The 55,611-nt window shown below is 71.2% G+C and carries 55 protein-coding genes and 1 tRNA gene (2 of these 56 only partly in view); 19 read left to right on the top strand and 37 right to left on the bottom strand.

Annotated features, from left to right (window positions below; translation table 11 throughout):
• A protein-coding gene (locus J3P44_RS18395) for a Gmad2 immunoglobulin-like domain-containing protein (RefSeq protein WP_255891916.1) crosses the window boundary here: on the top strand, positions 1-889 show its 3' portion. It extends 161 nt beyond the left edge of the window; 889 of the gene's 1,050 nt are visible here — the last part of the coding sequence; the start codon falls outside the window, past its left edge; it ends in the stop codon at positions 887-889.
• A gap of 121 nt (positions 890-1,010) precedes the next feature.
• On the opposite strand, the gene J3P44_RS18390 is transcribed toward J3P44_RS18395, so the two are convergent.
• Genes J3P44_RS18390 through hrcA form a run of 3 tightly spaced genes read right to left on the bottom strand, consistent with a single transcriptional unit; the run spans position 1,011 to position 3,931 of the window.
• Positions 1,011-1,751, bottom strand: coding sequence for a 16S rRNA (uracil(1498)-N(3))-methyltransferase (locus J3P44_RS18390; protein ID WP_255891915.1), 741 nt, complete (start codon positions 1,749-1,751; stop codon positions 1,011-1,013).
• 3 nt (positions 1,752-1,754) lie between these two features.
• Positions 1,755-2,912 carry a molecular chaperone DnaJ gene (dnaJ, locus tag J3P44_RS18385; protein WP_255891914.1) on the bottom strand — a complete coding sequence of 386 codons (1,158 nt, stop codon included), beginning with the start codon at positions 2,910-2,912 and terminating at the stop codon, positions 1,755-1,757.
• Positions 2,909-3,931 (bottom strand): heat-inducible transcriptional repressor HrcA, encoded by a 1,023-nt coding sequence (gene hrcA / locus J3P44_RS18380; protein WP_255891913.1) that lies wholly within the window; start codon positions 3,929-3,931, stop codon positions 2,909-2,911. The genes dnaJ and hrcA overlap by 4 nt, the downstream gene beginning before the upstream one ends.
• Positions 3,932-4,023: 92 nt before the next feature.
• Here hrcA and J3P44_RS18375 point away from each other — a divergent pair, with 92 nt between their 5' ends.
• The 3 genes from J3P44_RS18375 (at position 4,024) to J3P44_RS18365 (ending at position 6,280) form a co-directional block, all read left to right on the top strand.
• Positions 4,024-4,887, top strand: coding sequence for an MBL fold metallo-hydrolase (locus J3P44_RS18375; RefSeq protein ID WP_255891912.1), 864 nt, complete (start codon positions 4,024-4,026; stop codon positions 4,885-4,887).
• A 55-nt stretch (positions 4,888-4,942) separates the two neighbouring features.
• Positions 4,943-5,365 carry a prolipoprotein diacylglyceryl transferase gene (locus J3P44_RS18370; RefSeq protein ID WP_255891911.1) on the top strand — a complete coding sequence of 141 codons (423 nt, stop codon included), beginning with the start codon at positions 4,943-4,945 and terminating at the stop codon, positions 5,363-5,365.
• 69 nt (positions 5,366-5,434) lie between these two features.
• Positions 5,435-6,280, top strand: coding sequence for a DUF3097 domain-containing protein (locus tag J3P44_RS18365; RefSeq protein ID WP_255891910.1), 846 nt, complete (start codon positions 5,435-5,437; stop codon positions 6,278-6,280).
• A 27-nt stretch (positions 6,281-6,307) separates the two neighbouring features.
• On the opposite strand, the gene hemW is transcribed toward J3P44_RS18365, so the two are convergent.
• The 4 genes from hemW to J3P44_RS18345 form a co-directional block, all read right to left on the bottom strand.
• Positions 6,308-7,525 (bottom strand): radical SAM family heme chaperone HemW, encoded by a 1,218-nt coding sequence (hemW, locus tag J3P44_RS18360; protein WP_255891909.1) that lies wholly within the window; start codon positions 7,523-7,525, stop codon positions 6,308-6,310.
• Positions 7,526-7,579: 54 nt separating this feature from the next.
• Positions 7,580-8,371, bottom strand: a complete 792-nt coding sequence (locus tag J3P44_RS18355; protein ID WP_255891908.1) for an intradiol ring-cleavage dioxygenase — start codon at positions 8,369-8,371, stop codon at positions 7,580-7,582.
• A gap of 139 nt (positions 8,372-8,510) precedes the next feature.
• The gene (locus J3P44_RS18350) at positions 8,511-10,331 is read right to left on the bottom strand and encodes an AMP-dependent synthetase/ligase (RefSeq protein WP_255891907.1); all 1,821 of its coding nucleotides are present in this window, start codon (positions 10,329-10,331) and stop codon (positions 8,511-8,513) included.
• 136 nt (positions 10,332-10,467) lie between these two features.
• The gene (locus tag J3P44_RS18345) at positions 10,468-11,403 is read right to left on the bottom strand and encodes an aminoglycoside phosphotransferase family protein (protein ID WP_255891906.1); all 936 of its coding nucleotides are present in this window, start codon (positions 11,401-11,403) and stop codon (positions 10,468-10,470) included.
• Between the two features lie 110 nt (positions 11,404-11,513).
• Here J3P44_RS18345 and J3P44_RS18340 point away from each other — a divergent pair, with 110 nt between their 5' ends.
• Positions 11,514-11,960: an XdhC family protein gene (locus J3P44_RS18340; RefSeq protein ID WP_255891905.1), complete on the top strand. Its 447-nt coding sequence runs from the start codon at positions 11,514-11,516 to the stop codon at positions 11,958-11,960.
• A 1-nt stretch (position 11,961) separates the two neighbouring features.
• Positions 11,962-13,074, top strand: coding sequence for a winged helix DNA-binding domain-containing protein (locus J3P44_RS18335; protein ID WP_255891904.1), 1,113 nt, complete (start codon positions 11,962-11,964; stop codon positions 13,072-13,074).
• Positions 13,075-13,097: 23 nt separating this feature from the next.
• On the opposite strand, the gene J3P44_RS18330 is transcribed toward J3P44_RS18335, so the two are convergent.
• Together J3P44_RS18330 and lepA are read right to left on the bottom strand one after the other, a co-directional pair.
• Positions 13,098-13,595 carry a HutD/Ves family protein gene (locus J3P44_RS18330; protein ID WP_255891903.1) on the bottom strand — a complete coding sequence of 166 codons (498 nt, stop codon included), beginning with the start codon at positions 13,593-13,595 and terminating at the stop codon, positions 13,098-13,100.
• Positions 13,596-13,635: 40 nt separating this feature from the next.
• Positions 13,636-15,510: a translation elongation factor 4 gene (lepA, locus tag J3P44_RS18325; protein WP_255891902.1), complete on the bottom strand. Its 1,875-nt coding sequence runs from the start codon at positions 15,508-15,510 to the stop codon at positions 13,636-13,638.
• A 114-nt stretch (positions 15,511-15,624) separates the two neighbouring features.
• On the opposite strand from lepA, the gene J3P44_RS18320 reads away from it, so the two are divergent.
• A complete protein-coding gene (locus tag J3P44_RS18320; protein ID WP_255891901.1) occupies positions 15,625-16,554 on the top strand; it encodes a DMT family transporter in 930 nt (309 codons plus the stop codon).
• Here the strand turns inward: J3P44_RS18320 and J3P44_RS18315 are convergent.
• Together J3P44_RS18315 and J3P44_RS18310 are read right to left on the bottom strand one after the other, a co-directional pair.
• Positions 16,533-17,060 (bottom strand): GNAT family N-acetyltransferase, encoded by a 528-nt coding sequence (locus J3P44_RS18315; RefSeq protein WP_255891900.1) that lies wholly within the window; start codon positions 17,058-17,060, stop codon positions 16,533-16,535. The genes J3P44_RS18320 and J3P44_RS18315 overlap by 22 nt on opposite strands.
• 53 nt (positions 17,061-17,113) lie before the next feature.
• A complete protein-coding gene (locus J3P44_RS18310) occupies positions 17,114-17,911 on the bottom strand; it encodes a maleylpyruvate isomerase family mycothiol-dependent enzyme (protein ID WP_255891899.1) in 798 nt (265 codons plus the stop codon).
• Positions 17,912-18,008: 97 nt separating this feature from the next.
• Between J3P44_RS18310 and J3P44_RS18305 the strand changes: the two genes are divergently transcribed.
• The 3 genes from J3P44_RS18305 (at position 18,009) to rpsT (ending at position 20,323) form a co-directional block, all read left to right on the top strand.
• The gene (locus J3P44_RS18305; RefSeq protein ID WP_255891898.1) at positions 18,009-18,968 is read left to right on the top strand and encodes a phosphotransferase family protein; all 960 of its coding nucleotides are present in this window, start codon (positions 18,009-18,011) and stop codon (positions 18,966-18,968) included.
• On the top strand, positions 18,965-19,927 hold the full coding sequence (locus J3P44_RS18300) for an aminoglycoside phosphotransferase family protein (protein ID WP_255891897.1): 963 nt from the start codon (positions 18,965-18,967) through the stop codon (positions 19,925-19,927). The genes J3P44_RS18305 and J3P44_RS18300 overlap by 4 nt, the downstream gene beginning before the upstream one ends.
• 135 nt (positions 19,928-20,062) lie before the next feature.
• A complete protein-coding gene (rpsT, locus tag J3P44_RS18295; protein ID WP_255891896.1) occupies positions 20,063-20,323 on the top strand; it encodes a 30S ribosomal protein S20 in 261 nt (86 codons plus the stop codon).
• Between the two features lie 70 nt (positions 20,324-20,393).
• Here rpsT and holA read toward each other — a convergent pair whose 3' ends face one another.
• The 6 genes from holA to J3P44_RS18265 all read right to left on the bottom strand — a co-directional run bounded on the left by holA (position 20,394) and on the right by J3P44_RS18265 (position 28,706).
• The gene (gene holA / locus J3P44_RS18290; protein ID WP_255891895.1) at positions 20,394-21,380 is read right to left on the bottom strand and encodes a DNA polymerase III subunit delta; all 987 of its coding nucleotides are present in this window, start codon (positions 21,378-21,380) and stop codon (positions 20,394-20,396) included.
• 12 nt (positions 21,381-21,392) lie between these two features.
• A complete protein-coding gene (locus J3P44_RS18285) occupies positions 21,393-23,657 on the bottom strand; it encodes a ComEC/Rec2 family competence protein (protein ID WP_255891894.1) in 2,265 nt (754 codons plus the stop codon).
• A 1-nt stretch (position 23,658) separates the two neighbouring features.
• Positions 23,659-24,462: a ComEA family DNA-binding protein gene (locus tag J3P44_RS18280; RefSeq protein WP_255891893.1), complete on the bottom strand. Its 804-nt coding sequence runs from the start codon at positions 24,460-24,462 to the stop codon at positions 23,659-23,661.
• Positions 24,463-24,536: 74 nt separating this feature from the next.
• Entirely contained in the window at positions 24,537-25,400 is an 864-nt protein-coding gene (locus J3P44_RS18275; protein WP_255891892.1) for a DegV family protein, read from the bottom strand.
• Between the two features lie 28 nt (positions 25,401-25,428).
• A complete protein-coding gene (leuS, locus tag J3P44_RS18270) occupies positions 25,429-27,936 on the bottom strand; it encodes a leucine--tRNA ligase (RefSeq protein ID WP_255891891.1) in 2,508 nt (835 codons plus the stop codon).
• A 278-nt stretch (positions 27,937-28,214) separates the two neighbouring features.
• Complete coding sequence (locus J3P44_RS18265) at positions 28,215-28,706, bottom strand: DUF4870 domain-containing protein (RefSeq protein WP_255891890.1); 492 nt, start codon at positions 28,704-28,706, stop codon at positions 28,215-28,217.
• 191 nt (positions 28,707-28,897) lie between these two features.
• Here J3P44_RS18265 and J3P44_RS18260 point away from each other — a divergent pair, with 191 nt between their 5' ends.
• The 4 genes from J3P44_RS18260 (at position 28,898) to J3P44_RS18245 (ending at position 32,922) form a co-directional block, all read left to right on the top strand.
• The gene (locus J3P44_RS18260) at positions 28,898-29,494 is read left to right on the top strand and encodes an ArsR/SmtB family transcription factor (RefSeq protein ID WP_255891889.1); all 597 of its coding nucleotides are present in this window, start codon (positions 28,898-28,900) and stop codon (positions 29,492-29,494) included.
• Positions 29,491-30,732, top strand: coding sequence for an MFS transporter (locus J3P44_RS18255; RefSeq protein ID WP_255891888.1), 1,242 nt, complete (start codon positions 29,491-29,493; stop codon positions 30,730-30,732). The genes J3P44_RS18260 and J3P44_RS18255 overlap by 4 nt, the downstream gene beginning before the upstream one ends.
• Positions 30,733-30,893: 161 nt before the next feature.
• A complete protein-coding gene (locus J3P44_RS18250) occupies positions 30,894-31,655 on the top strand; it encodes an SDR family NAD(P)-dependent oxidoreductase (protein WP_255891887.1) in 762 nt (253 codons plus the stop codon).
• A gap of 37 nt (positions 31,656-31,692) precedes the next feature.
• The gene (locus J3P44_RS18245) at positions 31,693-32,922 is read left to right on the top strand and encodes a low temperature requirement protein A (protein ID WP_255891886.1); all 1,230 of its coding nucleotides are present in this window, start codon (positions 31,693-31,695) and stop codon (positions 32,920-32,922) included.
• Here the strand turns inward: J3P44_RS18245 and J3P44_RS18240 are convergent, their stop codons facing one another.
• The 8 genes from J3P44_RS18240 to J3P44_RS18205 all read right to left on the bottom strand — a co-directional run bounded on the left by J3P44_RS18240 (position 32,923) and on the right by J3P44_RS18205 (position 38,741).
• On the bottom strand, positions 32,923-34,191 hold the full coding sequence (locus J3P44_RS18240; protein WP_255891885.1) for a VOC family protein: 1,269 nt from the start codon (positions 34,189-34,191) through the stop codon (positions 32,923-32,925).
• A gap of 17 nt (positions 34,192-34,208) precedes the next feature.
• The gene (rocD, locus tag J3P44_RS18235; protein ID WP_255891884.1) at positions 34,209-35,438 is read right to left on the bottom strand and encodes an ornithine--oxo-acid transaminase; all 1,230 of its coding nucleotides are present in this window, start codon (positions 35,436-35,438) and stop codon (positions 34,209-34,211) included.
• A gap of 96 nt (positions 35,439-35,534) precedes the next feature.
• Positions 35,535-35,607: transfer RNA gene (locus tag J3P44_RS18230), tRNA-Ala, on the bottom strand.
• 41 nt (positions 35,608-35,648) lie between these two features.
• Positions 35,649-36,308, bottom strand: a complete 660-nt coding sequence (locus J3P44_RS18225; protein ID WP_255891883.1) for a histidine phosphatase family protein — start codon at positions 36,306-36,308, stop codon at positions 35,649-35,651.
• Positions 36,305-36,664: a ribosome silencing factor gene (rsfS, locus tag J3P44_RS18220; protein WP_255891882.1), complete on the bottom strand. Its 360-nt coding sequence runs from the start codon at positions 36,662-36,664 to the stop codon at positions 36,305-36,307. The genes J3P44_RS18225 and rsfS overlap by 4 nt, the downstream gene beginning before the upstream one ends.
• Complete coding sequence (gene nadD / locus J3P44_RS18215; RefSeq protein WP_255891881.1) at positions 36,661-37,290, bottom strand: nicotinate-nucleotide adenylyltransferase; 630 nt, start codon at positions 37,288-37,290, stop codon at positions 36,661-36,663. Before nadD ends, rsfS begins: the two co-directional genes overlap by 4 nt.
• 1 nt (position 37,291) lies before the next feature.
• Positions 37,292-37,456 (bottom strand): hypothetical protein, encoded by a 165-nt coding sequence (locus tag J3P44_RS18210; RefSeq protein WP_255891880.1) that lies wholly within the window; start codon positions 37,454-37,456, stop codon positions 37,292-37,294.
• Positions 37,457-37,490: 34 nt separating this feature from the next.
• A complete protein-coding gene (locus J3P44_RS18205; RefSeq protein ID WP_255891879.1) occupies positions 37,491-38,741 on the bottom strand; it encodes a glutamate-5-semialdehyde dehydrogenase in 1,251 nt (416 codons plus the stop codon).
• Positions 38,742-38,779: 38 nt separating this feature from the next.
• Here J3P44_RS18205 and J3P44_RS18200 point away from each other — a divergent pair, with 38 nt between their 5' ends.
• Positions 38,780-40,315, top strand: a complete 1,536-nt coding sequence (locus J3P44_RS18200; RefSeq protein ID WP_255891878.1) for a hypothetical protein — start codon at positions 38,780-38,782, stop codon at positions 40,313-40,315.
• A gap of 60 nt (positions 40,316-40,375) precedes the next feature.
• On the opposite strand, the gene J3P44_RS18195 is transcribed toward J3P44_RS18200, so the two are convergent.
• The 6 genes from J3P44_RS18195 to J3P44_RS18170 all read right to left on the bottom strand — a co-directional run bounded on the left by J3P44_RS18195 (position 40,376) and on the right by J3P44_RS18170 (position 45,380).
• Positions 40,376-41,338, bottom strand: a complete 963-nt coding sequence (locus J3P44_RS18195) for an electron transfer flavoprotein subunit alpha/FixB family protein (RefSeq protein ID WP_255891877.1) — start codon at positions 41,336-41,338, stop codon at positions 40,376-40,378.
• Between the two features lie 14 nt (positions 41,339-41,352).
• Positions 41,353-42,156 (bottom strand): electron transfer flavoprotein subunit beta/FixA family protein, encoded by an 804-nt coding sequence (locus tag J3P44_RS18190; RefSeq protein WP_255891876.1) that lies wholly within the window; start codon positions 42,154-42,156, stop codon positions 41,353-41,355.
• A 142-nt stretch (positions 42,157-42,298) separates the two neighbouring features.
• The gene (locus J3P44_RS18185; protein WP_255891875.1) at positions 42,299-42,967 is read right to left on the bottom strand and encodes an Ig-like domain-containing protein; all 669 of its coding nucleotides are present in this window, start codon (positions 42,965-42,967) and stop codon (positions 42,299-42,301) included.
• 22 nt (positions 42,968-42,989) lie between these two features.
• A complete protein-coding gene (locus J3P44_RS18180) occupies positions 42,990-44,177 on the bottom strand; it encodes an Ig-like domain-containing protein (RefSeq protein WP_255891874.1) in 1,188 nt (395 codons plus the stop codon).
• Between the two features lie 16 nt (positions 44,178-44,193).
• On the bottom strand, positions 44,194-44,496 hold the full coding sequence (locus tag J3P44_RS18175) for a hypothetical protein (protein ID WP_255891873.1): 303 nt from the start codon (positions 44,494-44,496) through the stop codon (positions 44,194-44,196).
• A 107-nt stretch (positions 44,497-44,603) separates the two neighbouring features.
• On the bottom strand, positions 44,604-45,380 hold the full coding sequence (locus tag J3P44_RS18170) for an enoyl-CoA hydratase/isomerase family protein (RefSeq protein WP_255891872.1): 777 nt from the start codon (positions 45,378-45,380) through the stop codon (positions 44,604-44,606).
• Between the two features lie 78 nt (positions 45,381-45,458).
• Here J3P44_RS18170 and glgX point away from each other — a divergent pair, with 78 nt between their 5' ends.
• Together glgX and J3P44_RS18160 are read left to right on the top strand one after the other, a co-directional pair.
• Entirely contained in the window at positions 45,459-47,621 is a 2,163-nt protein-coding gene (gene glgX, locus J3P44_RS18165) for a glycogen debranching protein GlgX (protein ID WP_255891871.1), read from the top strand.
• A 45-nt stretch (positions 47,622-47,666) separates the two neighbouring features.
• Positions 47,667-48,035: a hypothetical protein gene (locus J3P44_RS18160; protein WP_255891870.1), complete on the top strand. Its 369-nt coding sequence runs from the start codon at positions 47,667-47,669 to the stop codon at positions 48,033-48,035.
• Positions 48,036-48,041: 6 nt separating this feature from the next.
• Here J3P44_RS18160 and J3P44_RS18155 read toward each other — a convergent pair whose 3' ends face one another.
• Both J3P44_RS18155 and J3P44_RS18150 read right to left on the bottom strand, forming a co-directional pair.
• Positions 48,042-48,953: a helix-turn-helix transcriptional regulator gene (locus J3P44_RS18155; RefSeq protein WP_255891869.1), complete on the bottom strand. Its 912-nt coding sequence runs from the start codon at positions 48,951-48,953 to the stop codon at positions 48,042-48,044.
• Positions 48,954-49,169: 216 nt separating this feature from the next.
• A complete protein-coding gene (locus tag J3P44_RS18150) occupies positions 49,170-49,523 on the bottom strand; it encodes a hypothetical protein (RefSeq protein ID WP_255891868.1) in 354 nt (117 codons plus the stop codon).
• Between the two features lie 157 nt (positions 49,524-49,680).
• On the opposite strand from J3P44_RS18150, the gene J3P44_RS18145 reads away from it, so the two are divergent.
• Complete coding sequence (locus tag J3P44_RS18145; RefSeq protein ID WP_255891867.1) at positions 49,681-50,175, top strand: carboxypeptidase-like regulatory domain-containing protein; 495 nt, start codon at positions 49,681-49,683, stop codon at positions 50,173-50,175.
• A 39-nt stretch (positions 50,176-50,214) separates the two neighbouring features.
• Here the strand turns inward: J3P44_RS18145 and J3P44_RS18140 are convergent, their stop codons facing one another.
• Complete coding sequence (locus J3P44_RS18140; protein ID WP_255891866.1) at positions 50,215-50,547, bottom strand: hypothetical protein; 333 nt, start codon at positions 50,545-50,547, stop codon at positions 50,215-50,217.
• 38 nt (positions 50,548-50,585) lie between these two features.
• Entirely contained in the window at positions 50,586-50,963 is a 378-nt protein-coding gene (locus tag J3P44_RS18135) for a VOC family protein (RefSeq protein WP_255891865.1), read from the bottom strand.
• A 676-nt stretch (positions 50,964-51,639) separates the two neighbouring features.
• Here J3P44_RS18135 and J3P44_RS18130 point away from each other — a divergent pair.
• Positions 51,640-52,875: an MFS transporter gene (locus J3P44_RS18130; protein ID WP_255891864.1), complete on the top strand. Its 1,236-nt coding sequence runs from the start codon at positions 51,640-51,642 to the stop codon at positions 52,873-52,875.
• 21 nt (positions 52,876-52,896) lie between these two features.
• Here J3P44_RS18130 and J3P44_RS18125 read toward each other — a convergent pair whose 3' ends face one another.
• Both J3P44_RS18125 and glgP read right to left on the bottom strand, forming a co-directional pair.
• Complete coding sequence (locus tag J3P44_RS18125) at positions 52,897-53,517, bottom strand: maltokinase N-terminal cap-like domain-containing protein (protein WP_255891863.1); 621 nt, start codon at positions 53,515-53,517, stop codon at positions 52,897-52,899.
• A 42-nt stretch (positions 53,518-53,559) separates the two neighbouring features.
• Positions 53,560-55,611, bottom strand: partial view of an alpha-glucan family phosphorylase gene (gene glgP, locus J3P44_RS18120; protein WP_255891862.1) — the 3' portion only. 531 nt of this gene lie beyond the right edge of the window; only the last 2,052 of its 2,583 coding nucleotides appear in the window; the start codon falls outside the window, past its right edge; its stop codon occupies positions 53,560-53,562.

Below are 55,611 nucleotides of genomic sequence, written 5' to 3'. Positions count from 1 at the left end.
GACCGCGCTGGCGCTGACCACGGGCGGTACGCCGCGGAGCGAGGATCCCGACCCGGCTGAGCCGACGCCCACGCGAACGACCGCGACCAATGGCCCGCGGCCCGAGCAGGAGCCACGAGCAAGGCCCGTCTACTACCTGGGTGACACGCCGGACGGACCACGGCTCTACCGCGAGTTCCGCCCCTTGGCCGGTGACCCACTGCAAGTCGCGGTCGACGCGGCGATCGGCCGGGGACAGGACGATCGTTCGCTGGCTCCGCTCGACCCGGACTATTGGGTGCCGTGGCCGGAGACGACCTGGGCGGGCGCCATCGTCGACTACGACGAAGGGGTCATCGAGATCTCGCTCGCCGCCAGTCCGTTCGCGGGGGATCCCGAGACCGATCTTCGCAGCCGCGGCACGTTGTCGCAGGCCGAGGCCGAGCTCGCTGTCGAGCAGGTCATCCGGACCGCGCAGGCTGCGGTCCAGGAGCGGCTTCCTGTCCGCTTCCTGCTCTACAACGAGATCACCGACCAGGTTCTCGGCGTCCCGACCTCGGAGCCGTTGGCGGAGGGCTCCGACCTGGAGGTGCTCGCTCACGTGTCCCTCTCCGACCCGTCCGACGGAGCGACCGTCGACAACGACGACCCCTTCACCGTGAAGGGACTCGGCAACTCCTACGAGGGCAACATCGTCACGGAGATCCAGCGCCACGAGGGAGTCGTGGAGATCGTCCAGATGGAGCCGGCTATCGCGGGCACCTACGAGGACAAGCTGTTCCCGTTCGAGGTGACCTTCGACCTCACCGATGTTCCGCCGGGCGACTACCTGGTGACCTCCCGCACCGACGACCCGTCAGGCGAGGCCCGCTTCCACACCGACTCCCGCCGGATCACCATCGTCGACTGAGTCGCGTGCTTGGTCCTGAGCACCAGCTTCCTGCGTTCGGTGCGCGTCCATCGCAGGAAGCTGGTGCTGTGGACCGAGTACCGCACGACAGCGGGCCAATGGCCCTCGACGAGGTCGGCGCTCACGCCCAGCGACCGGTGCGCGACAGCAGCGCGCCGACCGCGACGACGCCCGCCGTGGAGGTCCGCAGCACCTCGGCGCCGAGCCGTACGCTCCGCGCCCCCGCGTCAGCGAGCGAGGCGAGCTCCTCGGGTGCGATCCCGCCCTCCGGGCCGACCACGACGACGATGCGGCCGGACGCGGGTACGTCGACGGCGCTGAGCGCAGCGGTTGCGTCCTCGTGCAGCACCACGGCGAGGTCGGCCTCGGCGACCAGCGCCGCGAGGTCCGCAGTCGAGGCGAGCGGCGAGACGGTCGGCAGCCACGAGCGGCGAGACTGCTTGGCGGCCTCCCGGGCGGTGGCCTGCCACTTGGCGTGGGACTTGACGGCCCGCTCGCCCTTCCAGACCGCGACCGAGCGGGACGCCGCCCACGGCACGATCCGGTCGACGCCGACCTCGGTGAGCACCTCGACGGCGAGCTCGCCGCGCTCGCCCTTGGGCAGGGCCTGCACGACCGTGATCGCGGGGTCCGGCCGAGGATCCTGGTCGACCGTCCCGACGCGGACCGAGAAGACCCGCTTGCCGGTGGCCGCCACCTCGCCGGTGGCCGAGGTCCCGAGGCCGTCGGTCAGCACGACCGGCTCACCCTCGCGGAGTCGTCGTACGGCGACGGCGTGGTGGGCCTCGTCGCCGGTCACCTCGACGAGGGAGCCGGGGACGGCGCCCGCCAGCGAGTCGACGAGGTGGACCGGCAGCGACACCGCTCAGCCCTGGAAGGCGTCGCGCAGCCGGCCGAACATCGACTTGTGCGGGGCCTCGACCTGACCGTCCGGAGTCTCCTCGCCGCGGATCGCCGCCAGCTCGCGCAGCAGCTCCTCCTGGCGCGCGTCGAGACGGGTCGGGGTGTCGACCGAGATGCTCACGATCAGGTCGCCGCGACCACCGCGCAGGCTCGGCACACCGAAGCCCCGGATGACCTGCTCGGTGCCGGACTGGGTGCCGGGCCGGACCTCGAGCTCGAACGTCGCCGTCTCGGAGTCGCTGGAGGCCACGTCGGCCTCGAGCAGCGGCAACGTCAGCTGGGTGCCGAGCGCGGCAGCGGTCATCGGCAGGGAGATGGTCGTGTGCAGGTCGTTGCCGTGGCGGGTGAAGGTCTTGTGGGGCTCGACGTGGATCTCGACGTAGAGGTCTCCCGCCGGACCGCCGCCGGGGCCGACCTCGCCCTGGCCGGTGAGCTGGACCCGGGTGCCGTGGTCGACTCCCGCCGGGATCTTCACCGTGAGCGTGCGGCGCGAGCGCACCCGCCCGTCGCCGGAGCACTCCCGGCACGGGTCGGGGATGATCGAGCCGTAGCCGCGGCACGCCGCACAGGGACGCAGGGTGCGGATCTCACCGAGGAACGACCGCTGCACGACAGCGACCTCGCCCTGGCCGTGGCAGGTCTCGCAGGTGATCGGCGAGGTCCCGGGCGCGGTGCCCTTGCCCTCACAGGCTCCGCAGGTCAACGCCGTGTCGACCTTGATCTCGCGGGTCACCCCGAAGGCCGCCTCCGCCAGGGTGACGTCGAGCCGGATCAGGGCGTCCTGGCCGCGCCGCGCCCGCGATCGCGGGCCACGCGTCCCGGCACCGCCGGCCGCACCGCCGCCGAAGAAGGCGTCCATGATGTCGGTGAAGGAGAACCCCTGGCCGGCACCGCCGAAGCCCTGGCTGAACGCGTCGCCGCCACGGTCGTACGCCGCCCGCTTGCCGGGGTCGCTCAGCACCTCGTAGGCGCGCGAGACGTCCTTGAACCGCTCCTGCGTCGCCTCGTCCGGGTTGACGTCGGGGTGGAGCTGACGGGCGAGCTTGCGGTAGGCCTTCTTGATCTCGTCGGCGCTCGCGTCACGGGAGACGCCGAGGATCTCGTAGGGGTCCTGAGTCACTGGTTTCCTTCATCGAGGATCCGGGAGACGTAGCGCGCGACGGCGCGCACGGCTGCCATGGATCCGGGGTAGTCCATGCGGGTCGGTCCGACCACGCCCAGGGAGCCGAGGTGGAACTGCTGCGGGCCGTAGCCGGTGGTCACCACGCTGGTCGCGGCGAGCTCGGAGTAGGGGCCTTCGTGGCCGATGCGGACAGTCACAGCGTCACTGCCCGACTCCCCCAGCAGCTTGAGCAGCACCACGTGCTCCTCCAGTGCCTCCAGGAGAGGGCGTACGGCTGTGTCGAAGTCGCCGTAGCGGGCCAGGTTGGCGGTGCCGCTCACCGCGACGCGCTCGTCGCTGCGGTGGTCGGACATGGCCTCCGTGAGCACGCTGGCCACGGCGCGGGCGGGCGCCGCCTGCTCGGGACGTACGGCGTCGGGCAGGTCGACCAGCCCGGCCGCGGCCGCCGCGATCTGCACGCCGGCGCTCGCCTGGTTGACCGCGGCCCGGATCTCGGCGAGGTCGGTGTCGGTGATCGGCTCGTCCAGCTCGACGAGGCGCTGCTCGACCCGGCCGCTGCTGAGGATCAGGATCACCATCACGCGGGTCGGTGTCAGCGCGACGAGCTCGACGTGGCGCACGGTCGAGTGGGAGAGCGTGGGGTATTGCACGATCGCGACCTGGTGGGTCAGCTGGCTGAGCAGCCGCACCGACTTCTGCACCACGTCGTCCACGTCGACGGCACCGTCGAGAAGGGTCGCGATCGCCCGGCGCTCGGCCGCGCTCATCGGCTTGAGCGTGGCGAGCTTGTCGACGAAGAGGCGGTAGCCCTTGTCGGTCGGGATCCGGCCGGCGCTGGTGTGGGGCTGGTGGATGTAGCCCTCCTCCTCCAGCACCGCCATGTCGTTGCGGACGGTCGCCGGCGACACGCCGAGACCGTGCCTCTCGACCAGCGCCTTGGAGCCCACGGGCTCCTCGGTGGCGACGTAGTCCTCGACGATCGCGCGCAGCACGTCGAGCTTGCGGTCGTCGACCACGGCGGCCCTCCTCGCTGGACTCGATCTGGCTTGGGATTGGCACTCGTTCACACTGAGTGCCAAGACTACTAGGAGTCCGTAGGCTCGCGGACATGCCCGACCTCACCCCACGCTTCCAGGAGGTGGCGCCGCGGGTCTGGGTGGCCCACTACGACTGGATGCACGTCAACATCACCCTCATCGGCGGCTCCGACGGCCTGCTCATGGTCGACACCCACGGGTCGGCCGCGCAGGCGCGCGTCGTCGCCGACGACGTACGACGACTCGGTGCGGGACCGCTGACGGGCCTGGTCAACACCCACGAGCACTGGGACCACCACTTCGGCAACGCCACGATGGTGGAGCAGTTCGGCGACGTGCCGATCCACGCGACCGAGTGGGCGCGCGACCACATCGAGGAGTCGGCCGGCCGCACCTTCGAGAGCTACGGCCAGCAGCCCGACCACCCGCGGCGCGAGGAGATCCTCGCCACGACGCTCCATCTGCCCACCCACACCTTCTCCTCCGCGGTGCAGCTCGACCTGGGCGACCGGGCCGTCGAGCTCATCCACCCGGGACGTGGGCACACCGCCGGCGACCTCGTCGTCCGCATCCCCGACGCCGACGTGGTCCTGGGCGGTGACCTGGTCGAGGAGTCCGACCCGCCCTTCATCGGCGACGACTCCTGGCCCCTGGAGTGGCCCACCACCCTCGACCTCGTGATCGGGCTGATGACCGACGCCACCGTCGTGGTGCCGGGGCACGGGCAGGTGGTCGACAAGGACTTCGTCCAGGACCAGCGCATCGAGCTCGGGGTGATCGCCGAGACCATCCGCGACCTCGCCTCGCGCGGCGTGCCCCAGTCGCAGGCCCTGGCCCAGGGCGAGTGGCCGTGGGACCCCGAGCGCCTCGAGAGCGCCGTACGGCTGGGCTACGAGCACCTCCCGCGCAGCCAGAAGCGCCTGCCGCTCATCTGACCCCACACCCCGAGGGGGCTGGACGGGCATCGCCGAGCCTCGGTAGGACTGGAGGATGAGCGAGAACAGCGAGCCCCAGACCGATCCCGCCTCCTCCACCGAGACCCCGCAAGCCTCCAGCGGAACGAGCCCGGCCGACTCCGACCACTCCGGCGACACCACCTCGCCGGACTCCGAGCGGATCGGCGGCATCTCCGACGACCAGCTGCCCGAGGACCTCCAGCCCAGCGAGGACAACCCGCTCGCCCAGCCCCTCGACCCGGACGACGAGTCCACCAAGGACCGGGACGAGCTCGAGATGGACGCCACCCAGGAGGGCCTGGGCAACGACGACGGCGCGAGCCAGGCTCCTGACCAGGAGGGCGACGCCGCGACCGGTGGCGGCGCGGGCCAGGCCACCAAGGAGCCCGACGCCGGCACCGAGGACACCTCGGCCGCCGGGAGCCCCGCCGACAGCCCCACCGAGGCGCCGGACTGATCCGTCACGATCGGGTCGCGACCGGCGTGCCACCCGGGCTTGCCGACCGCGGCGACCTACGGTGAGTCGGTGCCTCTCGATCGCTACGGAACCGACGTCCTCTCCACCGACTGGCGCAAGCCGGCCAACGGCCGCGCCGTCGAGGTCCCCACCGAGCTCGGCATGGTCGTCGAGGAGGTCACCGCCGACTGGGTCGGCGAGGTGGTGGCGGTCGACCGCGACATCGACACGCTGACCCTGGAGGACCGGCGTGGCAAGCGGCGTACGTTCCCGCTCGGCCCGGGCTTCCTGCTCGAGGGCAAGCCGGTGATCCTCACCCGCCCGGTGCGCGGCGGCGCCCCGGCGGCCCCCGCGCGTACGGCGTCGGGATCGGTGGCGGTCAAGGGCGCGCGTGCGCGCGTGGCCCGGGCGAGCCGGATCTTCGTCGAGGGGCGCCACGACGCCGAGCTGGTCGAGAAGGTCTGGGGCGACGACCTGCGCATCGAGGGTGTGGTTGTGGAGTTCCTCGGCGGAGTCGACGACCTCGCCGACCACCTCCGCGACTTCAAGCCCGGCCCGCAGCGCCGCGTCGGAGTCCTGGTCGACCACCTGGTGCCGGGGTCCAAGGAGGCGCGCATCGCCCAGGGCATCGCCCGCTCCCCCATAGGCAAGCACGTCCTCGTCGTCGGCCACCCCTTCATCGACATCTGGCAGGCCGTGAAGCCCGACCGCCTCGGCATCCCCCGGTGGCCCCACGTCCCCAAGGGCATCGACTGGAAGACCGGCACCTGCCAGCAGCTCGGCTGGCCGCACCGCGACCAGGCCGACATCGCCCGCGCCTGGAAGCACGTCCTCGGCCGGGTGACGTCGTACGCCGACCTCGAGCCCGCCCTGCTGGGCCGGGTCGAGGAGCTGATCGACTTCACCACGGGCTGACATCTGCGCCGAAGCGAAGCGGAGGCGCTAGTCAGTGAGGTCGCGGACCACGGCGTCGGCGAGGAGGCGGCCGCGCAGGGTGAGGACGAGTCGCTCGGCCGCCAGCTCGACCAGGCCGTCGGCGACGAGCCGGGCGACCTGGGAGCGCCCCGCGGCGTCGAGCGCCGTCACCGGCAGGCCCTCCACCAGGCGGATCTCGAGCAGGATCCGCTCGATCCTCTGGTCACGGAACCCCAGCACCTCGCGGGCCAGGGCCGGTGACACGCCACGGCCCAGCCGTTCGGCGTACGCAGCGGGGTGCTTGACGTTCCACCAGCGCACGCCACCGACGTGGGAGTGCGCGCCGGGGCCCACGCCCCACCAGTGGCCGCCGGTCCAGTAGAGCAGGTTGTGCCGGCACCAGTGATCGGGCGAGGTGGCCCAGTTGGACACCTCGTACCACTGCATCCCCGCGGCGGCGAAGCGTTCGTCGGCGAGGTGGTACTTGTCGGCGAGGTCGTCCTCGTCGGGCATCGGCAGCTCTCCGCGGGCCACCTGCCTGCCCATCGCGGTGCCGTCCTCGACGATGAGCGAGTAGGCGGAGATGTGGTCGGGCTCGCAGGCGAGGGCGGTCTCGACGGAGGTCTCCCAGTCCGCGATCGACTCCCCCGGCGTGCCGTAGATCAGGTCGAGGCTGACGTCGTCGAAGCCGGCCGAGCGCGCCCAGTCGACGGCAGCGGGGACACGCATGGGGTCGTGGGTGCGGTCCAGCGTGCGCAGGACGTGGTCGACCGCCGACTGCATCCCGAAGCTGATCCGGTTGAAGCCGGCAGTGCGCAGCTCCTCCAGGTCCCAGGCCGCGACGCTGTCGGGATTGGCCTCGGTCGTGATCTCGACACCGTCGGCCAGGCCGAACTCAGCGGCCGCGCTGGCCACGACGGCTCCCAGGTCGGCGGGCTTCAGCAACGTCGGCGTACCTCCGCCGAAGAAGATCGTCTCGATCTGCACGTCGCGGTGGCCGAGCACCTGACGCGCGAAGCGGATCTCGCGGATCGCCGCCTCGGCGTACGACGACCGGCTGGCGCCGACCTCGTCGCCGAGCTCGTGGGCGGTGTAGGTGTTGAAGTCGCAGTAGCCGCAGCGCACGCTGCAGAAGGGCACGTGGACATAGAGGCCGAAGGGCTTGCTACCGAACTCGGCCCACGCCTCGTCGGGCAGCAGGCCGTCCTCGGGAGCGACGTCTCCGTCGGGTTGCGCGGGGGGCACGCGGGTATCCAACCACGCGCGCCCGCCGGCGCCGCGCACCCACTGACCGGCCGGTCAGATGGGCACGTTGAGCGTGGCGGTGTAGCCGTCGGTGACCGAGCCCTTCGTCGTCGCCATCTGGAGGGAGTAGCCGTCGCTGAAGATGCCGTCGGAGTCCAGGCTGACCTGCGCGAGGTTGGAGAGCGACGACTCGTAGCCCGACGTGGCGTAGACCGTCTCGCAGACGTCCTGGTCGAAGGCCAGCTGGGAGGTGCGGAGCTTGTTGGAGGCGCTGGTCGCCGTGTCGAGGGACTCGTAGACCTCGAAGTGCACGTGCGGCCAGCGACCGGCGTAGCAGCCCGGGAAGATCGTGGTGAACTCCACCCAGCCGTCGGCGTCGGCCTCCTGCACGCCGCGCAAGTAGTTCTCGTCGGCCGCGGCGCCGTCGTACATCGAGTAGGCGCCGTCGCGGTCGCAGTGCCAGGCATAGATCGCCGCGCCGGCCATCACCTCGACCTCGTCGCCGGTGAGGTCGTAGACCTTGAAGCGCAGGGCGAGGGGTACGCCGTCGGCGACGCCGGAGGCCGAGCCGAAGCTGGTCGTGATGTCGCTGCGGACGACGCCGCTCTCGGTGAGCAGGTTGGGTCCGTTGGACCCGTCGCCGGGAAAGGGACCTGCCGTCTCCTCGGGGATCTCGCGCCCGGAGTCGTCGGCGCACCCCGCGACGGCGACGACGGACAGGCCGCCGAGCACGCCGAGAACGCCACGCCGGCCCATGCGGCGTGAGAGGCCACGCCGCTCCAGGGTCCCGAGGTCGTGCTGGAGGCCCAGGTCGTGCTCGTGCTCGGGGTCGTGGTGTGCGGTCATGTGTGTGCTCCTGGAGGCTGCGAAGCGGCTGCCGAACGGCTCGACAACGGCGAATGGGTGCCAGTGGTCTCCCACTGACACCCATTCGACCGTGTCTGGCTGTGCGCCTCCTGTGAGGAGGCTGGCGCCCGGACCTGGACTAGGCGTACATCTCGTCGATCACGGCCCGGTGGTTGTCCTGGACGACGTTGCGCTTGACCTTCATCGAGGGGGTGAGCTCGCCCGACTCGACCGTGAGGTCGTGGTCGAGGAGCTTCCACTTCTTGATGGTCTCCCAGCGGTTGAGGTGGCTGTTGAGCTCCTCGACGTAGTCGCCGACCATCTTCTGCGCCTGCTCGGACTGCACGATCTCGGTGTAGGACGCGCCGCCCATGCCGTTCGCCTCGGCCCAGCCCGCCATCGCATCCGGGTCGAGCGTGACGAGTGCGACGCAGTAGTTGCGCTCCTCGCCGAAGACCATGAACTGGCTGGCGTAGGGGCAGACAGCCTTGAACTTCGACTCGATCGCCGGCGGGGCGATGTACTTGCCGCCGGAGGTCTTGAAGAGCTCCTTGATGCGGCCCGTGATGACCAGGTGGCCGTCCTCGTCGAGGGCGCCCTTGTCACCGGTGTGCAGCCAGCCGTCCTGGGTCAGCGTCTTGGCGGTCTCCTCGGGGAGGTTGTGGTAGCCGTCCATCACGCCGGGACCCTTGATCATGATCTCGTCGTTGTCCCCGAGCTTGACCTCGCTGCCCGGGAAGACCGGACCCACCGTGCCGAACTTGTTCTGGTCGGGGTGGTTGACGAAGGAGCCCGCCGAGGTCTCGGTCAGGCCGTAGCCCTCGAGGATCGTGATGCCGGCCGCGCCGAACCACTCGGCGATGTCGCGGTTGAGCGCCGCGGCACCGGAGATGAAGAAGCGGACGTTTCCACCGAAGCGGTCGCGGATCTTGGTGAAGACCAGCTTGTCGAACAGGCCGTGCTGGACCTTGAGTCCCAGCGGGACCGACTTGCCCTCGCGCTTGAGCCGCTCGACCTGGAGGCCGACCTCGAACGCCTTCTTGAAGAGCTTCTCCTTGGCACCGCCCTCGGCGGCCTGCATGGTGACGATGCGGCCGTGAGCCTTCTCGAAGATGCGCGGCGCGGCACCCATGAAGGTCGGCTTGACGACCCCCAGGTTGTCGACGATCTTCTCCACCCGGCCGTCGATGGCGGCGGCGAACCCGCACGCCATCTGGGTCGACATCAGCACCTTGCCGAACGAGTGCGCCATCGGCAGCCAGCGGAACTCCAGGTCGTCGGGACCGAGGATGCCCTGCGCGCGGATCGCCTCGCCCTCGTAGACCCACGAGGAGTGACGCAGCCGCACGCCCTTGGGCCGGCCGGTGGTGCCGGACGTGTAGATCAGCGTGGCGAGCTGGTCGGGCTTGATCGTCTCCGACGTGGTGCGCACGATGTCGGGCTGCTCGGCGAGCTTCTCGGCACCCAGTGCGGCCAGGTCGTCGAGGGTGATGACCCAGTCGCCGTCGGCCTTGCCGTCGAACGTCACGACCTTGCTGACATGGGGCAGCTCGGCACGGTGCGCGGTGAGCTTGGCGAGCTGCACGTCGTCCTCGGCGAAGACCACGCGGCTCTCGGAGTCACCGAGGATGTACGTCGTGTCCTCGGCGTTGGTGCTCGGGTAGACCGTCGTCGTCGCACCCGCCGCGCACATGATGGCCAGGTCGGCCAGGATCCACTCGTAGCGCGTGCCCGAGGCGATGCCGACGCGCTGCTCGGGCTGGATGCCCAGCGCGATCAGGCCCGCGGCGAGCGCCTCGACCCTGTCCCCCGCCTGCTTCCACGTGACCGACTCCCACGCCTCCCCGCGCGGGAAGCGGAAGGCCTCGGCGTCGGGGGTCGCGGTGACGCGGTCGAAGAACTGGACGGCCACGTTGGCGGGCATCGTGTCGATGAAGGACGTGTCGATAGTGATCGCCATCTGTTACCTACTCATTCGTCGGAGCGTGACGCCGTGCGTCACACAGCGGGGCGTGCTGCTGACTGGGTTGTAACCTAGATCACTGGGTTTACCGAGCGGTAGCAAAAGCGGCATTTGTCTCGCCCGAGTCCGCAAACTAGTCCTGCACGGCCTTCGTGATCGCGATGCACCGGGTGACCCAGTCCTGCTCGTCTCCCGACAGCTTGCGACCGGCCCGCCGGGCGTCCTGCACCGTCCAGCCGGCGTTGATGACCATCCGCACGACCATCCAGTCGCGGGCTCGCTCCTCGTCGAACCCCGCCGTGTCGACGAGGGCGTGGAAGCGCCGGCGCAGGCCGTCGCGCACCGACCCGACCGCACCCGGTGCGCTGAGCTCGTCCATCCGGTTCCACAGCATCGGCGCGAGCTCGTAGTGGGGGTCGCCGCTCATCGGCTTGGGGTCGATGGCCAGCCACTCACCGGACGGGTCGGCCATCACGTTGAAGTAGTGGAGGTCACCGTGCACCACCACCTGTCCCCCGCCTCCGTCCGCGAGCAGGTCGCGTCCGGTCGCCAGCGCCTGCTCGACGTAGCGCCGAGGGATCGGGAGGTCGCGGCCCAGGTCGGCCAGCTCGCCCAGCCAGCGCTCGACGTACGAGGACACGGTGGCCAGCTGCGGCAGGGCAGGGACGTGGAGCCTGCGGTAGAGGCCGGCGACCACCTCGCAGGCCTCGACGTCCCAGGCGTCGCCCAGGTCGGGGCCGGGCAGCCAGGCCAGCAGCAGCGCCCGCCGGTGCGGGTCCGCCCGCTGGAGGCGTACGGCGCCTCGCCCACCCCAGTGCTGCAGGACCAGTCCCTCGTGCAGCGACTCCTCGTCGCCGTCGAAGCTCACCTTGAGCGCACCCGGAGACCCGTCGGCGTCCACGACCGGCACCACCAGCGAGCAGAAGCCGTGGAGCGCGACGGCGACGGGCACCAGGCGCCACTCGGCGAGCAGTTCCTCGGTGAGGCGGGGCAGCCGGTCCAGCCAGAGCGCCCAGTCCTCGCCCAGCTCCCGCTGGGACAGCAGTGCCGGCGGGATGGTGACGGGCATGCGGCGAGCCTAGGGTGGCCGGCATGAGCGAGCGTCAGCGAGCTCATCGACAAGAACAGCGCGACATGTGCCTCATGCGCGCACGGAGCGAAGCGAGTACGCGTATGAGCATGCGTCAGCAGCCGTGGTCGGACGCCCAGGCGGAGCACGGACGGATCCTGGTCCTCAGCGACAACCCGATCTCCCAGGCCATCGCCTCGATCGCGACCGCTGCCGGCCGCGACGTGCTCGTCGAGGCGGTCGACGACGGCGGCGAAGGACTCGAGCCACGGGCCGGGGACGCCGTGGTCCTCTGCGACCACGACGCCCCGGACGCGCCGCGCGTGCTCCGCGCCGCGTTGGCCTCGGAGGCCGCCTACGTCGCGATGATGGCCAGTCGGCGCCGTGCCGCGGGACTCCTTGACGAGCTCGTCGCCGAGGGCGTCGACGTGACCCGGCTGCACGTGCCGGCGGGACACGACCTGGGAGGCAAGGGGCCGGGCGAGATCGCCCTCTCCGTGGTCGCCGAGATCGTCGCCGAGTCCTACGGCCGCCCCGGCGGCCCCATGCGGGGCTGACATGGCCTGTTCCTGGGAGGACCTGGCCGGCGCCGCCCTGGCCCGCCAGTTCCCCGACGACACGGGTGCACCGGATGGCGCCGTGGACGCCGCCGCGGCCGTGCACGCCATCGGCGACATGCAGACCCAGACGGCTCGCTCGGCGTTCATCGGCCTCGGCGCCCGCTTTCCCGGCATCACCCACGAGGCCGTCAGCGCGGCGTACGCCGCCGGGACCGTCGTGCGGGGCAGCACCATCCGCGGCACCGTCCACACGGCGAGCCCGGCGAACTACACCGTGCTCGCCGAGGCCACGCGAGTCGGCCAGCACCCCCGCTGGGCGCGGATGATGGCGATCACCGACGACCAGATCGCCGACCTCTGGGTCTCCATCGAGGAGTTCGCCCGGGAGTGGCGGACCCCGGACGAGCTGCGCGAGCACCTTTCGGAGTGGCTGGAGAAGAACGGCTCGTCGCAGGCGCAGGCAGCGGCCCGGACCGGCCCGGGGCGCTACTTCGCGTTCGCACACGGCGCCCTGGTGCGGCGTCCCGCGTCCGGCGACCGCTGGGAGGGGCAGGGCAAGCCCGTCTACGGCACGTTCGACCGGACCGGTCCGGCCTCGCTCACGGACGTCGTGCGGCTCCACCTCGCCGCGCACGGCCCCTCGTCGCGCCAGGACATCGCCTGGTGGGCCGGGCTCTCTCTCGGTTCGGTGGACGAGGGACTGGCCGGTCTCGACGTGCGCGAGGACGAGGGCCCCGACGGGCGTACGTACCTCGACCTGCCGTCGGCACCGGCGCCGCGAGACCTGCCGGGAGTCCGGCTGCTCCCGGAGTTCGACGCTCTCCTGTGCGGCTACGACCCCAAGGCGCGCGAGCGCTTCGTGACACCCGAGCACCACCGGCGGCTCTGGAACGACTCCAACGGCATGCTGCTGCCGCCGCTGCTCGTGGACGGCAGGATCAGCGGCTTCTGGCGTGCCACGGGCACCGCTCGGCGCAGGCCGCTCGAGGTGGTCTGGTTCGCCCGTACGCGTCGCCCCCGCAAGGCCGAGCTCGACGAGCCGGTCGCCGCGCTGGAGGCGGCTCTGGGCATCGACGTCACCGAGGTCACCTTCACGAGGGAGCAGGTGTAGCGCGCGCTCTCCTCCGGGGGAGGTCAGTGGCGTTGCAGCGTGATCACAGCGACGGTGCAGCGTCCGGACAGCGCGCCGCGGCCGGTGACGAGGCAGCCGGAGTCGCTGCCCTGCATGACGTACGCCGCCTGGTCCTCGGCCAGCGGCACGGCCGAGGACCTGCCCAGCTCTAGCACGGTCACGAACGGCGACACGACCTGCGGGTCGACGACCACGTTGAGGACGCGTACGGCGCCCTCGGGGACCGACGCCACGACCACGGCGTCGCCGGAGAAGGCGAAGGGACGGTGCGGCTCCACCACGTGGGCCTCGCCGTCGACCTCCAGGTCGAGCACGGGGCCCTCGACCAGGGTCAGGAGCCGGTGCCGACCGGGGAACGCGGAGAAGGGTCCGTCGGCGCCTATGTCGGCCAGGCTGATCCGCCACGCCCCGTCGTCGTCGCGCAACAGCTCACGCGTGGTGCCACCGCCGTTGGCCCACGGCTGCGGCACGACCTCGTCGCTGCGGACGATCGGAGCCATCGATCTCCTGGCCTACTTCCTCTGGCCTACTTCCTCGGGCCTACTTCTTGCCGGCCTTCTCGGTCGGCTGGGTGGTGGACAGAGCGGCGATGAAGGCCTCGGGCGGGACCTCCACGGTGCCGATGTTCTTCATCCGCTTCTTGCCGGCCTTCTGCTTCTCGAGGAGCTTGCGCTTGCGGGAGATGTCACCGCCGTAGCACTTGGCGAGCACGTCCTTGCGGATGGCGCGGATGTTCTCGCGGGCGATGACCCGGGCGCCGATGGCGGCCTGGATCGGCACCTCGAACTGCTGGCGCGGGATGAGGTCCTTGAGCTTGCCGGCCATCATCACGCCGTAGCCGTAGGCCGCGTCCTTGTGCACGATCGCCGAGAACGCGTCCACCGGCTCGCCCTGCAGCAGGATGTCGACCTTGACCAGGTCGGCGGCCTGCTCGCCGGAGCGCTCGTAGTCGAGCGAGGCGTAGCCCTTGGTGCGCGACTTGAGCTGGTCGAAGAAGTCGAAGACGATCTCGCCCATCGGCAGCGTGTAGCGCATCTCGACGCGATCCTCGGAGAGGTAGTCCATCCCCTGCAGGTTGCCGCGCTTGGTCTGGCAGAGCTCCATGATCGTGCCGATGTAGTCGCTGGGGCTGAGGATCGTGGCCTTGACGACCGGCTCGTGGACCTCGGCGATCTTTCCCTCGGGGTACTCGCTGGGGTTGGTCACCACCTGCTTGGAGCCGTCCTCCATCACCACCTCGTAGACCACGTTGGGCGCGGTGGAGATGAGGTCGAGGTCGAACTCGCGCTCGAGCCGGTCACGGGTGATCTCCATGTGGAGCAGGCCGAGGAAGCCGATCCGGAAGCCGAAACCGAGGGCGCCGGAGGTCTCCGGCTCGAAGGTGAGGGCGGCGTCGTTGAGCTGCAGCCGCTCGAGGGCGTCGCGCAGGGTCGGATAGTCGTCGCCGTCGATCGGGTAGAGGCCTGAGTAGACCATCGGGTTGGGGTGCTTGTAGCCGCCGAGAGCCTTCGTCGCACCGTGGTGCTGGCTCGTGACGGTGTCACCCACCCGGGACTGGCGGACGTCCTTCACCCCGGTGATGAGGTAGCCGACCTCGCCGACGCCCAGGTCGGCCGCCTTGACGGGCTCCGGGCTGATCACGCCGACCTCGAGCATCTCGTGGACCGCGCCGGTCGACATCATCTTGATCCGGTCGCGGTGGGTGAGCTTGCCGTCGATGACGCGGACGTAGGTGACGACTCCGCGGTAGGTGTCGTAGACGGAGTCGAAGATCAGGGCGCGCGGGGGTGCGTCGGCGTCGCCGACAGGCGGTGGGGTCTGCAGCACGATCTCGTTGAGGAGGCCGGCCACGCCGACCCCCGTCTTGGCGCTCACCCGCAGCACGTCCTCCGGCTCGCAGCCGACCAGGCCCGCCAGCTCCGCGGCGTACTTGTCGACCATCGCGCCCGGCAGGTCGATCTTGTTGAGCACCGGGATGATGTGGAGGTCGGCGCCCATCGCGAGGTAGAGGTTGGCCAGCGTCTGCGCCTCGATGCCCTGAGCGGCGTCGACCAGCAGGACCGCGGCCTCGCACGCCTCGAGCGAGCGGGACACCTCGTAGGTGAAGTCGACGTGGCCGGGGGTGTCGATCATGTTGAGGACGTACGTCCCGGGCTCGGCACCCTCGTCGTTGTCGGCCGGCACCGTCCACGGCATCCGGACCGCCTGCGACTTGATCGTGATCCCGCGCTCGCGCTCGATGTCCATCCGGTCGAGGTACTGCGCACGCGCCGCACGCTCGTCGACCACCCCGGTCAGCTGGAGCATCCGGTCGGCCAGCGTCGACTTGCCGTGGTCGATGTGCGCGATGATGCAGAAGTTGCGGATGATCGACGGGTCGGTCGAGCCAGGCTTGGGCGCGTTCTTGAGGCTCACGGACTGCTTTCGGGAGTACGACGACGGGGTCGGGTCATTCTTCCACGCGGGCGATGGCGGGCCGAACCGGCGACGGCGGGGCAGTCAGACATCCGCGGACGCTAGCGTGCCGGGGTGACGTCCCAGCTCGGATCTGCGAGACATCTCCCGCTGGTGCCGGCGGCCGCCTTCGTGCTGGTGTGGTCGTCGGGCTACATCTCGGGACCGGCCGCGGTCCATGCCGCCGCGCCGTTCTCGGTGCTGGCGTGGCGGTTCGTCATCGCCGCCCTCCTCGCCGCCGGCCTGGCGCTGGCGCTGCGCCGCCCGACGCGGATGGACCGCACCACCCTGCGTCGGGTGGCGGCGGTCGGCCTGGTGATGAACGCCGTGCAGTTCGGCCTGATGTACGTCGCCTTCGACCTCGGGCTCGGCGCGACCCTGGCGTCGCTGTTCCACGCCCTCAGCCCGGTGCTGACCGCCCTGCTCGCGGCCGCTCTCCTCGGCGAGCGGGTCTCGCCGGTCCAGGTGGTCGGCTTCGTCGTCGGCGTCGTGGGCGTGCTCCTCGTGCTGGGCGCGGACCTCGGCCACGCCGGCGGCCCAGTCGCGGTGCTGGTCGGAGGCCTCAGCATGCTCACCCTCAGCCTCGGCACCCTGGGCCAGCGGTGGATCGGGGCACGTCCCGACCTCCTCTGGTCGGCAGCGGTCCAGTTCGCGGTGTCGGCGCCTCCGCTGCTGGTGCTCGGGTGGCTGAGCGAGGGCACGTGGCCGGTCACTGACGCTCGGCAGGCCCTCGTCGCCGTCCTGTTCCTCGCGGTCGTGAACTCGATCGTCGGTCTCATGCTGCTGGCGCTGCTCGTGCTGCGTGGCGGCTCCGGAGCCGCGGCCAGCCTGTTCTTCCTCAGCCCTCCGGTCACGGCCGTGCTCGCGTGGGTGGTCCTCGACGAGACGTTGTCGGTCACCCAGCTCGTCGGACTGGTCGTCGCGGTGGTCGGCGTCGGTGCGGCCACCCGCACCCGCGCTGCTCCCGTCGCGGAACCTCGCGCTCAGGAGGTCGGGACCCAGTAGCGGCGCTTGATCCCGCGTACGTCCTCCAGCACGCCGCCGGCGGCCTCGATCACGCGCACGGAGCCGAGGTTGTCCTCGTCGCAGGTGACCAGGGCCGGGTCGATCCCGAGGTCTCGCGCCCACGGCAGCGCCTGTTGCAGCATGGCCGTGGCGTGGCCCTCGCGGCGGCGCGTGGGGCGTACGTCGTAGCCGATGTGGCCACCGACGTCGAGGAGGAAGTCGGTGAGGCGGTGCCGGATGGCGATCCGGCCGAGGTAGTCCTCGCCGTCGACCCACCACAGCGTCGTGCAGGGGACGTGCCACTCGGGGCGGGGGCTGTCCTCCTCCGCGTCCGCCCTGACCGCCTCGACGAACGCCGCGAAGGCCGTCGGGTCGTGCCAGCCGGGAGCGTGCGCGTCGATCCAGGCCGCGGTCTGGGAGAACTCGGCGCCCTCGGCGACGAACTCGTCCATCGCCTCCAGGAACGAGTGACGGACACGTGTCGTGGGGAGGACGAGCTCAGGCACGCGCCCATCCTGCCGCCCCCGGGGCGCGGCGCGCAGCCGGGTTTCGCCTCGTCTCAGAACACCACGCGTGCCGCGCGCAGCCGGTCAGCGAGGGCAGCGTCCCCGTCGGTCACCAGGACGCACTCGTCGCTGCGCCCGGACAGGAGCCGCATCAGGGCCACGGCGTCCTCGACGACGACTGCGACGGGCTCGCCCGCCCCCACCACCCAGCGGCCCGGAGCCCGACCGGTGAGCTCGAGCGTGAACGCCGGCCCGGTCCACTCCAGGTCGAGGTCGCGGACCACCTGCGCCACCACCTCGCCCTCGGCCCGCGAGCTCGGCATCTCCACCACCGTCGCGCGCTGCAGGTCGACCCGGTGGAGCCAGACGTCACGCAGGTAGATCACGTCGAGCACGTAGGCGAGCGTGCTCCCGGGCCGCAGGCCGGCGAAGGGAGGCATCGGGAGCCGGCGCAGGAGCGCCGGCTGGCGGCGCCGGCCGTCCGGTGCCCCCGCGGCCCACCGACGCAGGTCAGCAGCCAGCTCCGCGTCGGAGAGGCCGGCGCGGTCGGCGATCTGGACCGCGCACAGCGCGTCTGCCATCGCCTCGCGACGTCGTACGCCGTTGAGCGCGGCGGCCTGGTGCCGCAGCAGGACTCGGAGGCGGCAGGCCTCTTCGGCGGCGCCGGCGAGGTGGGCCACCATCTCGCGCACCCGCCACTCGGTGCAGTCGGTGGGCAGGTCCCAGTGCGGAGCCTCGAACGCGTCGACCATGGCGAGCAGGGCGTCGTACTCGGCGACGGCCAGGTCACGCGCCGTGTCGGGGTCCGTCTGCGGCAGCTGTGCGGCGCGAGGGATGGACGCAGTGCTCATGGCGCAGACGATCCACCGTGCCGGGGAAGCGGTCAATGCCCGTCGACCCTCCGATATCGGGTCGTGGCGGACGCGCGACGTGGGGAAGGATGCCGCCATGTCCCGCCCGCGCGTCGCGCCCTACCCCGTCCCGCACGACCGGACCGCCCGCCGGCTGGAGTGGGCGTTCCTCCCGCCGCACCTGCGGGCCTACATCGAGCGCCGGTGCGGCTCCCCCGTCCGCTCGGCCATCTCGCAGACGAGCGGCTTCACACCCGGGTTCGCCTCCGTGCTGGTGTGCGAGGACGGCTCGCGCCACTTCGTGAAGGCGGCCTCGGTCAAGGCGCAGCGGATGTTCGCCGAGTCCTACCGCGAGGAGGCCCGCAAGCTCGCGGCGCTGCCCGCGTCCGTCCCGGCACCCCGGCTGCTGTGGCACCTCGACGACGACTGGGTGGTCCTCGGCATCGAGTACGTCGCCGCCCGCACGCCCCGACGCCCCTGGCAGCAGGACGACCTCGACGCGCTGCTGGACTCGCTGGAGGTCGCCGCCGACGCGCTGACCCCGCCCCCGCCCGGGCTCGACCTCGACACCGCCGAGGCCGACTTCGCACCCCTCCTGGAGGGCTGGCCGACGATCCACGCGACGCGCACCGACCTCGATCCGGGCCATCTCGCGGAGGCGGAGGCGCTGGCCCGCCGCTTCAGCGAGGTGGTCGGAGGCGAGACGCTGACGCACACCGACATCCGGTCCGACAACGTGCTGATCGACCCCGACGGCCGCGCCCTGGTCTGCGACTGGAACTGGCCGGTGCGTGCCGCCGCGTGGTTCGACTCCTTCGCCGCCCTGATCGGGCCACGGGGCGAGGGGATCGACGTGGACCGCGTCATCGCCGAGCGCCGCCTGCTGTGCGACGTCGACGCGGAGGCCTTCGACATCAACCTCGCGCTCTACGTCGGCTACTTCTTCTCCCAGGCCGAGCAGCCGGTGCCGCCGACGTCCCCCCACCTGCGCGACCACCAGCGCTGGCAGGGCGACGTCTGCTGGGACTGGCTCGCCGAGCGCCGGGGATGGGCGTGACCGCTCCGCGCGCGGTCGGCGTCCGCCTGCCGTACGACGGCGTGCCGCCGCCGGTGCGCGCGTGGGTGGAGCGCACGCTCGGCTCGCCGGTCGTCGACGTCGCCGAGCAGGTCGGCGGCATGTCGCCGGGCTGTGCCACGAGGCTGACGTGCGCCGACGGGACGAAGGCGTTCGTCAAGGCGGTCGGCGCCGCGCTCAACCCCGACACCCCCGCCCTGTTCCGCCGCGAGATCGGCGTGCTCGAGCACCTCGGCGAGCACGAACTGTGGGCACGGCTGCTGGCGTCGTACGACGACGGCGACTGGGTGGCCCTCCTGATCGAGGACGTCGAGGAGCGCCACCCCGACTTCACGGACGACGCCGAGCTCGGGGCCGTCCTCGAGGGGACCGACCGGCTCTCCGAGGTCCTGCAGCAGCGTGACGTGCCCGCGGACGTGCCGCTGGTCGACCTGCGGTCCGTCTTCCGGACGTGGGCGGACTCCCTCAGCACCCTCGCCGACGCGCCCGCCGAGGCTCCTGTGCCCGAGTGGCTACGGGACGACCCCCACGGCTGGGCCGAGACGCTGCGCGAGCACGCCGGTCGACCGATGTGCCACGTCGCCCACTGGGACATCCGGGTCGACAACCTGCTGCGTCGCCCGGGCGGCCAGATCGTGTTCGTCGACTGGGGAGCCGCGGCCCGCGGCCCCGCGTGGGCGGACCCCCTCCTGGCGCGGCTGGAGCGCATGGACGAGCCCTGGTTCGACGAGTCGATCGCGTCCTCCCCCGCGCTCACCGCAGCGGGGGACGACGTCGTGACGGCGTTCCTCGCCGGCATCGGTGCCCACCTGGCCGTACGCTCGGTGACGGCCGTGGACGTCAACCTCCCGACGCTCAACGATTTCCGGATCCGCCAGTCGCGGCGCATGCTGGACGCGGTCTCACGGCGCACGGGTCGGCCACCCACAGCGGGAGCATGACGGATTTGGGCGCGAGCGACGCCTGCCGGTAGTGTTTCTCCCTGCATGTCCGGCGCCTCGCCCTCACCAGGGTTGCCAGGCAGCCGACAGCACCAGACTTCTCATCCGTCCAGCTCCAGCATCGAGGATTCACACGTGGCGAACATCAAGTCCCAGATCAAGCGCAACAAGCAGAACGAGGTGCGCCGTCAGCGCAACCAGGCCGTCAAGTCGCGCCTGAAGACCGCCGTTCGCAAGTTCCGCGAGCTGGCCGACGCCGGCGACAAGGACGCCGCCGTAGCCGCCGGTCGCGACGCCATGAAGGCGCTCGACAAGGCCGCCTCGAAGGGTGTCATCCACGGCAACCAGGCCGCCAACCGCAAGTCGTCGATCGCCAAGAAGGCCGCCTCGCTCTGACGCGTCCCTTCCAGCAAGCACCCGCCCTCGTGGCGGGTGTTTCGCATTTCCCACCCGAGTCGGAGTCGGGTCAGCGGGAGTCGCGCAGCCCGGCGACCGTGAGCACCAGCCGCTCCAGGGTGTAGGACGCGTCGTGGGCCTGGCCCTTGATGTCGGCGTCAGCCACCGCGACCGCGCGGACCGCGGCGGCGATGCCCTCGGGGCTCCATGACCTGGACTGGTCGCGGACGGTCCGAACCTTCCACGGCGGGACGCCCAGATCGCGGGCCAGGTCGGCGTCGCGGGCGCCCCGCGGAGCACCGAGGTAGCGCGCGAGGCTCCGCGCGGAGGCCGCCATCGCCGAGGTCACCAGCACGGCGGCCGTGCCTGAGTCGAGCGCCCAGCGCAGCTCCTCCAGCGCCACCGCCCGCTTGCCCGCGAACGCGGCGTCGGCGACGGTGAACGACTTGGCTTCGGCGCGTCCGCCGAAGTAGCGCTGGACCTTCTCCACGGTGAGCTGCTCGCCGTGGAAGTCGTTGGTGAGCTGCTCGGCCGCGGCCGCAAGGGAGCGGAGATCGGTGCCCACGGCCTGCACGAGGAAGGTCGCGGCCTCGGGGTCGATCTTCGCGCCGTGGGAGGCGACCTCGGAGGTCACGAAGCCCGGCATGTCGCCGGCCCTGATCTCCTCCGACTTCACCTCGGTGACTGCCGCGAGCTTGCGCAGCTTGGTGAGCACTCCGCTGCCCTTGGGGCCACCGGAGTGGACCAGCACCAGCGCGACGTCCTCGGCAGGGGCCCCGCAGTAGTCGAGCAGCCCGTCCACGGACTCGTCGGGCAGGTCCTCCAGGCCACGGACGACCACGCAGCGGATCGAGGAGAACAGCGACGGGGCGGCCATCTCGCCGAGCGACGCGAGCGTGAGCTCGGAGGCGGCCGACTCGGCGAACTCGGAGTCCGGGTCGTGCGTGCGGACGGCGTCACGGACCGAGGCGACGGTCCGGGCGGAGAGGTATTCCTCCTTGCCCGTCACGAGGACGACGTGGCCGAGGACCTGTGCGGCTGAGGGGGTGCGTGCCATGGTGCGCCCAGCCTAGTCGCGGGTGACGACACCGACCTCGCCGTCGCGCACCACCACGACGACGTCGCCGGACACGTCCGTGCGCGACACCTGCGTGCCCGCCGCGGTCAGCGCCGCCACGATCTCGGGCGCCGGGTGGCCGTAGTCGTTCGCCTCCCCCACCGACACCACCGCCAGCCGGGCACCGAGCGAGGTCAGCCAGTCGAGGTCCTGGCGCCGGCTCCCGTGGTGGGGGACCTTCAGCACGTCGACCCGCAACCCGGCCAGGTCACGCGCCAGCGCCGCCTGGGCAGACGGCTCCACGTCGCCGGTCAGCAGGATCCGCACGCCCGCCACCTCCGCGACCAGAACCACGCTGGCGTTGTTGGGCGCACTCTCGCCGGCGTCGCCCGCGGTGTCCCCGGGACGCGGCCACACGGTCTGCAGGGTCACCTCGCCCACCGTCCGCGTCATGCCGTACGCCGCCAGGCCGGGCTCGCGCCCCAACGAGGTCACCGCTCGCACGCCCGTCGCGGGCTCGAGCAGCGACGTGCCCTCGATCTCCCCGACCTCGCGCCCCTCCAACACGCCGTCGACCCCGCCGACGTGGTCGGCGTGGAAGTGCGTGAGCACCAGCAGCGGCACAGAGCGGACCTCCAGCCGGTCGAGGCAGGCGTCCATCGCGGTCGGCTCGGGACCGGCGTCCACCACCACCGCCGCGTGCTCCCCTGCCCGGATGACGAGCCCGTCACCCTGGCCCACGTCGCAGGCGGCCAGCACCCAGCCGTCGGGCGGCCATCCCGGGGTCGGCGGACGTACGAGCATCACCACGGCGAGGAGCCCGGTGCAGGCGAGCGCCGAGCCGGGCCGGCGGAGCAGCCGTGGCGCGAGCGGCACGGCGGCCAGGCACGCCAGCGTGAGCGCGAGGAGCGGGACCGGGCCGGTCCCCCAGTCCACGGCTGCGGTCGGGACGTCGGCTCCCGACCGGGCCACGGCGATGATCCACCCCGCCGACCAGGCCGCCGGTGCCGCGACCACCGTCCCGAGCGGTGCCCACACCAGTCCGAGGAGGCCACCGGCCAGGCCCAGCACCGTGGCCGGCGCGACCGCTGGGGCGGCCAGCAGGTTGGCACCGACCGCCACCAGGCTCACCTGTCCCGAGAGCGCCGCGACCACCGGCGTACAGGCGACCTGGGCCGCCAGTGGCACCGAGACCGCCTCGGCCACCCACCGGGGAGCCCAGCGCATCAGTGCGTCACGCCAGACGGGCGCCAGCAGCAGGATCCCGGCGGTCGCCAGCACCGACAGGGCGAACCCGGCCGTCACCGCGAGCCGGGGCCAGACCAGCAGCAGACCGAGGACCGCCACCCCGAGCCCGCGAGTGCCTCGCGAGCGGCCGTTGCGACCCATCCCGACGAGCGCGACCGTGCCCATCGCGGCCGCCCGTACGACGCTGGGCTCGGCCCGGGCGGTGATGACGAAGCCGACGATCCCGACCGCGGCGAGCGCGTGCAGCCACCGTCCGCGGACCCCGAGCCAGCGGCCCAGGATCAGCAGGAACCCCACCACGAGGGTCAGGTTGGTGCCGCTGACGGCGAGCAGGTGGGTGAGTCCAGTGGTGCGGAAGTCGTCGGCGAGCTCGGGATCGAGGCCACCGTCGTCGCCCACCACCAGCGCCGGGACGAGCTCGCGGGCGTCGGCATCCCGGCCGGCGACCGCGGCGCGCACCGACCGGCGTACGGCCGCGGCCGCGTCCCACCACACGTCCGGTTCGCCGAGCACCCGCGGGTCACCGGTGGGGCGGACCAGTGCCGCCACGTCGTCGTCACCAGGAACCAGGCGGGCGGTGGTCTCGATCGCGGTGCCCAGCGGCAGACGCGGCCAGTCCGCGTCCGCCATCACCACGACGGGCGCGTCCAGCGACCAGGCACGGCCGCGCCCCTCGACCCGAGATGCCCGGGCCCGCACGACCTGCAGGTCGCCGTACTGCCCGGTGACGGTGCGTACGTCGGACGTGAGCTCGAGGCGCAGGGTCACCACGGCGCCCTCGTCGGCCAGGCCCGACAGCGGCGAGGAGGCGACGAGGGTCTGCTGGAGGGCCGCGACACCCGCGACGGCGGCGAGCGCGGCCACAGGGCCGAGCCAGCCGGCGGCCAAGCGGCGGCGCAGCACGCCGGCGCCGACGAGCACCGTGACCACGCACGTCGAGCCCAACGCCACGCGGCCGGGGAGCACCAGCACGATGAGGGCCCCCACCCACGCACCCGCGCCGAGGGCGAGCGCGCGCAGGTCGGGCACGTCAGAGCGTCACGAGCGGAGCGAGGTCGGCGAGGGTGGCCTCACCGATGCCGTCGACCTCCAGGAGCTCGTCGACGGCGGTGAACCCGCCGTTGTCGGTGCGCCACGCCAGGATCGACTCCGCCGTCACGGGTCCCACCCCCGGCAGCGTCTCCAGCGTGGCCTGGTCGGCAGTGTTGAGGTTGACCAGCGACTCACCGGCGGACGGGGCGCCGAGGCTGCCGGCCACGCCCGCGACCGGCTCGACGCCGACGAGGATCTGCTCCCCGTCCAGGACCGGCCGGGCGAGGTTCAGCGAGGTCAGGTCGACGCCGCGGCGCGCTCCCCCGGCCGCCTTCAGGGCGTCGATGACCCGCGAGCCGGCAGGCAGCACGGCGATGCCGGGTCGGCGCACCTTGCCGGCGACGTCGACGACCAGGTCGGCCGTGGGGTCGTCCGACGTCTCGGTCGTGGGACTGACCGGGACCAGGGGCGAGGTCGCCGGGCTCAGCGGCGTCGCCGGGAGCGCCTCGGCCTGGTCGCGCACCGCCCACCACGCAGCCAACCCCACCGCCGCCGCGGCCACGACCGCGACGACGGCCAGGTGGATCGGGCCGAGCTGGAGGCCACCGATCCGCAGCCGTCGCGACGCGTGCCTCCCGGGCACCGGCAGCACGACCGGCGGCGGAGCATCCCCACGATCGCGCACCCGGGTGTGGGTGGACGTGTCCGGCTCTCCGCGGACCGCGGCCAGCTCGGCGCTCAGGCTCGCCAGCCGCCGCGACACCGCCTCGGCGTGCTCGGAGGACGACTGGGATCGGCGCATGCCTCCACGCTAGGAACCGCGCAGACCCGCCGGTAGCCACCTCGGGCGATCTGTGGAGAGAGGTCAGCCGGGACTCATGAGGTGGGTCGCGGCGCCACGCACACCGCCACCATCCCGGGCCCGACGTGGGCACCGAGGACCGCTCCGAGCTCGCCGCACATGACCTCGCGGCCCTCCAGTCCGTCGGCCAGCCGCTCGGTGAGGGTCGCCGCCAGCTCGTCGGCCCGGTCGGCGTTGGCGAGGTGCGAGACGCAGACGTCGACGGGGCTCTCCCCCGCCGCCTCGACCGCCAGGTCGGCCAGCCGGGCGAGGGCACGCGACGCCGTACGGACCCGCTCCCGCGGCGCCACCTTGCCGTCCTTGATCTCCAGCAGCGGCTTCACCGAGAGGGCGCTGCCGAAGATCGCGGCGGCCGCACCGATCCGCCCGCCACGGCGGAGGTGCTCGAGGGTGTCGACGTAGAACAGCGACGTGGCCGCCTCCCCCCGCGCCAGCGCAGCCTTGGCAGCCTCCTCGCCGGTCCCTCCGGCGTCGAGCACGTCGGCCGCCGTCAGCGCGGCGTAGCCGGTCGCGATGCCGACCTGGCCGGAGTCGACCACGTGCACCGGCAGGTCGACCTCGAGCGCCGCCAGCTGGGCGGACTCGAAGGTGCCGCTCATCTCGCCGGAGAGGTGGATCGACACGATCTCCTCGACCCCCTCGGCCTCGAGTCCGCGATAGAGGTCGGCGAACAGCACCGGCGCCGGGCGCGAGGTGCTGACCGGCACGAAGTCGCGCAGCGCCTGGGCGACCACCTCGGGCGTGGCACCCTCGGGGCCTTCGTCGAGCACCTTGGCGCCGATGACGACCTGCAGCGGCACGACCCGGATCCCGCGTGCCTGCGTGATCTCAACGGGCAGGCTCGCGGTCGAGTCGGTGACCACCACGACGCGAGACATGCCGAGACCCTAGCGGCCCGCGGAAGCCTCAGACGACGATGTTCACCAGCTTGGGCGCGCGCACGATGACCTTGCGGACCGCCGCACCGTCGATGGCGCGCTGGACGCCCTCGTCGGCCATGGCCGCGGCCTCCAGGTCGGCCTCGGAGATGTCCGGGGCGACCTCCAGCCGCGCCCGCACCTTGCCCTTGACCTGCACGACCGCGGTGACGGTGTCCTCGACCAGCAGCGCCTCGTCGACGGCCGGCCAGCCGGCGCGGACGACGGTGGGCTGGTGGCCCAGCCGCTCCCACATCTCCTCGGCCGTGTAGGGCGCGACCAGCGACAGCAGGATCGCGACGGCCTCGGTAGCCTCCCGGACGGCGGGGTCGGCCGGGCCGCACCCCCCCTTCTCAGGAGGATTGTCGATGGCCTTGCGGGTCGCGTTGACCAGCTCCATCACCCGGGCGACCATCACGTTGAAGCGGTAGGCCTCGACCAGCCCGGCCGCGTCGTGGACCGTCCGCGCCGTCGTACGCCGCAGCGCCAGGTCACCGCCGGAGACATCGGCCCCGGGCGACGACGTGACGTCGCCCGACAGCCGCCAGGCTCGCTGCAGGAAGCGCAGTGACCCGTCCGGCGACATGTTGGCCCAGTCGATGTCGTCCTCCGGCGGACCGGCGAAGACCAGGGTCAGGCGCACCGCGTCCACACCGAAGGCACCAAGTTGGTCCCCCAGGTCGACGCCGTTGCCCAGGGACTTGCTCATCTTCTTGCCCTGGTTGATCACGAAGCCCTGGTTCAGCTGGGCGGACCACGGCTCGCGGAAGTCCACCAGGCCCATGTCGTTCAGGACCTTGGTGAAGAACCGGCCGTACAGCAGGTGCAGCACGGCGTGCTCGACGCCTCCGACGTACAGGTTGCTCGGCATCCAGGCGTTGACCTTGGCGCTGTCGAAGGCCTGGGTGTGGTCGTGGGGCGAGCAGTAGCGGAACATGTACCAGGACGAGTCGACGAAGGTGTCCATCGTGTCGGTGTCGCGGGTCGCCGGGCCCCCGCACGTCGGGCAGGACACGTTGACCCAGTCGGTCGCCGCGCCCAGCGGCGAGGTGCCCTTGGGCTTCAGATCGGCGCCGCGCAGGTCGGGCAGGGTGACCGGCAGCTGGTCGTCAGGGACCGGGACCTCGCCGTCGACCGGGCAGTGGATGATCGGGATCGGGGCGCCCCAGTAGCGCTGGCGGCTCAGCAGCCAGTCGCGCAGGCGGAAGTTGACCGTGCCGCGACCCAGCCCCTTGCGCTCCAGGTAGGCGATCGTCGTGGACTTGGCCTCGGCGACGCCCAGCCCGGACAGGTCGATCTCGTCGTTGGCGGAGTTGATCGCCGGACCGTCGCCGGTGAAGGCCTCGCCCTCCCAGTCCGACGGCGGCTGGACGGTGCGGACCACCGGCAGGTCGAACGCCTCGGCGAACTCCCAGTCACGCTGGTCCTGCCCAGGCACGGCCATGATGGCGCCGGTGCCGTAGTCGGCCAGCACGTAGTCGGCGGCGTAGACCGGGATCTGGTTGCCGGTCAGCGGGTTGGTCGCGTGCACGCCCAGGAAGACGCCGGTCTTGGGCCGGTCGGTGGACAGCCGGTTGATCTCGGTCTCCTTGCGGACCTCGACCAGGTAGTCCTCCAGCGCGGGCCGCTGCTCGTCGGTGACCAGCTCACCGGCCAGGGCAGCGTCGGCCGCGACCACCATGAACGTCGCACCGAACAGCGTGTCGGGCCGCGTCGTGTAGACGGTGACCGGCTCGTCCCGGCCCTCGACGGCGAAGTCGACGTGCGCGCCCTCGGACCGCCCGATCCAGTTGCGCTGTGCGGTGACCACGCGGTCCGGCCAGGTCTTCTCCAGCTCGTCCAGCCCGTCCAGCAGCTCCTGGGCGTAGTCGGTGATCTTGAAGTACCACTGGGTCAGCTCCTTCTTGGTCACCTCCGCCCCGCACCGGTCGCAGATCCCGCCGACGACCTGCTCGTTGGCCAGCACCGTCTGGTCCTGCGGGCACCAGTTGACCGCGGAGTTCTTCCGGTAGGCCAGGCCGCGCTCGTGGAACTTCAGGAACAGCCACTGGGTCCACCGGTAGTACTCCGGGTCGGAGGTGTTGAAGGTGCGCGACCAGTCGAACGACGCGGCGTACTTCTTGCACGACTCGATCGACTTGGCGATGTTGGCCCGCGTGTAGGTGTCGGGGTGCTCGTCGTTGCGGATCGCGGCGTTCTCCGCCGGCAGGCCGAAGGAGTCGAAGCCCATCGGGTTCAGCACCTCGTAGCCGCGCTGCCACCAGTAGCGCGCCACCACGTCGTGCAGCGCGAACACCTCAGCGTGACCCATGTGCAGGTCACCGCTGGGGTAGGGGAACATCGTCAGGGCGTAGCGCTTCTCGCGCGGGCTGTCGTCGTCGGCCCGGAAGGGCTGCAGGTCCTCCCACACGCCCTGCCACTTCGTCTCGGTGGCCGCGATGTCGTACGTCGCGCGCTCGCCGGCAGTCTCGTGCGCGGCTCCGGTGTCCTGGCTCATGGCGTGTCCTCTTGGTGCTGGGTGCAGGTCTGGCTGGGGTGGGGCTGGGTGCTGGCATGAAAAAACCCCTCACATGGAGGGGTAGCCGCGTGTCGGTCCTGGTCGATCGAGCCAGGAGGATCAGCGCGGCTGCGGAAGAAGGAGGAACTGGTGCACGCCTCCATCCTAGCCTGTCCCGCGCTTGGGCGCCGAAGGGATCCGGCCGGACGACGGAGCGGGTGGACGCACTGCTGCCCGGGCCCGACCTGGCGGTCCGGACCCGGGCAGCCCGGCTCAGCTCACTTCACGAAACGCGGCGTCAGCGGCGGGTTCCACCACTCGCCGTTGTAGGCCTTGATCGCCCCGACGACGTGCAGGATGCCGGCGACGACGAACGCGGCGGCCAGCGCCGGGAGCATCACGACCAGGCCCAGCCCCAGGGTGAACAAGGCGACGGGGATGGTGAGGATGCCGAGCACCACCAGCCAGATGAACATGGTGATCTGGATGTTGAGCGAGTTGGCGGCGTGCGCGCGGACGAACGGCCCGCGGTCCTTGTGGATGACGTAGACCGCGACGGAGGCCAGGAAGCCCAGGAATCCGGCCGAGCAGATCATCGCGACGACCGCGCCGCCGTGGCTGATCGCGCCCCAGGTGCGCTCGTCCTCGGGCGACATCGTCGACGGCTGGGACTGGAACACGGGCCGCGGCTGCTGGCCGTACGCGCCCTGCTGGCCCGGGTACGTCGGGTCCTGTGCGCTCTGCGGGTCCTGCGGGTACTGGTCGGACATCTCACTCACTCCTTGGGGCCGGGTGCCCTCTGCTGACACCTACTCAAGCACGCCGTAGGCACCGGATCATCCCGTTCCGGGGTCAACTCAGGGTCAGGTCAGGGAAGGACCCGGGACGACTCCCCAAGAAGTGTTTGACAGTCGTGCACGCGCCGGGCACACTCACTCCCCAAGAACTCTTGGAGGGTGAGATGGACACCGAGACCGACCCGCGGGCGGTGGCCCGGCTGCGTGCGACCGCGCACCCGCTGCGGCTGCGCATCCTGTCGATGCTGACCGCCGAGGCCATGAGCGCCGCCGAGGTCGCTCGGGCGCTCGAGATCACGCACGCCAACGCCTCCTACCACCTGCGCGTCCTCCACGACATCGGCGAGCTCGTCGTCGAGAGCGAGGAGAAGGTTCGCGGCGGCATGGCCAAGCGCTATCGCTACGACGCCACGCTCGACGTGTCCCCCCAGCGAGCGGGCGTGGACGAGCGGATCGCCTACGTCCGCGCCAACGCCGTCGAGATCGAGCGACGGATGAGGGACGCGGCCCCCGGGTCGTCGTCGTCGAGCGACCTCGAGGCGTGGGTGCCGGTCGAGGCCTGGCACCGCGCCCTCGACCTGCTCCTCGAGGCGTCCCACCTCCTGCACGCCGCGGCGCGCCCCGCCGGCACTCCCGACACGGTGCACATCAGCGCCACCTCCCACGCCTTCGCGATGAACGGCGGCCTGACCGGGCCGGACGCGAGATGGGTCCCGAGCGACACCACGACCGACCCCACGATCCCCGAGGACGCCCGATGACCTGGTCGGCCGCGCTCGCACCACTGCGCAACCGCAACTTCGCCTGGTACTTCGCCTCGCGCCTCGTCAACACGTTCGGCAACATGATGGCGACCGTCGCGCTGGCGTTCGCCGTCCTCGACATCACCGACTCTCCCAGCGCGCTCGGCCAGGTGCTGGCCGCGCACACGATCCCGATGATCGCGCTGCTGCTCTACGGTGGTGTCATCGCCGACCGGTTCCCGCGCACCCTGGTGCTGCAGGCCTCCAACATGGCGTCCGCCCTCAGTCAGGGTGCGATCGCGCTGCTCGTGCTGTCAGGTCACGCTGAGATCTGGATGCTCGTCGTGCTGTCCGTCGTGCACGGCGCCGTCTCCGGCATCTCGTTCCCGGCAATGGCGAGCGTGCTCCCCCAGCTCGTGGAGCGCTCGGAGCTGCAGCCGGCCAACGCGCTCGTGTCCCTCACCCGCAACGGGACGATGGTCGTCGGCCCGACGATCGGCGCCCTGCTCGTGGTCACGGCCGGATCGGGATGGGCACTGGCCGTGGATGCTGCGACCTGGTTGCTCGCAGCCCTGCTCCTGCTCCCGGTGGCGATGCCTCCCAAGGAGCCAGGCGGTGCCGCCCCTGACACGATCGGGGAGCTCCGCGAAGGATGGAGCTTCTTCTGGGCCACACCGTGGCTCTGGATCGTGGTCGTGGGCTTCGGCGTCCTCAACGCGATCCACATGGGAGCGTGGTACACCCTCGGCCCGGCGATCGCCGACGACACCATCGGCCGGCAGGGATGGGGCTTCGTCCTCTCCGCCGAGGCGGTGGGGCTGCTGCTCACGACTGTCGTCCTGCTCCGCGTACGCCTGGAGCGGCCACTCCTGCTCGGGATGCTGGGCATGGCGATGATCGCGCCACCCATCCTGCTGCTCGGCGTCTCTCCCCACCTCGTCGGACTCGTCGCCGTTGCCTTCCTCGCGGGTGCCGGCACTGAGATCTTCGGGATGGGCTGGAACCTCGCGATGCAGGAGAACATCGACGACCGCATGCTCTCGCGCGCCTACTCGTACGACATGCTCGGCTCGTTCGTCGCGATGCCGATCGGCCAGCTCGCCTACGGGCCTCTGGCAGAAGCCTTCGGATTCCGGCCGGTCCTCATCGCCTCGGCCGTGGCGTACGTCGCCGTGGTCGGACTCGTGCTCTGCTCGCGGTCGGTGCGCAACCTGAAGCGCGCTCCGGTCGAGCCCTTGGAGCCTGCCGCCCGGTGATGCGTGCTGCCCGCCCGTTCACCACCCGACTGTTCATCATGGGATGTCGACGAATACGCACTCCCCTCGGTCAATTCACCTGGGGAAGTGCCTGTTCACCGACATCCCATGGTGAACAGGCAGTGGGTCCCGGGGTCAGCCACGGCGGCTATGGTCTCGCCATGACCCTCCTGGACCTCTTTCGTCTCGACGACAAGGTCGTCATCGTCACCGGCGCCTCCAGCGGGCTGGGCGTGGCGTTCGCCCACTGCTTCGCCGAGGCCGGTGCCGACGTGGTGCTCGGCGCGCGTCGGGTGGAGAAGCTCGAGCAGGTCGCCGAGTCCGTACGATCCATCGGCCGTCGGGTGCACACGGTGGCCACCGATGTCGCGGACCCCGCGCAGTGCCAGCGGCTGGTCGACGAGGCCGTGGCGACGTTCGGCCGCGTCGACGTGCTCGTCAACAACGCCGGCGTCGGCACCGCGATCCCCGCCACGCGGGAGACCCCGGAGCAGTTCCGGTCGGTCATCGACGTCAACCTCAACGGCTGCTACTGGATGGCGCAGGCCTGCGGCCGGGTGATGGAGCCCGGGTCGAGCATCATCAACATCTCCTCGATCCTCGGCATCACCACCGGCGGCCTGCCCCAGGCGGCGTACTCCGCCTCCAAGGCGGGCCTCGGCGGCCTGACGCGTGACCTCGCCCAGCAGTGGACGGGCCGCAAGGGCATCCGCGTCAACGCCCTCGCACCCGGCTTCTTCGCCTCGGAGATGACCGACACCTATCCCGAGGGCTACCTCGACCTGGCCATGCAGCGCGTGCCGACCGGGCGCACGGGCGACCCGCGTGAGCTCGCGGCGACGGCCGTGTGGTTGGCCTCGGACGCCGCCGGCTACGTCACCGGGCAGATGATCCCGGTCGACGGCGGACTGACCATCGCCTGAGGCGGGCAACGCCCGAGGTCTGCGAGGATCCGGAGGCATGAGCGAGGCTCACCTGACCCACCGCCTACGGCGCATGACCGGCCGCGACCCCCACGAGACCCACCGCACGGCCACTCCCCTCGAGCTGCTCTACGACCTCACGCTGGTCGTGGCGTTCAGCCTCGCCGGGTCGCAGTTCGCCCACGCACTCGTCGAGGACCACGTCGTCGAGGGCCTGCTCGGCTTCGCGGTGGCGATGTTCGCGATCACGCTGGCCTGGATCAACTTCTCGTGGTTCGCGTCGGCCTACGACACTGACGACGCGTTCATGCGCCTGGCCACGCTGCTGCAGATGGTCGGCGTCCTCGTCCTGGCCCTGGGACTGCACGACGTCTTCGAAGGGTTCAACCACGGCGAGTTCGACAACTCCGTGGTGGTGGCGGGCTACGTCACCATGCGGGTATCCCTGATCCTGCTGTGGGCCCGCGCGGCGACCCACGACTCGCTGCGGCGCCGTACGTGCTTGGCCTACGTCCGCCTGCTCACCGTCGCCCAGGTCGGCTGGGTGGTCACCGCGTTCGACCTCCTCCCCCTGGTCGTCCAGGTCGCGCTCACCCTCGCGCTGTTCGCCCTGGAGGTGGGCGGCTTGGTGTGGATCGAGACGCACCTCCCGTCGACCCCCTGGCATCCCCACCACATCGCCGAGCGCTACGGCCTGCTCGCCATCATCACCTTCGGCGAGGTCGTGCTCGGGACGACGACCGCGATCGAGGCGGTGGTGGAGAAGCAGGGCTGGAGCCTCGAGGCCGCCGTGATCGCACTGGCCGGCGTCTCCCTCGCCGTGGGCCTGTGGTGGGTCTACTTCACCATCCCGTTCGGAGCCGCCCTCAGTGCGAGCAACGCCCGCAGCATGGTCTTCGGCTTCGGTCACCTGGCCCTCTACGCGTCGATCGCCGGGACCGGCGCGGGACTGCATGCCGCCGCCTACTACGTCGAGCACCACAGCAAGCTGGACGCCGGGCAGACGGTGCTGACCATGGCGATCCCGGTCGCCGTGTTCGTGCTGGCCCTCTTCACGATCTTCCACGTGCTCTTCCCCGGGCGAGACCCTCTGCACGCCTGGCTGCTGGTCGGCACACTGGTGGTCCTCGTGGCGGCCTGGCTGCTCGCCGCCTCCGGGGCCCCGCTGTCGACCGCCCTGGTGGTGCTGATGCTGGCGCCGTGGGTGACCGTGCTGGGCTACGAGCTGCGCGGCTACCGGCACATCGCCGAGGTCGCCGAGCGCTGATCAGAGCCAGGGAGCTCCGGCGAGGACCCCGTCCGTACGACGTCCGGCGGCCGCCTGGGCCAACCACTGCTCGGGCTCTCCTTTCGCGAACCGGCCCGAGGCACCCCACCCGTCGAGCGCACGGACGACGGACCGGCGCCGGCCACGGACGGCGTACACCCCGCCGCTGAGGGCGAGCACGAACGCGTCGTCGATCCGGTCGACCTGCTCGGCGGTCGGAGGGTCGCCGCTCATGGGCTGGCGCTCGAGCACCTCGACCGGCTCGCCGACCCCGATCGCAACGACGCCGTTGCGGTCGAGCGGGTGCAGCCCCCGGACGATGGTGATCGGTTGCGTGCCGGCGGGGCCGTTCAGCCGCGTCACGGCTGTCACCTCGATCGAGATGCCCTCGGCCCACACGACCTCGACCTCCTCGGCGACGGCCAGTCCGGAGGACACCAGCGACTCCACCCACGCCTCGGCCCGCTCGGGTGCGGAACCGCTCCCGCCCGCGGGTTGCAGTGCGGACGCGGCGAGGCGGCGCCGGTCCGGCCAGGCCACGATGCCGACACCATCGAGGGTCAGTTGGGTCAGCTCGCCGGAAGCGGTCCGGAGCGCGAGCGACGCCCGCGGTCCGCGCTCCTCGTCGTCCCAGCTCATCGACCACGAGGCCGACCCGAGATCGACCGGATCGCCGATCGGCTCGAGCCTGATCCCGGCGCCTCCGGCCGCGGGCTCGAACAGCCGACGAGGCCAGGAACGACTCGGCTCGAACCCGAGGGCGACCAGCAGGTCGGCCACCCGGTCGGGATCGGGCGGGGCGAGGCCGATCTGCTCGACGATGGGGCCCTCGGCCGGACCCGGCCCCATCGGCGTCGTCCACTGGATCAGGAACGGCAGGGAGCCGTCGTACGGCCCCTCCCCCACGTCGCACAGCCGCCACTCGACGAGCCCGCCGTCCGGCGTCCGTCGTGACCCACCGACCACCGGCTGGGGGTCGAAGCCCGCGTCGACCAACGCCGTACGTGCCGCCTCGATGTCGTCCACGGCGATCGCCCAGGAGATCGGGCCGCGCGCCGACCGCACGCGATCCAGCCACGGGTTCGACTCGCCGGACCCGGCCGCGATCAGCTCGACGTAGGCCGGCCTCGGACCGCGGACGAGCGCGTTCTCGGTGCCCACCGGGTGGGCTCCCCCACGCACGGCGGACAGGCCCGCGGCGCCCCACCGGGCCGCCGCCTCGTCGAGGTCGTCGACGGCGACGACCAGGTGGTCGAAGCGAGCGCTCACCGGGGCGTGCCAGGCACTCAGCCGGCGGTGAGGATCTCGGTCACCGCGGTGACGAGCAGGGCGATGTCGTCGTCGCTGGCGACCAGCGGGGGTGCGAAGCGGACCGTCGAGCCGTGGGTGTCCTTGGCGAGGATCCCGCGCTCCATCAGCGCCTCCGACATCTGGCGCCCCGTCATCAGGGACGGGTCGATGTCGATGCCGGCCCACGCGCCACGGACGCGTACGCCGACCAGGCCGTTGCCCACGAGCGGGCGGAAGCCGGCCTCGATCTGGTCGCCGATCTCGGCGGCGCGTGCCTGGAAGGTGCCCTCCTCCAGCATCGCCACGACCTCGGTGCCGATCGCGGCGGCGAGCGGGTTGCCGCCGAAGGTCGAGCCGTGCGAGCCCGGCGTGATCACGTCCATCACGTCGCGGTCGGCCGCGATGGCGGAGACGGGGTAGAGCCCACCGCCGAGTGCCTTGCCCAGGACGTAGATGTCGGGGACGACGTCCTCGTGGTCGCACGCGAAGGTCTTGCCCGACCGGGCCAGGCCGGCCTGGATCTCGTCGGCGACCATCAGCACGTTGCGCTCGGTGCAGAGCGCGCGGAGGTCGCGCAGGAAGCCCTCGGGCGGCATCACGACGCCGCCCTCGCCCTGGATCGGCTCGAAGAGCACCGCGACGGTGGTCTCGTCGATGGCCGCGGCCACGGCGTCGATGTCGCCGTAGGCCACGCTCCGGAAGCCGGTGGTGAAAGGCGCGTAGCCGGAGGTCGCCACTTCATCGTCGGAGAAGCTCACGATGGTCGTGGTGCGGCCGTGGAAGTTGCCCTGCATCGTGATGATCGACGCCTGGCCGGCGGGCACGCCCTTGACCTCGTAGCCCCACTTGCGGCTCACCTTGATCGCGGTCTCGACGGCCTCGGCGCCGGAGTTCATCGGCAGGATCATGTCCTTGCCGGTCAGGCGGGCCAGCGCCTCGGCGAAGCCGCTCAGCTTGTCGTTGAAGAAGGCCCGGCTGGTCAGCGTGAGGTGACCGAGCTGCTCGCGCGCGACCGCGACCAGGCGCTCGTTGGAGTGACCGAAGTTGAGCGCGGAGTAGCCCGCCAGGCAGTCGAGGTAGCGGCGACCGTCGACGTCGATGACCCAGGCACCCTCGCCCTCCGCCAGCACCACCGGAAGGGGGTGGTAGTTGTGCGCCGCGTAGCGCTCGGTGAGCTCGATGTGCTGGGCGGTGCTGGTGCTGGTGGAGACGTCGGTCGCGGTCATGAGCACATGGTGCCACCGACCCCTGATTTGGCCGAGTCCGCGGTCGTGGCAGACGCAGAAGGCCCGCAGTCGTGGACTGCGGGCCTTCGATGTCGGTGGAGCTGAGGGGACTCGAACCCCTGACCCTCTGCATGCCATGCAGATGCGCTACCAGCTGCGCCACAGCCCCAACATCGTCTTCCATCGTGCTGGAGGACAACGCGGAGAACATTAGCCGACCGCGGTCGGCGGGGTGAAATCGGGGGTCGGGACGACGCGGTTCCACGCGATCAGGCGCCATTGCTCCATGCCACCGGTCCACGTCGACGCCGAGTGCTCGAGCACGACCCAGCCGCAGTTGGCCAGCACGCCGAAGGACTCGCCCGGATCTGCGCCCCAGCCGAGGAAGGCAGGAACCGCGACGCGCAGGGCGGCTCCGTGGGCGACCACGATCCCGGTCTCGCCCTCCCCCAGCCCGTCGGCGTACGTCGTGAGTGCGGGCAGGAAACGCGCCAGCACGTCGTCCCGGGTCTCGCGTCCGGGGATCGCGTCGATCTCGCCGGCGAGGAGGGCGGCGTGCTCCTCCGGGTGGGCGACGGCGTACTCCTCGGGGGTCAGACCGGTCCGGTTGGGGCCGACGTCGAACTCGCGCAGCCGGGGGTCGAGGACGGGCTCGAGACCGCACTCGGCGGCGACAGCGCCCGCGGTCTGGGCGGCGCGAGCGAGGTCGGACGACCAGATCGCGACCGGGTGCAGGGCGGCGAGGACGGGGGCGACCTCCTTGGCCTGGGCCAGACCGACATCGTCCAGCGGCACGTCGGCATGGCCCTGCGCCCGTCGCGTGTGGTTCCACTCGGTCTGCCCATGTCGCAGCAGGACCAGGCGCCTCACGTCAGGGCGAGGGGGATCACCGGGCAGTCGCTCCACAGGCGCTCGAGGGCGTAGAACATCCGCTCCTCCTCGTGCTGCACGTGCACGACGATCTCGCCGTAGTCCAGCAGCACCCAGCGACCTTCCTTGTGGCCCTCGCGCCGGATCGGCTTGGCGCCGGCCTCGCGGAGCTTGTCCTCGACCTCGTCGACGATGGCCCCCACGGCGCGCTCGTTGTTGGCACTGGCCAGCACGAACGCGTCGGTGATGGCGATCTGCTCGCTGACGTCGAAGGCCAGGACCTGGTCGGCCTTCTTGTCGTGCGCGGCCTGGGCCGCGACGGCGACGAGCTCGAGGGCGTGGTCGGTGGCAGTCATGCAGTGTCCTTGCTGTCGTACGTGCTGGGTGGGGAGGCATAGAGGCCATGCTTGGCGATGTACTGCACGACCCCGTCCGGAACGAGGTACCACACGGGCTCGCCACGGCGCTTGCGCTCGCGGCACTCGGTGGAGGAGATCGCCAGCGCCGGGATCTCGACCATGGTGACCTTGTCAGAGGGGATCTTCGCCAGCGTCTCCGGGTCCATCGTGTAGCCCGGTCGCGTGCAGCCGACGAAGTTGGCGAGTGCGAAGAGCTCGTCGGCGTTGCGCCAGGTGAAGATGTCGGCCAGGGCGTCGGCGCCGGTGATGAAGAACAGCTCCGCGTCGGGCAGCTCGGCCTTCAGGTCGCGGAGGGTGTCGATGGTGTACGTCGGCCCGTCACGGTCGATGTCGACCCGGGAGACGGTGAAGCGTGGATTGGCCGCCGTCGCGACCACCGTCATCAGGTAGCGGTGCTCGGCCTCGGTGACGTCGCGCTCGCTCTTCTGCCACGGGGCACCGGTGGGCACGAAGACGACCTCGTCCAGGTCGAACCACGCCTGCACCTCGGACGCAGCCACGAGGTGGCCGTGGTGGATGGGGTCGAAGGTGCCACCCATGACCCCGACGCGACGTATGGGCACGTCAGCTGTGCTCGCGACCGCCACCGAAGGAGACCACTGCCACCAGCAGCACGACGAGGAGCCCCAGGGCGATGCCGCCCACGGCGTAGGGGTGGACCACGGGCTCGCCGTGCTCGCCCGCGGCGACGGACAGGGCGGCGGCGAGGACAGTCAGGGCGCTCAGCATGGCTGCGATCCTATCGTCTGCGGTGGCGCGGACGTCAGCGCACGTGCCCCTCGCCCACGACGACGTACTTGCTGGACGTCATCTCCGGCAGGCCCATCGGCCCGCGGGCGTGGAGCTTCTGCGTCGAGATGCCGATCTCGGCGCCGAAGCCGAACTCGCCGCCGTCGGTGAAGCGGGTGGAGGCGTTGACGACCACCGCCGCGGAGTCGACGGCTGCCACGAAGCGCCGGATCGTGGCCTGGTCGCGCGCGACGATCGCCTCCGTGTGCCCCGTGGAGAACCGCCGGATGTGGTCGATCGCGCCCTCGACGTCAGGCACGACCGCAGCGGAGATCTCCAGGGCGAGGAACTCGGCCGCGTGGTCCTCGTCGGTCACCGGCACCACGTCGTCGTGCTCGGCGAAGGCCGCGTCACCGTGGATCAGCACCCCCTCATGCTGGAGGGCCGCCACGACGGCGGGCAGGAACGCGTCGGCGACGTCCTGGTGCACCAGCAGCGACTCGGCCGCGTTGCAGACGCTGGTGCGCTGGGTCTTGGCGTTGAGCACGATCGCCAGGGCCTGCTCGAGGTCGGCCGAGGCGTCGACGTAGACGTGGCAGTTGCCGACCCCGGTCTCGATGACGGGCACGGTCGACTCCTCGACGACGCGGCGGATCAGCCCGGCGCCTCCGCGCGGGATGAGCACGTCGACCAGGCCGCGGGCGCGCATCAGCGCCTTGACGCTGTCGTGCGTCTCACCCGGCACCAGCTGTACGACGTCCTCCGGCAGGCCGCTCGCAGCCAGCGCGCCGCGCATCGTCTCGACGATCGCGGCGTTGCTCGACCGGGCGCTGGACGAGCCGCGCAGCAGCACGGCGTTGCCCGCCTTGAGGCAGATCCCGGCGGCGTCAGCGGTCACGTTGGGCCTGGCTTCGTAGATCATGCCGACCACCCCGAAGGGCACGCGGACCTGGCGCAGCTCGAGGCCGTTGGCCAGCGTGCTGCCGCGGAGCACCTCGCCGACCGGGTCCGGCAGGCCGGCCACGTCGCGCAGGCCCTGCGCCATCGCCTCGAGGCGGCCCTCGTCCAGGCGCAGCCGGTCGACGATGTTGGCCGGCGTGCCGCCCGCCTCGGCGCGGGCGACGTCCTCGGCGTTGGCCGACAGGATCCGCTCGCCTGCCTCCTCGAGCGCGTCCGCCATCGCGAGAAGGGCGGCGTCCTTGGTGGCGCGGGTGGCCGTGGCGAGCACGTGGCTCGCGGTGCGGGCCCGGCCTGCCACCTCGCGGACAGCGTCCTCACTGCTCATGCCCGCCAGCCTAGGCCGATCTCACCTACCCTCGATCCATGTCTCGCATCACGGGGGTGATCGTCGCGCTGGCGACGACGACGGCTGTCCTGACCACGTCGAGCCCGGCGTCCACCGCCCGCGGGGCGGCGCCGGGTGCGGCCGAGCTGCCTCGGGAGATCCGGGGCGGGGTCGAGCTCGCGCTCGCCGACGGCGACCGGTTCCGCATTTGGACGAGCGACAACTACCGGACGGTCTGGGGCAAGCGCTACGACGCGGCCACCGCCGGGTGGGGCGCGAGGACGGTCGTGCTCCGCAAGGCGAACCTCTACTGCGGCGACGTGGACGCCCGCACCGCGAGCGGCGCGGTCGCCGTGATCGCCGAGTGCGACGAAGGCAGCTATGCCGAGGACCAGGCGCCGGTCTCCTCCCACGCGATCTGGTCGCCCGACACCGTCACCTGGACGTCGTACGAGCTGGAAGGTGAGGCCTACGACGAGCCCGGCATCTCCCCCGACGGCACCAACGCGGTGTGGCCGGAGCGCGAGGGCTACGTCACCCGCACCGAGGCCGGGTTCGCGCGCCACCGCCTGGACACCGAGGGGATCGAGTACACCAGCACCGCCACCATCACCGACGCCGAGGAGGTGTCCTACCTCTTCGGGGCGCAGCTCGCGCGGCGGTGCGCCATCGTGGTCCTCACCCGCACCGGCGGCGCGGCGCCGACCCGGCAGGAGCTCGCGCTCGCCGAAGGGTGCTCGGACAGCCACTTCGCCAACGTCGACTCCGACACGACCTGGTTCGGCGACCCCTCGAGTCCGGCGTACCGTGCCGTGATCTCGCGGGCCGGCGAAGGGTCGCCCTGGGCAGTGGCGGAGATCGCTCCGGCTTCGGCCCCCGGACTCGAGGAGCCGCAAGGCCTTCTCCACACCAGCTTCTTCACGGCCCCCGGCCTGCCGCTGTACGCGGTCGGGTCACGCGGACGTCGCGTCGTCCGGGCCCAGGTCTACGACCGGTCCACGCAGTCGTGGGGCGCGCCGGTCGTCGTCCACGACGCCGGCGCCGAGCGCTGCAGGTGGGGCGCCAACTGGCCGGCGGAGCCGCTCGCGGTGGTGCTGGTCAACCTGACGTGCGGTGGCCGCGACGTCGTGCTCACCACCGGGGACGGCAGCGCCTGGCAGACCCTCCGCATGGGCAGGCACCCCTACGGCCTCTCCCCCGACGGACGGTACGTCGCCGTGCCGGGACCCAGCCGGACGTACGTCGTCTCCCGCGAGCTGGGTGTCGTGACCCTGCCGGGCGGCGTCACCGGACGCTGCGAGGTGGTCGTTCCCGACGGTCCCGACGCGGCGGTGCTGCTGACGGCTGCCGGTCGCCACCGCGGGTGGCCGACCGTGCTGAAGGCCTCCGCGGCGGACGGGTGGCGGACGCTGTCACGCACCGCGCTGCCGACCTTCGACGAGGCGTGCCAGAAGGCGCGCTCGTCGAACTACGAGCTGCCCTACCGCTTCGACGTCTTCAACAGGAGCAACGGCTACACCGTGCGGGTCGTCGAGCGCGGCGGCGAGTGGACGGTCCGGCGCAGCCCGTACTGATGGACGACGGACGCCCCCGACCGGCGAGGTCGGGGGCGTCCGTCGACGCTGGGGTCAGGGTCAGCCCTTGCGAGCGGTGATCTGCTCGGTGGCGGCGGGCAGCACGGTGTGCAGGTCACCCACGACGCCGAAGTCGACCAGCTCGAAGATCGGGGCCTCGGGGTCCTTGTTGACCGCGACGATGGTCTTGGAGGTCTGCATGCCGGCGCGGTGCTGAATCGCACCGGAGATGCCGTTGGCGACGTAGAGCTGCGGTGAGACCGTCTTGCCGGTCTGGCCGACCTGGAACGCGTGCGGCATCCAGCCGGAGTCGACCGCCGCGCGCGAGGCGCCGACGGCTGCGCCGAGCGAGTCGGCGAAGCCCTCGACCGGCTCGAAGTTGCCGCCGGTGCCACGACCGCCCGAGACCACGATGGCGGCCTCGGTCAGCTCGGGTCGACCGGTGGACTGCCGCGGCTGGGTGGCCACGATCTGCGCGGTCCTGGCGGCGTCGGAGATGGTCGCGTCGAACGTCTCGACCGTGCCGGCACCATCGGCCTCCTCGGGGGCGGCGGAGTTGGGCTTGACCGTGATGATCGGCGTGCCGTGGGTGACCTTGGCCTGGACGGTGAAGTTGCCGGCGAACACGCTCTGCGTCGTCACCGGGCCACTCTCGCCCGCCTGCACGTCGACGGCATCGGTGATCAGGCCCGAGCCCAGCTTGATCGCGAGGCGACCGGCGACCTCCTTGTTCTCGAACGTCGAGGGCAGCAGGATCGCCGCCGGCGAGCTCTTCTCGGCGAGCTGCTGCAGGGCCTCGGCCTTCGGCGCGACGAGGAAGCCCTTGGTCTGGGCGTCGTCGACGACGTAGAGCTTCGCGGCGCCGTACGCCTTGACCTTCTCCGCCACGGCGGCGGCCTGGTCGGGCGAGCCGAAGAACACGGCCGCCGGCTCGCCGAGGCGACGGGCGATGGTGAGCAGCTCGTAGGTGGGCTTCTTGACCTCGCCGGCGACGTGGTCGATCACAACCAGAACTTCAGACATGTCTACGCAGCTCCTCAGATGAACTTCTTGGACGCGAGGAACTCGACCAGCGCGCCAGCGCCCGAGCCGTCCTCGTCGGTGACGATCTCCCCGGCGGTGCGCGGCGGACGCTCGGTGGTGTCCTCCACCTGCGACCAGGCGACCGACAGGCCGACCTCGCCGGCGTCGACGCCCAGGTCGGCCAGCGAGAAGGTCTCCAGCGGCTTCTTCTTCGCCGCCATGATGCCCTTGAACGACGGGTAGCGAGCCTCGCCCGACTGGTCGGTCACCGACAGCACGATGGGCAGGGTCGCACCGATGACCTCGGTGGAGCCCTCGTTGTCACGCTTGATCCGGACCTGGTCGCCCTGCGACTCGATCACGGACGCGAGCGTGACCTGCGGGAGGCCGAGGCGCTCCGCGAGCATCGCCGGGATCACCGATCCGGCCGCGTCCGTGGACGCCATGCCGCAGATCACCAGGTCGGCTCCCCCGGACTCGGCACCGATCTTCTCGATCGCCTTCGCCAGGACCAGGGACGTCGCGACGTAGTCGGAGCCCGCGATGGCGTCGTCGAGGACGTGGACGCCCTTGTCGACACCCATCTGCAGCGACTTGCGCACCGCGTCGACCGCCTTCTCCGGGCCCACGGTCAGCGCGGTGATCTCGATCTCCTCGCCCTCGCGCTTCTCGCGGAACTGCAGGGCCTGCTCGACGGCGTACTCGTCGAGCTCGGACAACAGGCCGTCGACCCCGACTCGGTCGACCGTGAAGTCGTCCTCGAACTTGCGGTCGGCCGTGGCGTCCGGCACGTACTTCACACAGACAACAATGTTCATGGTGGTGTGGCCTCGCGGCCCCTCCTGTGAGCTCGGATGTGCTCGTGAGGTTACAAGTCAGTCACCCCGGCACGGAATGGTGATCCGGGTGGCGTCACTCACAGTGACACTGTCACGGTCGCCTGAGGTGACGCAGGCCTCGTCAGCGACGCCGCACGTAGAACGTCCCCGAGCGCCGCTCGCGCAGGTGCTGGCTGTCGCCGACATACGTCACCCGCAGGCGGTAGTTGCCCTTCCGGAGCCGACCGAGCCCCGTCAGCGCGACCGCCGAGGCATCCAGCTGGGTGACCCTGCGCGTCTCCCCCGTCCCGAGGTGGCGGATCACGACCCTGACGCGACCGGTCGGCCTGGTGCCGAAGTCACCGGCGGCCTTCACCTGGACCGAGGTGGGGATCCGCGCCCCCTTGCCGATGACGCGCACCTGGAGCTGGGTCCGCGCCTGCGACACGACCCAGGTCTGGGCCGGCGACGTGCTGCCCTCCTGCTCGGCGGGGATCTGCGGCACGAAGGTGGCGACGACAGCGTGCTGCCCGACCAGCACGTCGGGGAGGATCACGGTGGCGCTGCCGCCCGCGCCGAGGTTGGCCTTGACGGTGCTCGCGTCGACGGAGAAGACGACGTCGCCCTGCGGAGGTCCGGGCTTGGCGGAGACCGTCGCCGTCGCCGTGACGCTCTGGCCGTACGCCGACGTGGTGGTGCTGAGGACGAGCGTGGTGCTCGTCGGTGGCGCGGTGGCGGACGCCGGCGCGCCGGGCACCGCACCCGCGGCGAGCAGGACGGTCGAGGCTATGGCGACCAGGGATCGGTGCATGGGGTCCTCCGCGTCGGGAAGGTCAGCCCCGCGTGACGCGGAACTGCTTCGTCTTCTTGAGGTAGCGGTGGTTGGCGTCGCCGCGGTAGACCACCACGACCTGGTAGCGGCCCTTCTTCAGCCGGCCGAAGCCCGCTCGCGCGGCACCGTCGTCGAGCGTGCGGACCTTGACCCACTTCCCAGGCTTGCCGATGCGCTTCACCTTGATCCGCACCTTGCCGGTCGGGACGGTGTCGAACACCCCCTTGGCCTTGACGCCGACCCGGGTGGCCACCGTCGTGGTCCGGCCCGTCACCGGGACGCGCATCCGGGTGCGGGCCTTGGCCACGGTCCAGACCTGCGGGGCGGAGGTGCTGCCGTCGTACGTCGTGGCGTCGCGGGGGACGAAGGTCGCGGTCACGCTGTGGGAGCCGGTGGGCGCGTCCGGCAGCACCAGCGTGGCGACCCCGTCCTTGCCGACCTTGGCCTTGGTCGCGAGGCCGTCGACGGAGAAGGCCACGTCGCCGTCCGGCGTGCCCGAGGTGGTCGTCACCTTGGCGGTGGCGGTGACGTCCTGCCCGTACTCGGACGCCGTCCTGTCGAGGGTCAGCGACGTCGTGGACGTCGCGACGACGGCGATCGTGTCGATCACCGGGGCCTTCCCGGGCGGGGCCGTGCAGGTGATGGCCGACGGGCCTCCTGCGGCTGCGTCGCCGTTGTAGAACTGGAGGGTGCCGGGCGAGATGTCGCCAGCGGTGATCTCGACGGGGCCGGGTGTGGCCGGGGCGGTGTACGTGATCGGGGCGGAGCCGGCCGTGAACGGCACCGGCGTCGGGGTGGTCTGGACGCCGAGCGACGTGCGCGCAATGGTCTGTGGGACGGCGGTGACGGACGTGCCGAAGGTGGCGCTCAGCGTCCACGCACCCTCGAAGGCCGTCGCCGGCCGCAACGCTGCTGCCCGGGCCACGGCACCCGGCAGCACCGCGCTCGCGGTCACCGTGACGGGGACCGACTGGCCCACCGCCATCCGGGCCGGGGCGTTGGTGTCGAGCACGACCGGCAGGGTGAAGCTGTCGGGGCCGAGGTCGGGGGCCGTGCAGGTGTAGGAGATCGACGTGCTGGCGGACTCAGCGGCGGGCGCCGTGGCGACCAGCCCCACGGTTGCCAGGGTGGCGGTCAGTCCGGCGGCGGCGCTGCGGCGGACATGGGTGCGTACGCGGGATGGCGACATGCGTCGACAGTAGACCTCAGGGCTTGATGATGCGATCCAGGATGCGTCCCACGACCAGCCAGGCGATCGCACCCAGGCCCCAGTTGAAGAGGGCGTTCTTGACGTCGGCGCCCTCTCCGCGGAACTGCTTGATGCCGCCCTTGCGAGAGAAGACCCCCAGGTCCACGGTGTCCGCGGACTCCATCACGAAGTCGACCAGGTCGTTCTTCTGGTTGGCGTCGAGCGCGACCAGCAACGCCCCGACCGCGAGCAGGAGTGCGCAGAACGCGCACGCCAGCCACAGCAGCTGCGCCACCTTCGTCCGGACCTTTGCTGCCACAGCGCCCACTGAACGTCTCCTGTCCCGGGTGTCCCGGTCCTGCGTTGTCGTGTCTTTCCTGGCCACGCCAGCTCCCTATGTCGTCGTGATCGGCCTGCTCGACCGGGTCAACGTCCCACGAATGTTGCCTTGCCCGGTCCGCTCTCAACGAACGAGGTCATGCCGCGGGTACGGTCCTCCGTCGCGAAGACCGCGGCGAACTGCTGCCGCTCGATCTCCAGCCCGGTGTCGAGGTCGACCTCGCTCCCCCGGTCGATGCACTCCTTGGCCGCCCGGATCGCCAGTGCTGCCGCCCCGCTGAACTGCGAGGCGTAGGCGACGGACTCCTCGAGCACCTTCTCTGGGGGCACGACCCGGTCCACCAGCCCGATCCGCAGCGCCTCGTCGGCCTTGACGAACCGTCCGGTGAAGATGATGTCCTTCGCCTTTGCCGTGCCGACCAGGCGCGTGAGTCGCTGCGTCCCGCCCGCGCCGGGGATGATCCCGAGCAGCACCTCGGGCTGGCCGAAGACCGCGTCCTCGGCGGCGAAGCGCAGGTCAGCGGAGAGCGCGAGCTCGCAGCCGCCGCCCAGGGCGTAGCCGTTCACGGCGGCGATGACCGGCTTGGGGATCCTCGCGAGGGCGGTGGTGGCCGAGCTCACCGACGTGGAGACCCTCACCATGTCGGCGTACGACAGGTCGGCCATCTCCTTCACGTCGTTGCCGGCGGCGAACACGCGCCCGCCGCCCCAGAGCACGACGGCTCGTACGTCGTCGCGCTCGCCGAGCTCCGCGGCCGCCTCGCGCAGGTCTGCCTGCACCTGGACGCTGATCGCGTTCATCTTGGGGCGGTCGAGCCGCAGCACGGCGACCCCGTCGGTGACGTCGATCGAGACGAACTCCATGGTTGCTCCTCCTGGTTGGCGCGGCCGGGTCGTGGGCGCATTGTGCCGTGAGGCCCGGTCTCGCGGACAATGGCCTGCGTGACGACAACCTGGACCCACCACGGCGAGACGATGAACGTCTGGCCGGGTCGCCACTACCCCTTGGGAGCGACGTGGTCCCAGGAGGCGACGAACTTCGCGGTCTACGCCCCCGCCGCCGAGGCCGTGTGGGTGTGCCTGTTCGACGACGACGGCGCCGAGGTGCGGCACCAGCTGACCGAGCACTCGCTGGGCGTGTGGCACGGTGCCCTGCCTGGCGTGCGGCCCGGCACCCTCTACGGCTATCGCGCCCACGGCCCGTGGGATCCGGCCGCGGGGCTGCGCTTCAACGCCGCCAAGCTGCTGCTCGACCCCTACGGGAAGGCCGTGTCCGGCGACCTGGTCGTCGACGACGCGATCTTCGGCTACACCATGGGAGCGCCGGACAAGCTCAGCGACCTCGACTCGGCGCCGTACGTCCCGCGCAGCGTGGTCGTCTACGACGACTTCCAGTGGGGAGCGGACACCTCCCCACGGCGGCGCTGGCGCGACACCGTCATCTACGAGATGCACGTCAAGGGCATGACCCAGCTGCACGACCGGGTGCCTGCCGAGCTCCGGGGCACCTACGCCGGCCTCGCCACGCCTGCGGTCACCGACTACCTGCGCGACCTGGGCGTCACGGCCGTCGAGCTGCTCCCGGTGCACCAGTTCTTCTCCGAGCCGGCGCTCGCGGCGAACGGCCTGGTCAACTACTGGGGCTACAACTCCCTCGGGTTCTTCGCCCCCCACAACGCCTACAGCGCGTCCGGCGACCGCGGTCAGCAGGTCACCGAGTTCAAGCAGATGGTCAAGGCGTTCCACGAGGCCGGCCTCGAGGTCATCCTCGACGTGGTCTACAACCACACCGCCGAGGCCGGTCCGCTCGGCCCGACACTGAGCTTCCGAGGACTGGACGACCTGGGCTACTACCAGCGCGTGGTGCACCCGCCGGCGGGCGGCCACGACGCGAGGCCGATGCAGGACACCTACTGGGACGTGACGGGGTGCGGCAACACCGTCGACGCCACCCACACCCAGAGCCTGCGGATGATCCTCGACTCGCTGCGCTACTGGGTCAACGAGATGCACGTCGACGGCTTCCGCTTCGACCTGATGAGCGCCCTGACCCGCACCAACCAGGTCGTCGACATGGGCAGCCACCTCATCACCGCGATCGGGCAGGACCCGGTGCTGCGGCACATCAAGCTCATCGCCGAGCCGTGGGACGCCTCGATGGACGGCTATCGGGTCGGACAGTTCCCGCCGCCGTGGATCGAGTGGAACGACCAGTTCCGCGACACGGTGCGCGACTTCTGGCGCGGCCAGGCCGCCGGCGTACGGACCGTCGCCACGCGCCTGGCCGGGTCGAGCGACCTCTATGCCGACGACGGCCGCTCCCCCTACGCCTCGGTCAACTTCATCACCGCCCACGACGGCTTCACGCTGCGCGACCTCGTGTCCTACAACCACAAGCACAACGAGGCCAACGGCGAGCACAACCGCGACGGCACCGACAACAACCGCTCCTGGAACTGCGGGGTGGAGGGCGAGACGGACGACGAGGCGATCATCGCCGTACGCCGTCGCCAGGCGGCCAACCTCATGGCGACGCTCTGCTTCTCCAGCGGGGTGCCGATGCTGACGGCCGGTGACGAGCGCGGCCGCACCCAGGGCGGCAACAACAACGCCTACGGCCAGGACAACGAGACCTCGTGGATCGACTGGCAGCCCGACGACGCCTGGCTCGACGTCTACGAGATCACCAAGACCGCGCTGCGCCTGCGCCGCGAGCACCCCGTGCTGCGCCAGCGCCACTGGTTCGTGGGCCGGCCCACCATCAAGGGCGGCATCAAGGACCTGGTGTGGGTGCACCCGAGCGGTCGGGAGATGTCCACCGACGACTGGAACGACGACTCCTGCCGCACGGTCGGGATGTTCCTCAACGGCGCCCCGCTGCGCCACCCCGGGCCGCGAGGCGAGCAGGTGCGCGACAAGTCGTTCATGATCTGGTTCAACGCCAGCAGCGACGACGAGAAGCTGACCCTCCCGGACAACCAGTGGGTGCACCACGGCGAGGTCGTGCTCTCCACCAACGACGCGATCGCCGTCGGCACGCCCGCGGTGGCCGGCAGCACGCTCCTGCTGCAGGCCCACTCGGTCCTGGTGCTGCGGCAGACCTGAGTCCTGCGGCCCCACAGTCGTCACAGCAACGAATTGGAGGAAGACATGCCGAGCAGCGTCCCAGCCAGCCGCCGGGAGAAGGGCCGTCGCCACCTCCTCGACCTCGACGCGCCCCGACACGTCGTCAAGGATCCGGAGCGGGACGCCCGGGACCTGGCCCGGGTGCAGCGATGGGTCATGTCCACCCTGGCCGTGACCACGATCCTGCACCTGGTCGTCGGCCTGGTCTTCGCCGCCGTCCACCTCGACGACGCGCCCGCAAGCTCCCGCGTCGGCCTCAACGTGCTGGCCGGCGTGTTCGGCGCCTTCGCGGTCGCTGCCGCCCTGGGGATCCACGGCAAGCGCGTCCTGTCGCCCTGGTTGCTGACGGGCTTCGTCCCGACCGCCGTCGGCCTCTGGCTGACCCTGCGCTGAGGCAGGTCAGCTCACCGGTCGCGCCACCCACTCCGCCGGGTCGCCGGCGTCGAGGTCGGTGATGCCGAGGTTCTCGTAGGCACCGAGCACGACGAGGCGGCGTACGGCGGCGAAGGTGAGCACGTGCGCGACCATGCCGCCGTAGGAGAAGGCGCGCGGGGGCTCACAGGTGACGTCGAGGAAGGTGTCGTCGAGACGCCCCTCCGCGATCGTCGTCCTGACCTGGGCGAGGAACGCTGGTCCCTCCTCGGCGAGCTCGCGGCGCAGCGTGCTCACGGACTTGCCCCGCTCCTGGCCCCAGTCGTAGCGACGCTGGTCGGCAGCGGCGTTCCACTGGGCGAGCTGGCCCACGATGCGGCCGAGCACGGAGCGAATGGTCATGTCGTCGTCGATCGTGCCGATCGGCAGCTCGATCGCGGCGTCCAGCTCGACGTCGGTGAGCCGCGCGGCACGCTCCAGCATCTCGCCCGTCAGCCACAGGTGGTGCTCGATCATCCGGGTCATCAGGTCCATGGGAGTCACTTTCGTCGTGGTGGGGAGCCGCAGGCTGCCCGGCGGGTGGAAGTGCACCTCGCTCGCAGCCGCGATCTGGGTGCGGGTGGGGTGATGACGCCAGCGGCTGGGCGCTTCGCCGTACGCACGCCTGAAGGCCCGGGTGAACGCCTCGTGCGAGCCGAACCCCGCCTCGACGGCGACGTCCAGCACCTGCCGGTCGCTGGTGGCCAGGACGTACGCCGCCCGCTCGAGCAGCAGCCGCCGGCGCATGCGCTCCGGTGGCTCGCCTCCCGTCGCGGACACGACCCGGTCGAGGTGGTGGCGCGAGAGGTGGAGCCGTCGCGCGCGCTCCTCGCCACCGAGGTCGAGGGTCTCAGCCAGGGTGTCGAGGAAGTCGGCGAAGGTGTCCGACGCTGTCGTCATGCCCTCAGCCTTCCCGTCGCGAGATGCGGGCGCTTGATCGTGCCTGCGCAGTCGATCCTCGACGAGGCGCTCGGCAAGGCCGACGTCACCGTCACCCACACGCTCAGAGACGTGCCTCGTGGGACCAGGGGGAACGTGGCGCACCGGGGCTCCATTTGGGGTCCACGCAGACAACCTGGGCTGGGCCTGGGCTGTCGGACTGGCCCCGACGTTCAGTCAGAGGGCGCTCTCGCCGTCGAGCGCGTAGACGGTCTGCTCGCCGTCGACCATGTCCTCGAAGTTCTGCAGGTGCTCCCGTGCCGCGTCGGCCCCGTACGCCTCAGTGAACAGAGGCTCCAGGCTCCAGTCGTCGAGTGTCGACGGCCCGTGGAAGGTCATGAGCCAGGCGCGCGTGCACCCCTCGGGTGGGTCTGTGGCCGGACGCATGAGATGCCACATGCCGACCTGGTGTGGTCGCGCTCGAACCTCCGCAGGCACGACCACGTCGCGCATGAATCTTTCGAAGTCGTCGTCCCTGCCCGCCTTGACGTAGGTGGCCACCACGTAGCGCGGAGAGTCCGTCGTCGTCATCGCTTCCTCCTTTCCTCCTCCCGCGTCGTCCGGCGACCCGATGGCACCACGTTCCACGCGGGACCGGACCAACGGTTGCGACTCTTACCCAAGTCGAGCGAAGACACCGACCGCCGTCATGTTCGACTCTGGGCGTCTCGTACGAGAGGAGCCCACAATGCTTCGACCGGCTATTTCGGTCTCACTGATAGTGCTGACTGCCGCGCTCCTGTCGCCGGTGCCTGCCGCGACCGGTGAGCCTCCCACCTCCGTCGACCCGACGCCCGAGATCATCGCGGCCGGGGAGGCGTGCTCGTTCGCGATCTCGGTGGTGGCCGCTGGCAAGGAAGGCTTCGTCGCCCTGCCGAACAACCCCCAGTTCTCCGGCATCGCACCCTCCCCGGGGCTGCGAGTCACGGTCACCAATCTCAGCGATCCCGACAACTCGGTCACGGTCAACGCCACGGGGGCTTTCCGCTTCGTCGACCTGCCTGACGGAAGCACCGAGATCCGGGCGAGCGGCCACAACTTCCTCTATGGCGAAGCGGGGATCGGCGCGACGGCCTTGGCCACCACCGGGCCCGTCACTCTCCTGATCTCCGCCGACGGGGACTTCGTCGGGATGGACGTCAGCCAGGCGCGGGTCCGCGACCTCTGTGCTGAACTCGCCTGAGCTCGGGGGAGCCTTCTCCAGCATTCCAGCGCACAGACGTCACAGCTGAAGCACCGATGCCGAGACGAGGTACGCCGCCCGCACCTCCGCCGGGTCGTGCAGGTTCGGGTCGCCCTCGCGCACGGCCGCAGCGCGTGACCGCACAGCGTCACCCGGATCCTCCGACACGAGGGCTGAGGCGAGACCGGCCACCACGACCGCGCGGTCGTGCTCGTCCAGCCCGTCGAGGGCCAGGCCGTTGTGGAGCAGGGTCGCGGCCTCGCCCATGACCTCGCGCGCCGTCTCGGCGTCGACGTCCTCGCGTTCGCGCGCCACCGCATCAGCCGCGGCGAGGAACGGCGCGAGGAGGTGCGCAGGAGGCGTTGCGGACATGTCGCGATCCATCTGGCGATCGTCAGCCGTACAGTCGGTCAGCTCGACGCGGGCTCGAACACCTCGACGAGGTTGCCGGCGGGGTCGGCCACCAGGACCTGGCGTCCGCCGGGCCCCTCGACCACGTCGCTGCGCAGGACGACGCCCGTCGCGCGGAACCGCTCCACCTGCGCGTCGAGGTCGACCACGACCAGCTGGACCCGATTGCGGCCCGGCCCGCTCTCCTCTGCTGGCGTGGCGCGACCACCCGAGCTCGCGGGCCCCGACAACAGGAGCCGCAGCCGGCCTCGTACGACGTCGGCGAAAGGCGGCGCCGGATGGCTCAGCAGCTCGAACCCGAGGTGGTCGACATAGAAGTCGATCGCCGCCTGCACGTCGTCGACGATGTAGCGAACACTGACGTAGTCGTCCTCCATGGCACTCTCCTGCGTCCACCCTCATGTCGGATCGCAGCGCGGTCAAGCGCCGCGAGCGGAGCGCGCCTCGATAACCCGTCCACATTCTCTCCAGACCTTGTGGGTCGAACATGTGTTCGATGGAATCAGGGTGTGTCGTTCGTTCCTTCTCGTCGGTCGGCAGTCGCCCCAGGCTGCGGATGAGGCGAGTGCGGGACAGCTGCTGACCATGGCCACGGACGCACTCCGAGCACGGCGCCTGGCCGAGGTGGCCGAGCTCCGTCTCGCGATCCAGTGGGCAGTCCTGCACGGCCACCCGCGGGACGAGCCCGAGCGGCGTGACCCGATGGTCAATGGGAAATTGGCTCCACCCGGCGGGTTCTCGTACCTCGCATGCAAATCCGCTTCGCCGTGGTTGGACGACCAGGTCGCCACCGGCCCTGTAAGCGACACACCGACCGCGACGAGAGCGTCGTAGCCGCTGGGCGCCTTCAGCGCACCACGGGCTGTTACGCGGGGCGAGCGGCCCGTACTCCTTCGGAACCCTTTCATCGGGGACAGATCGACATTGGAGAGCGCATCCCCTCATCTTGGTCGCCGGCAGCCGCTGGGAACAACCGACTTCGGCATGTGCGGACGTGTCGCGTAGGAGCGCCCGATTCTTGCCCCCGGGCAGCTTTGCCGCTTCACTCTCCCGGTGAGTAGCAGCCGACTGTCGCCGCTGGCAGCGCCGGCCTTCCGCTACTTCTTCATCGGTCAGGTCGTGAACCGGATCGGCTCGTCGATGGCGGGCGTGGCGTTGGCGTTCGCTGTCCTCGACATCGACGACTCGGCATCGGCCCTCGGCTGGGTGCTTGCCGCGTCGAGCATCCCGATGGTCGTGTTCATGATGCTGGGTGGAGCGATCGCCGACCGGCTGCCTCGAACCCTGGTGCTGCGCGGGTGCAACCTCGTCCAAGGCATCGCCCAGGCGCTCACAGCCGGCCTCGTCATCAGTGGGCATGCCGAGATCTGGCACCGCGTCGTCCTGCAGGCTGTCGCCGGGCTCGTCTTCGCCGTCAGCTATCCGGCGTTCCTCGGGATGGTTCCGATCCTGCTGCCGGCCGAGGAGCGCCAGGCCGCGTTCCTGCTCATCGGTCAAGCCACGAGCGCTGTCGGCATCCTCGGCCCAGCAGTCGCGGGCGTGCTGGTGGCGACGGTCGGGCCGGGGCTGGCCCTCGGAGTGGACGCGGCGACCTATCTCGTCGCGGCGGCGCTGCTCCTGCTCGTGCGCCTGCCTGCAGGTGACCGCACCCAAGCGAAGGCGAGCGTCATCGGGGACTTCGTCGCAGGCTGGGCGTACGCGCGCCGGCTGGGCTGGGTCATCCCGGCCTCATGTGCTGCGTTGGTCTTCAACGCGCTGGTCAGCGGCGCGATCAACGTCCTGGGCCCGGTCATCGCCGACGACACCATCGGCAGCGAGGGCTGGGGCTTCGCCAGGTCCGCCCAGGCGGTGGGCGTCTTCGTCGCCGCGTTCTTCCTCGCCAAGGTGACGGTGACGTGGCCGATGAAGACGATCATGATCGCCTTCGTCGTCTGGTGCGTTCCCATGCTCGTGCTCGGCACACACGTGAACGTCTGGATCCTCTCGGCGTCCTTCGTGGTCGCCGGCGCCGCGTTGAGCCTCCTGGACCTCGCCTGGAACCTGTTGGTGCAAGAGAAGGTGCCCGAGGCGATGCTGTCGCGGATCATGGCGATCGACGGATTCTTCTCCTTCGTGGCCACACCGATCGGCCTGCTCGCCGTGGGCCCCCTCGCCGTCGCCTTCGGTGCGGGCCGCGTCCAGCTCGGCTGCTTCGCCCTCGCCGCACTGGTCGGCGCGTTCGCGCTCACCAGGCGCACGATCACTGACGTCAGGCTCACCGGCGCCCCCGCGCCTGAGCTGACGAGCTAGGCAGCGTTCAAGCTGACGTCGTCAGCCGGAGACGATGACCAGGCGGAGATCGGTGCCGCCCTCGAAGCTGCCGGTCAACGCCGGACCGGGAGGACCTTCGCCGAGGCGGCGCATGACGGTGAGGTCGACGTCGGCGGAAGCGATCGTGGTGCGGTCGGACTGGTCCTGTGCGATCACCGGCAGACCGGGATCGTGGCGGGGAACGCTCGGCACGCCCTCCCCCTCGGCGGTCGCGTTGGCCTCGCGGACGACCTCGGTGCCGTCGGCTCGCCGCACCAGCAGGTCAGCGTGCCGGCCACCGGAGCGGATCGTGTCGAGCACCGTGGCGACGAAGACCGGGTCGACGCAGGCGTCGTACACGTAGCGGGTGCCCAGGACCGAGTGCTCCATCGTCCCCACCAGGCCGGTCTCGGCATCAGGCAACGGTGCCCCGCGATAGGTCACCGGCACGAACAAGGTCGAGCCCGATGCGGACCCGAACAGGAAGCACTCCATCCCGACCTCACCGGCCGGATCATCCAGGCGGAAGGAGCCCACCGGCGCGCGCTCGGACTCACCGTCCCACCACGACCTGGTGGCCATCCAGGGACCGATGAGCTCGTCCTTGCGCGGCGACAGCGTCGCCTCGTGAAGCAGAGCCATGGTCGCCACCGTAGCGGCCCGGACGACGCGCCCGAGCGACGCTCAGGCCGGCTGCGCCACCAGTCCCAGCTCGGCCACGGAGGCCAGCGCGTCGTTGCGGGGCACCACCCGCACGGTGTAGCCGAAGGCCCCCGAGTGCTGGAGCGGGACAGTGGCGTCGAAGCGGTGGCGGTTGCCGTCGTAGGACTCCCCCACCGCCATCAGCGAGATCGAGGTGCCGGTCAGCTCGTCGTCCGGGCCGATCCGGCCGTGCACGACCTGCACCGAGACATCGTCGGCGGACAGCGAGCCCAGGGCCACCCAGGCGCGGACTGCCAGCGTCGCGCCGACCTCCGCCTGGTCGCCGACGCCCTCGGAGTCGATGTGCTCGACCCGTACGGCGTGCCACGCCGCACGGACGTTCTGCTTCCACTCGGCGAGCGAGCGCGCACCGGCGAAGTCGGCGTTGAGCGTGCGCGCGGTCTGCGCCGCGGGGGCGTAGAGCTCGCGGACGTAGTCGCGCACCTGGCGGGTGGCCAGCACCTTGGGCCCGAGCGACTTGAGGGTGTGCCGCACCATCTCCAGCCACCGCGGCGGCACGCCCTCGTCGTTGGACTCGTAGAAGCGGGGCGCGACCTCGCTCTCGATCAGGTCGTAGAGCGCGTTGGCCTCGAGGTCGTCGCGGCGGTCGGCGTCGTCGATGCCGTCGGCCGACGGGATCGCCCACCCGTTGTTGCCGTCGTACCACTCGTCCCACCAGCCGTCGAGGATCGAGAGGTTGAGCCCGCCGTTGAGCGCGGCCTTCATGCCCGAGGTGCCGCACGCCTCGTAGGGGCGCAGCGGGTTGTTGAGCCAGACGTCGCAGCCGGGGTAGAGCGGCTGTGCCATGGCGATGTCGTAGTTGGGGAGGAACGCGATCCGGTGGCGGATCTCGGGGTCGTCCGCGAACCGGACCATCTCCTGGATGAGCCGCTTGCCGGTCTCGTCGGCCGGGTGCGCCTTGCCGGCGATGACCAGCTGGATCGGGCGCTCGGGGTCGAGCAGCAGCTTCTTGAGGCGACCCTGGTCGCGCAGCATGAGCGTGAGTCGCTTGTAGGTCGGCACGCGGCGCGCGAACCCGATGGTCAGCACGTCGGGGTCGAGGGCCGTGTCGATCCAGGTCGTCTCGGCGGCAGCGAAGCCGCGCTTGGAGGCGGAGCGCCGCATCCGGTCGCGGGCGTCCTCGATGAAGCGGGTGCGCAGGGTGCGCTTCAGGTCCCAGATCTCGCGATCGCCGATCTGGTCGACCAGCGGCCACAGGGCGTCGGTGTCGTCGCCGTCGATGTCGCCGCCGCGGCTGGCGGCGAGCTCGATGACCTCGCGAGCGATCCAGCTCGGGCCGTGGACGCCGTTGGTGATCGAGGTGATCGGCACCTCGGCCTCGTCGAAGGCCGGCCAGAGTCCGTTGAACATCCCCCGCGACACGTGTCCGTGGAGCTGGGAGACGCCGTTGGCGCGCTGCGCGAGGCGGAAGCCCATGACGGCCATGTTGAAGACACCGGCGTCACCGGACTCGTAGTCCTCCGCGCCGAGCGCGAGCACGCGCTCGACCGGTACGCCCGGGGTGGGCGAGTTGCCGCCGAAGTACTGCGAGACGAGCTCGCGCGGGAACCGGTCGATCCCGGCCGGGACGGGGGTGTGGGTGGTGAAGACCGTGCCCGCGCGCGAGACCTCGAGCGCGGTGTCGAAGTCGAGCTTCGGTCCGTCCTCGGCGACGGTGAGCTCGCGGATCCGCTCGATGCCGAGGAACCCGGCGTGCCCCTCGTTGGTGTGGAACACCTCCGGGGCGGGTGCACCGGTGATGCGCGACCAGACGCGGAGCGCGCGTACGCCGCCCACCCCGAGGAGCAGCTCCTGGCGCAGCCGGTGCTCGGAGTTGCCGCCGTACAGCCTGTCGGTCACGTCGCGGTAGTGGGCGCTGTTCTCCTCGATGTCGGAGTCGAGCAGCAGCAGCGGCACGCGGCCGACCTGCGCCACGAGGATGCGAGCCACCAGGTCGGGGCCGTCGGGCAACGCGATCGAGACCGTGGCGCGGCTGCCGTCGGGCTCGCGGAGCTGGGTCAGCGGGAGCTCGTC

It is taken from the genome of Nocardioides astragali (genome assembly GCF_024436375.1).
Taxonomy (GTDB): Bacteria; Actinomycetota; Actinomycetes; order Propionibacteriales; family Nocardioidaceae; genus Nocardioides; species Nocardioides astragali.
This window is presented reverse-complemented; position numbering and strand designations above follow the sequence as displayed.

Excerpts from the sequence above, each read along its gene's own strand:
- J3P44_RS18375 (WP_255891912.1), top strand. The coding sequence starts at position 4,024 with ATGCCCGACCTCACCCCACGCTTCCAGGAGGTGGCGCCGCGGGTCTGG.
- J3P44_RS18370 (WP_255891911.1), top strand. The coding sequence starts at position 4,943 with ATGAGCGAGAACAGCGAGCCCCAGACCGATCCCGCCTCCTCCACCGAG.
- J3P44_RS18355 (WP_255891908.1), bottom strand. The coding sequence starts at position 8,371 with ATGACCGCACACCACGACCCCGAGCACGAGCACGACCTGGGCCTCCAG.
- J3P44_RS18350 (WP_255891907.1), bottom strand. The coding sequence starts at position 10,331 with ATGGCGATCACTATCGACACGTCCTTCATCGACACGATGCCCGCCAAC.
- J3P44_RS18345 (WP_255891906.1), bottom strand. The coding sequence starts at position 11,403 with ATGCCCGTCACCATCCCGCCGGCACTGCTGTCCCAGCGGGAGCTGGGC.
- J3P44_RS18340 (WP_255891905.1), top strand. The coding sequence starts at position 11,514 with ATGCGTCAGCAGCCGTGGTCGGACGCCCAGGCGGAGCACGGACGGATC.
- J3P44_RS18335 (WP_255891904.1), top strand. The coding sequence starts at position 11,962 with ATGGCCTGTTCCTGGGAGGACCTGGCCGGCGCCGCCCTGGCCCGCCAG.
- J3P44_RS18330 (WP_255891903.1), bottom strand. The coding sequence starts at position 13,595 with ATGGCTCCGATCGTCCGCAGCGACGAGGTCGTGCCGCAGCCGTGGGCC.
- J3P44_RS18310 (WP_255891899.1), bottom strand. The coding sequence starts at position 17,911 with ATGAGCACTGCGTCCATCCCTCGCGCCGCACAGCTGCCGCAGACGGAC.
- J3P44_RS18305 (WP_255891898.1), top strand. The coding sequence starts at position 18,009 with ATGTCCCGCCCGCGCGTCGCGCCCTACCCCGTCCCGCACGACCGGACC.
- holA (WP_255891895.1), bottom strand. The coding sequence starts at position 21,380 with ATGGCACGCACCCCCTCAGCCGCACAGGTCCTCGGCCACGTCGTCCTC.
- J3P44_RS18280 (WP_255891893.1), bottom strand. The coding sequence starts at position 24,462 with ATGCGCCGATCCCAGTCGTCCTCCGAGCACGCCGAGGCGGTGTCGCGG.
- J3P44_RS18275 (WP_255891892.1), bottom strand. The coding sequence starts at position 25,400 with ATGTCTCGCGTCGTGGTGGTCACCGACTCGACCGCGAGCCTGCCCGTT.
- leuS (WP_255891891.1), bottom strand. The coding sequence starts at position 27,936 with ATGAGCCAGGACACCGGAGCCGCGCACGAGACTGCCGGCGAGCGCGCG.
- J3P44_RS18265 (WP_255891890.1), bottom strand. The coding sequence starts at position 28,706 with ATGTCCGACCAGTACCCGCAGGACCCGCAGAGCGCACAGGACCCGACG.
- J3P44_RS18260 (WP_255891889.1), top strand. The coding sequence starts at position 28,898 with ATGGACACCGAGACCGACCCGCGGGCGGTGGCCCGGCTGCGTGCGACC.
- J3P44_RS18255 (WP_255891888.1), top strand. The coding sequence starts at position 29,491 with ATGACCTGGTCGGCCGCGCTCGCACCACTGCGCAACCGCAACTTCGCC.
- J3P44_RS18250 (WP_255891887.1), top strand. The coding sequence starts at position 30,894 with ATGACCCTCCTGGACCTCTTTCGTCTCGACGACAAGGTCGTCATCGTC.
- J3P44_RS18245 (WP_255891886.1), top strand. The coding sequence starts at position 31,693 with ATGAGCGAGGCTCACCTGACCCACCGCCTACGGCGCATGACCGGCCGC.
- rocD (WP_255891884.1), bottom strand. The coding sequence starts at position 35,438 with ATGACCGCGACCGACGTCTCCACCAGCACCAGCACCGCCCAGCACATC.
- rsfS (WP_255891882.1), bottom strand. The coding sequence starts at position 36,664 with ATGACTGCCACCGACCACGCCCTCGAGCTCGTCGCCGTCGCGGCCCAG.
- J3P44_RS18210 (WP_255891880.1), bottom strand. The coding sequence starts at position 37,456 with ATGCTGAGCGCCCTGACTGTCCTCGCCGCCGCCCTGTCCGTCGCCGCG.
- J3P44_RS18205 (WP_255891879.1), bottom strand. The coding sequence starts at position 38,741 with ATGAGCAGTGAGGACGCTGTCCGCGAGGTGGCAGGCCGGGCCCGCACC.
- J3P44_RS18200 (WP_255891878.1), top strand. The coding sequence starts at position 38,780 with ATGTCTCGCATCACGGGGGTGATCGTCGCGCTGGCGACGACGACGGCT.
- J3P44_RS18195 (WP_255891877.1), bottom strand. The coding sequence starts at position 41,338 with ATGTCTGAAGTTCTGGTTGTGATCGACCACGTCGCCGGCGAGGTCAAG.
- J3P44_RS18190 (WP_255891876.1), bottom strand. The coding sequence starts at position 42,156 with ATGAACATTGTTGTCTGTGTGAAGTACGTGCCGGACGCCACGGCCGAC.
- J3P44_RS18185 (WP_255891875.1), bottom strand. The coding sequence starts at position 42,967 with ATGCACCGATCCCTGGTCGCCATAGCCTCGACCGTCCTGCTCGCCGCG.
- J3P44_RS18180 (WP_255891874.1), bottom strand. The coding sequence starts at position 44,177 with ATGTCGCCATCCCGCGTACGCACCCATGTCCGCCGCAGCGCCGCCGCC.
- J3P44_RS18170 (WP_255891872.1), bottom strand. The coding sequence starts at position 45,380 with ATGGAGTTCGTCTCGATCGACGTCACCGACGGGGTCGCCGTGCTGCGG.
- J3P44_RS18160 (WP_255891870.1), top strand. The coding sequence starts at position 47,667 with ATGCCGAGCAGCGTCCCAGCCAGCCGCCGGGAGAAGGGCCGTCGCCAC.
- J3P44_RS18155 (WP_255891869.1), bottom strand. The coding sequence starts at position 48,953 with ATGACGACAGCGTCGGACACCTTCGCCGACTTCCTCGACACCCTGGCT.
- J3P44_RS18150 (WP_255891868.1), bottom strand. The coding sequence starts at position 49,523 with ATGACGACGACGGACTCTCCGCGCTACGTGGTGGCCACCTACGTCAAG.
- J3P44_RS18145 (WP_255891867.1), top strand. The coding sequence starts at position 49,681 with ATGCTTCGACCGGCTATTTCGGTCTCACTGATAGTGCTGACTGCCGCG.
- J3P44_RS18140 (WP_255891866.1), bottom strand. The coding sequence starts at position 50,547 with ATGTCCGCAACGCCTCCTGCGCACCTCCTCGCGCCGTTCCTCGCCGCG.
- J3P44_RS18135 (WP_255891865.1), bottom strand. The coding sequence starts at position 50,963 with ATGGAGGACGACTACGTCAGTGTTCGCTACATCGTCGACGACGTGCAG.
- J3P44_RS18125 (WP_255891863.1), bottom strand. The coding sequence starts at position 53,517 with ATGGCTCTGCTTCACGAGGCGACGCTGTCGCCGCGCAAGGACGAGCTC.